The organism is Candidatus Microbacterium colombiense, from assembly GCA_029203165.1.
Taxonomy (GTDB): domain Bacteria; phylum Actinomycetota; class Actinomycetes; order Actinomycetales; family Microbacteriaceae; genus Microbacterium; species Microbacterium colombiense.
The window spans coordinates 967,530-1,023,151 of sequence record CP119308.1 but is presented as its reverse complement, the minus strand read 5'-3'; the positions used below and the strand labels follow the sequence as shown (position 1 = coordinate 1,023,151).

Here is a 55,622-nt window from a genome sequence, read left to right as displayed (position 1 = left end):
TACTTCGTCGACATGTCGGCGCCGGTCTGGCGCATGGTCTCGACCACCGCGTCGAGCGACACGTAATGGCTGCCGTCACCGCGCAGCGCGAGGCGGGCGGCGGTGACCGCGGTCGATGCCGCGATCGCGTTGCGCTCGATGCAGGGGATCTGCACGAGTCCACCGATCGGGTCGCAGGTGAGTCCGAGGTGATGCTCCATCGCGATCTCGGCGGCGTTCTCGATCTGCCGATTCGTGCCTCCCATCACCGCGGTGAGACCGCCCGCGGCCATCGCGCACGCCGATCCGACCTCGGCCTGGCATCCACCCTCTGCGCCCGAGATCGACGCGTTCGCCTTGAACAGCGACCCGAGCGCGGTCGCGGTGAGCAGGAATCGCCGGATGCCGCGGCGACGATTCGCCTCGGCCGTCTGGTCGGCATCGATGTCGGCCTCGTGCGCCGCGGCGGCACCGCGGGCGTCGGGCCCGAATCCGAGCAGGGCGCTGCCGACCAGCTCTCCGTAGGGCGTGACGGCGTTTCCCGCACCGAGCCCGGAGTCGGCCAGGAACCGCCACCAGTACATCGCGACCGCGGGAAGGATGCCGGCGGCACCGTTCGTGGGAGCGGTGACCACGCGACCGCCCGCGGCGTTCTCCTCGTTGACCGCGAGCGCGAAGGCGCCGAGCCACTCTCCCGGAAGCTCACGGTGCCCGTCGGCCTCGACCTCGTCGAGCTGCGCGCGGATCGTGCCGGCCCGACGCTTCACCTTGAGCATGCCCGGCAGCACGCCGTCGGAATGCAGACCGGCATCGACACAGGCCGACATCGCGTTCCAGATCGCATCGAGTCCGGCGGCGACGTCTTCCTCCGTGCGCACCGAGGTCTCGTTCAGACGCGCGACCTCGGCGATCGAGAGACCGTGCTCGTCGCACAGGGCGAGCAGCGACGCCGCATCCGTGTAGGGATAGGGGAACGAGGACGCGGCGATCGGCGCCCCTTCGCCCTCGCGACGGATGAACCCTCCGCCCGTGGAGTAGTAGGTCTCTTGCGCCACCGACGTGCCGCCGGCATCGCGCGCGACGATCGTCATGGCGTTCGGGTGGCCCGGCAGTCGCGTGCGCGGGGCGAACACGATGTCGGTCTTCGCGAACGGGATCACCTGCGTGCCGTCGAGGGTCAGTGAGCCGCCGATCGGAAAGTCCGTCCACGCCGAACGGACATCCGCGGGGTCGCAGGTCTCGGGTGAGAGCCCGCGCAGACCGGCGACGACGGCGTCCGGTGTGCCGTGCCCGATCCCGGTCGCGCCGAGCGAACCGAACAGGGTGCACTCGACCCCGGCGACGGTGTCCAGAGTCCGATTCGCGCTCAGTCGCTGCACGAAGTCGAGCGCCGCTCGCATCGGCCCGACCGTGTGAGAGCTCGACGGTCCCACACCGATGGAGAACAGATCGAAAGCCGAGACATACGCATTCACGCGTCCAGGTTACGCCGCATCGAGTCGCCGGGTTAACCCCCGCTAGCCTGTTCCCGTGAGTGATGACACCGGAATCCTTCTCTTCCTCGCCCTCGGCGTTCTCGTACTGATCGCCATCGTCGTCCTCGGCGTGCTCAGCTCGCGGCGCAAGCGGACCGCGACGACGCGCACCTGGACGGTGAGCACCGGATGGATCGGCGAACAGCCCTTCCTCCAGAGCAGCGACCTCGCCCCCGACGACACGCGGCAAGAGGAGCTGTTCCGCCAGACCTATGAGGTCGGCGGCAGCCTCACGATCACCACGGCAGACGAGAACGGTGAGCCGGTTGAGCGCGAGGTGCACGTGTCACGCATCGGCCGCAGCCTGCGGGCCGGGTTCCCGCAGGCGAAGATCGGCGTGACCGCGTACTTCCGGGAGTGGGAGGGCAGCGAGTTCCCCGTCGCGTTCGCCGTGAAGGGGACCGACAAGGTCGTCGAGATCGCGATGGATGCGGACGGTGTGACGGCTCGGGATGCCGCTGGTGCGAGTATCTGGGCCTCGCCGTGGTCGACGCTGCTCTTCTCCAACGGCCCCGACATCGTGCTCGCCGGCGGTGGCAGGACCGTCCGCGTCGAAGACACCGACGGTTCGGATCTCGAAGAGCTCCTGATCAAGTACGGCACCCTCACGCAGATGCACTTCTGATCACCCGTCAACCCCCTTCGCACGCACGGAGGACGGCGGCATCCTGATCGTGACGAATCACGAAAGGGTGATCATGACGAACAGCACACCGGACCAGGAGCCACAACAGGCGGAGTCGGTCGAGCAGGCCGACCCCGAAGAAGTGCCCAGCACCGAGCAACTGCAGGAGCCGAGCACCGAGAAGGACCCGGGTGAGGAGCCGGTCGCACCGAAGCGTGATGAGCCGGAACCCGATCACGAGGCCGTCGGCATCGGTGTGATCGACACCGAGGAGCCGCAGGCCGACTGACCTGCAGCTCCTCGAAGAGCACGAACCGGGTGACGATTACTCGACGAGCTTGCCCGCGGTGTCGACCTCGCGCATGAGCTCGGCGATCTCGACGGGGATCTCGGGGATCGCCTCGTGCGTGATGCCGTCGCGGGGGCTCCAGACGAGGTTCACCTGCAGCGTCGGGTCGGTGTCGGGGAAGTCGCTGCGGTTGTGGCATCCGCGAGTCTCGCGACGTTCCAGCGCGGCCTCCATGGTGGCGCGGGCGGCGAGCGCCGAGGCCTTGAGATCGAACGCGTGCGCGAGGTCCTGGAACCCGGCGATGTCGGGGTGGATGCCGATGTCTTCCATGCGCCCCTCGATCATGTCGAGCTCGGCGAGACCCGCCCGCAGACCCTCCTCGTCGCGGACCACGCCGGCGTACTCGGTCATCGTGTTGCGGATGGCGCGCTGCAGGGCGCGGACGTTCTCGCGACCGTCGGCGGCGAGCAGATCGGCGATCTCGGCGCGTGCCACGGCCACTGCCTCCGCCGAGCGGTTCTGCGCCTCGAGACCCGCCGCATGCTCCATCGCGGCCTGTCCGACGATCCTGCCGTAGACGAGAAGCTCGATGAGCGAGTTGCCGCCGAGACGGTTCGCGCCGTGGAGGCCACTGGAGGCCTCGCCGATCGCGTAGAGGCCCTCGACGTCGGTCTGGTGATCCTCCGGACGCACCCACACTCCACCCATCGAGTAGTGCGCGGTCGGCGCGATCTCGATCGGATCAGTGGTGATGTCGAGCATCTGCAGCTCCATCATCGTCTGGTAGACGCGCGGCAGACGGGTCATGATCACTTCGCGCGGCAGGTGCGAGACGTCGAGCCAGACGCCGCCGTTCTCGGTGCCGCGCCCCTCCTTGATCTCGGTGTACGCGGCGAGCGCGACCCGGTCGCGGGTCGACAGCTCCTGACGCTCCGGGTCGTACTTCGGCATGAAGCGCTCACCGAGGGCGTTGCGCAGCACCCCGCCCTCGCCACGAGCAGCCTCGGAGATCAACGTGCCCGCGGCGTTCTCGGGCTCGATGATGCCGGACGGGTGGAACTGCACGAGCTCGGGGTCGCGCAGACGGGCGCCGGCGTCGACCGCGAGGCGGAAGGAGTCGCCGGTGTTCTCGTCGCGACGCGAGGAGGTGCGGCGCCAGATGCGATTGTGTCCGCCGGCGGCGAGGATCACCGAGTCGGCGTGGATCAGGTAGCGCGTGCCGTCGGCCTGGTCGAAACCGTAGGCGCCGAAGATCACGTTATCGCGCACGAGCAGGCGCGTGATGTAGACGTTGTCGAGGATCGGCACCTCGAGCTGCTCGGCCTTGCGCACGAGGGTGCGCTGGATCTCGAGGCCCGTGTAGTCGCCCGAGAAGGCCGTGCGGCGGAAGGTGTGCGCGCCGAAGAAGCGCTGCGAGATGCGGCCGTCGTCCTCGCGGGCGAAGTCCATGCCCCAGCGTTCGAGGTCGCGGATGCCGCGCTCCGCTCCCTGCGTCACGATCTCGACCGTGTGCGGGTTGGCGAGCAGGTAGCTCTCCTTGATGGTGTCGGCAGCGTGCTGCTGCCAGGTGTCGGCTTCGTCCATCGTGCCGAGGGCGGCATTGATGCCACCGGCGGCGAGGGACGTGTGGGCATCCTGACGGGGGCGCTTGCCGACGGCGAGGACATCGACACCGTGTTCGGCGATCTCGATCGCCGCCCGCAGCCCGGAGCCTCCGGTTCCGATGACCAGGACCGTAGTGGAGATCTGACGTTCGCGTGTACTCATGAGATCAACGCTAGTTAGGTCACCCTAATACCGTCCAATGCATAGTTCTACTGGTTTCGATAGACTGGGCCTATGAATCTGGAGCAGCTTCGAGGATTCGTCGAGATCGCACGGCTCGGTCATTTCACCCGAGCGTCCGAGCACCTGCATCTGGCGCAGCCGTCGCTCAGCCGACAGATCTCCACACTCGAGCGAGAGCTCGGAACCGAACTCTTCCACCGCGCGCGCGGACACATCACGTTGACCGCGTCTGGTGATGCCCTGCTCCCCCGCGCGCAGCGCATGCTGGCCGAAGCCGAAGCGATCCGTGAGGAGATGGGTGAGCTCGCGGGACTCCGCCGCGGTCGGGTGCGCCTCGGCGCCCCGCCCACGCTCTGCATCAGCCTCGTCGCCGAGGCGATCAGCACCTTTCACTCATCCCACCCCGGCGTCGACCTCCATCTCATCGAGAGCGGTTCCCGCGCGCTGGTGGAGCAGCTGGCGATCGGCGCGGTCGACATCGCGCTCATCACCGAGTCCGACGGTCCCCCGCCTTCCGGCTTCAGCCTCACGAGAACGCCGCTCCTCACCGAAGAGCTCGTCGTCGTGTCGGCGGCATCCCGGGCTCCGATCGCGGTGACGCCGTCGATCGGGCTCGACTACCTCGCCACGCTGCCCCTCATCGCCCTCGACGAGACCTACGAGCTGCGCGCGGCGACCGACGCCGCTTTCCGCTCGGCCGGGCTCACACCCAACCACGTGCTGGAGGGCGCCGAGATGGATGCCGTGCTCCGTTTCGTCGAGCGCGGAATCGGCGTGGCCGTGGTACCCGCGATGGTGCTGCTCGATCAGCCGGCGCTGCGCTCGGTGCGCCTCACGCATCCGATGATGACGCGTGTGGTGAGCCTCGCCCACCGATCCGACGTCACTCCCGCCGTGGCCGTCGCTGCGATGCGCGACGTGATCCTGTCGACCGCGGTCGAGGTCGCACACCGCGACCCCGCCATCACCTCACTGCTCGACTGATTCCGCTGCTCGACTGACCTGCCGAGACAACCCCGCCGCGATCTAGACCTTCGCGCCGACGAGCTCCTCGCGCAGGATCGCCGCGCCCGCGCTGAGCGCGGCCAGCTTGCCTCGTGCGACCGAGCGCGGCAGCGGGGCCATTCCGCAGTTCGTGCTCGCGATCAGCTTGTCGGCATCCACGTAGGCGAGCGCGTCGCGAAGGGTCTCGGCGACCTGCTCCGAAGTCTCGATCGTCTCGCTGGCCACGTCGATCGCTCCGAGCATCACCTTCTTGCCACGGATGAGTTCGAGCAATTCCAGCGGCACGTGGGAGTTGCGGCTCTCCAGCGAGACGGTGTCGATCGTGGACTGCTGCAGCAACGGGAACGACTCCTCGTATTGCCGCCACTCCGCCCCGAGCGTCGCCTTCCAATCGGTGTTCGCCTTGATGCCGTAGCCGTAACAGATGTGCACGACGGTCTCGGCGCGCAGGCCCTCGGCCGCACGCTCCAGTGCCGCGACACCCCAGTCCTTCAGCTCGTCGAAGAAGACGTTGAAGGACGGCTCGTCGAACTGGATGACGTCGACGCCTGCGGCCTCGAGCTCGCGCGCCTCCTGGTTGAGGATCGTCGCGAACTCCCAGGCGAGCTTCTCGCGGCTCTTGTAGTGACGGTCGGCGAGCGTGTCGATCATCGTCATCGGACCGGGGAGCGCCCACTTGATGGGCTGGTCGGTCTGCTGACGAAGGTACTTCGCATCCTCGACGAACACGGACCTCTGACGACTCACGGCACCGACGACGGTGGGCACGCTCGCGTCGTACCGATTGCGGATGCGCACCGTCTCGCGCTGATCGAAGTCGACACCGTCGAGGTGCTCGATGAACGTCGTGACGAAGTGCTGGCGGGTCTGCTCGCCGTCGCTGATGATGTCGAGGCCGGCCTGGCGCTGCTCCTCGACAGCGAGGCGCAGCGCATCCTGCTTGCCTTCGACCAGGGTCGTCGCCGGCAGCCGCCACGGAGACCAGAGGGTCTCCGGCTGCGCGAGCCACGACGGCTTCGGAAGGCTGCCGACGATCGACGTGGGGAGAGAGTGTTCATGATCGTGATCCTTCGCCCGTCACGCGACCGGAGTCGGGTAGTTCGCGGCCCACCGGTCGAGCACGTCCTTGTGCGGCTCGATGAAGTGCTCCGCCGTGTGCTTGCCCTGCGCCCGCGCGAGCTGGTTGCGCTCTTCGCGGTCGTACGAGACCTTCGTACCGCGAGTAGTCGTGCTGGTCGAGGGTCGGCCGGTAGGTGCTCGCGGCAGCCGAGTTCGCGTTGTAGATCTCCGGACGGTAGATCTTCTGGAACGTCTCCATCGTGCTGATCGTGCCGATCAGCTGCAGGTTGGAGTAGTCCGCGAGCAGATCGCCCCGGAAGTAGAACGCGAGCGGCGCGACGCTTCCGGGAGGCATGAAGTAGCGCACGTTGAGACCCATCTTGCCGAAGTACTCGTCGGTCAGGGAGTAGTCGTCCTGCTGATACTCCACGCCGAGGATCGGGTGCTGGTTCGCGGTGCGCTGGTACTCCTTGCTCGTCGAGACGCTGATGCAGATGACCGGCGAGGTCGAGAATCGCGCCTGGTAGGCGTCGGATGCGAGGAAGTGCTGGAAGAGCTTGCCGTGCAGAACGCCGAACTCATCGGGCAGGGTGAACTTCCCCGCAGCCTCCGTGACGGCCGGCAGCAGCACGCTGAAGTCGTAGTCGCGCACGTACGAGGAGAAGTTGTTCCCCACGATGCCGTGGTGACGCTCGCCGGTCTGCCGGTCGAGGATCTGGATGTCGAGGACCTCGAGGAGAGGGAACTCCTGATCCTCATCGCCCGCCGTGAACTCCAGCTCGACCGAGACGATCTCGAGCTCGACGGTGTAGCGGTCACGGGTCGGGTTGTCCCAGTGCGCGAGATCGTTGAAGCGGCGGTCGATCATCGTCAGGGCGTTGCGGAGGTTCTGCTGGCGGTGTTCACCGCGAGCCAGGTTGGCGAAGTTCGTGGTGATGCGCGAGTTCTCCGACGGCGCGTAGTCCTCGTCGAAGCGAGTGGTGGAGATGTTGAACGTGAACTCGTTCGCCATGATGGGCCCATCTGATAGCGGTGAGCGGCCCGGTCGGCCGCGCGGAAGTCTGTACAGCCATGGTGCATCCGCGAGTGGAATATCGAGTAACTCGCCGGGGCTATGCATTGTTATAGCCTCTACCTATGGCGCGCGGATCCAACAGCATCACCCTGCAACAGCTCCTGTATTTCATCGAGGTCGCGGCGGAAGGGTCGATCAGCGCGGCCGCCGATCTGCTCTACGTCTCGCAGCCGACCATGTCAGCGGCGATGAAGGACCTCGAGGCACGCATCGGCCGCACCCTCTTCCTGCGATCCGCCCGCGGCGTGACGCTCACCGACGACGGCGCGGAGTTCCTCGGCTACGCGCGGCAGGTCACCGAGCAGGTGGAGCTGCTCGAGCAGCGCTACCTCGGCCGCCCGCCCTCCCGCCGTCTGCTCGGAGTATCGGCGCAGCACTACTCCTTCGTGGTCGACGCGTTCGTGCGCATGGTGAAGGGCAGCAACGCAGCCGAGTACGAGTTCTCACTGCGGGAGACGCGCACCTGGGACATCATCGAAGACGTCCGCACGCTCCGCAGCGAGCTCGGCATCCTCTACCGGAACGACTTCAACGGCAACGTGATCGACAAACTGCTGCGCGACTCCGGGCTCGCGTTCCACCCGCTCTTCCTCGCCGAGCCGCACATCTTCATCTCACGGAAGAACCCGCTCGCCTCTCGCGAGAGCGTCACCCTCGACGACCTCGCCGAGCTCCCGCGGCTCACCTTCGACCAGGGCGCGAACAACTCGTTCTACTTCGCCGAGGAGATCCTCTCGACCCTGTCGAGCAAGCAGGAGATCCGGGTTTCCGACCGCGCGACCATCTTCAACCTCATGATCGGTCTCGACGGCTACACGATCTCGACCGGCATCATCAGCGACGACCTCGACCCCGAGATCGTCGCGATCCCGCTCGACGTCGACGAACGCATCGAGATCGGCTGGATCGGCCAGTCCGCGATCCCGCTCACCGAGCAGGCGCAGCGCTACCTGGAAGAGCTGCGCGCCGTGGTGGCGGGGTTCGGGGTGGAGCTGCTGGGGTAGGAATCTGGCTCCAGAGCAGACGCAACCTGGCGATGCCTCCTCCGCGCAGGCCACCACTTGCGGGAGTAGTACACGACCACGCCGATGATGAAGAGCACACCGGCCCACGGCCCCCAGAGCCATCCGTAGGCGAAGGCCTCAACGTGAACGATGTTGTTCTCGTCGTCGTTGAGGAAGCCGTGCGGACGGTACGACGCCCGCACACTTCCGTCGGACTCGGGCCATCCATCCAACTTGACGTTTGTCTTGCGAATCGTTCCATCATCACTCGTCCACGTTCCGATGCTTCGACAGCCGCCCTTCGCCCTTTGCTCGCAATCGGTCTCCTGGAAGGTTCCCCAGACGATCGGTTCATCGGCGGTGGATGCTGCGTCGATCCCCAGGATGACCGCGCACACCAGCAGCGCGCCCATCACAACCATGAAGAGCGCCTGTCCCGCGATGCGCACCGGCGCGTGCCACCGCCGCCCGACCGGGCGGGGCGTGTCACGTCGAAGGGTCACCCTCGACCTCTTGCGCTCGCTCTGGCTCGACGGCGCATTCCCCTATCGGACGTTTCAGATATCGGTCGTAGTGCTTCACCAACAGCCTCCGACTGCCGCCACGACTTCCAGGACTCGAGAACAGCGTGAGGGCGATCGAAAGCTTCATCGCCGACTGTCACGTAGGTGCTTCTCATGAACGAAGGCAGCAAGGATCGCGTGCGTACGTATCGCGCACCGGAACCGATGATTCGCCAGATCAGATCTTGAGACCAGCCCTGGCTCAGCTCTCGATCGGCCTCATTGTCGCCCTCGTAGTGGATCCACTCCTGCGACTGCCACTCGAGCCGAGGCGAGACGCAGATCGTGAAGGTGTCGCAGATGACGAACCACTGTATACGCGCGGCGCCGGAGTCGCGTGGAGTGAAGTTGATCTCATAGTCGACCGAGCCAACCGGCCCGTGCTCGTCGATCGTTACAAACTCACCGAACTCGGACTTCACGTCGCTCGCAACGCTCTTCATGAACGCCATGGAATCGACCATCATCGACGCTCCCTCGAACTCGGTGAATAGATCGACTCGCTCATAGTATTGGCAGGCCTCGTCGCGGGTCAGCTCGGGGACTCGAAACACGCCGCGCGGAAGCCCGCGGGGAGCGTCGAGTCTTGACCTCTCACGACGTCGCCCTCAACGCAGAAACGGCCTCCACCGAAGTGGAAGCCGTTTCAACTGATGTGCGCCCGAAGGGACTCGAACCCCTAACCTTCTGATCCGTAGTCAGATGCTCGCCTATTTCGGGCACTCCGTTGTCACCAGCAGATCCGCGTGAACCCCCGCTATTTCTGGATTCAGAGATCGAAACCTTCTGACTGAGTGGACAGGTGTAGACTCGCTTGGACATTCCAGAATGCCCGTGAAATGCCCAACGAGAGGGAGACCATGGCCGAGACCAAGCGCAAGTACAAGGCCAACCGCGAGGACTTCGGCACCATCCGCGTACGCTCCAACGGCAAGTTCCAGGCCAGCTACGTGCACCAGGGGACGCGGTTCTATGCGCCGATGACGTTCTCCACTAAGACCGATGCCAGAGGCTGGCTCTCGTCTCAGCGCGCTGACATCGAGCGCGGTCGATGGGTGAATCCTAAGGCGGTCAGGGCCGAGACCTTCGGGCTGTACGCCACCACGTGGGTGGAACAGCGCCTCTCCCCCAAGGGCGAGCCCCTCCGCCCCAAGACCCGCACCGAGTACGAGAGGCAGCTCCGGAAGGGCCTAGCAGTATTCGCAGCCGACCGCCTCACGGCCATCACGACAGCACGAGTCCGTGAATGGCACGCCGACCGCATGAAGGCCGGGAAGACCGCCGCAGCCGCAGAGGCGCGACTCCTCCGCGCGATCATGACCGACGCGGAAAAGGACGGCATCGTGAGCATCAACCCGGTCCCGGCCAAGCTGACCAAGACCAGCGCGGGTAAGATCTACCGTCCGCCGACCGTGGACGAGCTGGCCACCCTGCACCACCATGTTGACGACCGGTTCAAGCTGGGCGTGCTCATCGCTGCATATGGCGGTCTGCGCCTGTCTGAGTGGCGTTCCCTGCGCCGCAGCGACCTGACGCCGGTCGATGGCCGGTATCGCATCCTGGTAACCCGACAGGCCCAGTACGTGACCGGCCAGGGTTGGATCGTTGGCCCTCCGAAGAGCGCCAAGGGTGTGCGAGCCGTGACCCTCCCGAGCTGGATGACCGACGTCATCGACAGCCACATGACCGAGCGCGTCGGCGAGTTCGCGGAGTCCCTTCTGTTCGCCCCGAGGGGTGCCAGCGAGTTCATCCATGACTCCGCGTTCAACGAGTCCTGGGTGCCCGCGCAGGACGCCGCTGGAGTCCGTGGCCAGGTACGCGAGCACGATCTCCGCGACTTCAACGCATCGCACCTCCTGGGGGCTGGAGCGAACCCTCTGGAGGTCCGCGACCACCTGGGGCACGCCAACGTGCGCACCACCGTTGACCACTACCTGCACGTCGTCAACGACCGCGCCGCCGAGCTGGCCGACCTCATGCCGATCCTGCCGAAGGTGAAGCCGTCCAACGTCACCAGGCTTCCGGTCGATGTCGGAGACGGCGCTCATGATGAGTCGAAGCTGGCATAAACGACTCATCGGAAACGTTGATCGAAGGTAAGCCGTCCATCTGTCATACTGTCGAGACCAAGGAAAGGGACCGGCCATGTCTTCCGTGACCGAAACATCCGTTAGCGATCTTGTGCAGGATCTCCCCACCGCCGAGGAGATCACCGAGACCTTCGACCGACTGGGTCTCGCGGGCTCAGGGCCGAGTGGGTACAACTACATCTCTTCATGGAACTCGGTACAGCCGACGCATGTTTTTGACGTGGTGCGAACTAGCACGTCCGCGCCTCGTTAATGCCTAGCTGGCCCGACGTCCAGACTGCAGTCCAGCAGCACGGAGGACCGCATGATGCGATCCGTCGAGGGTTCCTAGTCCAACTGCACGAGCTGACCGGTCGGAACGTCATTATTTATTACTCCGGCTGGCTAGAGAAGCAGAACCTCATCGCCGCGGGCATGCAGGGCTTCGAGATCAACGACGGCGACAAGACCGGCTTCATGAGCACGGTTCACCAGCTCGACCGCTCAAAGGGCCTGGACCTGATCCTCCACACTCCGGGTGGAGACATCGCCGCATGTGAGTCGCTGGTTGACTACCTGCGAACGATGTTCAACAACGACATCCGTGTGATCGTCCCCCAGCTTGCTATGTCGTGCGGAACGATGATCGCGCTCGCGGCCAAAGAGGTCGTCATGGGCAAGCATTCGAGCCTTGGCCCGATTGACCCCCAGATCGGCGGCATCCCTGCTCACGGCGTCATCGAAGAGTTCGAACAAGCCAAGCGGGAGATTCTCGCGGACCCGACCAGCATCGCGGTCTGGCAGCCGATCATCGCCAAGTACAACCCCACCCTGGTGGGCGAGGCTGCAAAGGCGATCAAATGGTCCATCGACATGGTCGATCAGTGGCTCCAGACAGGAATGTTCGTCGGCCAGGCCGATGCCGCTGATCGATCCAAGAAGATCCTCGACGAACTCGGGAGCCACGCGCTCACGCTCTCGCATAGCCGACACATCTCGCTGAAGAAGGCGAAGGAGTTGGGTATCAAGGTGACGGTCCTGGAGGACCACCAGAAGCTACAAGACCTCGTACTCGCCATCCATCACGCATGTACTCAGACTCTGACCGAGACAGCCGCGTTCAAGATCGTTGAGAACCATATGGGCGTGGCAGTCATCAGCGTGGTCAACGGCGCGCGCTAGCAGCAGATGCCTCCGGCCAGGCCGCGAGTCTGGTGATCTGTACACGATCATCGTCGTCATAGACGGCAAGCCCGGCTTCCACGAGGTCGTGATTCGAGATGTTCGTGATCTTCTCATCGCCGTCACGCATGGTGCCTTCCCGATACAGCAGGTCCTCACGCGCGACGTAGCTGAAGAGCTCCGAGATGACCTCGAAGCTGATGCTGTGAAGACGTCGTGCGCGGTCTCGATCCGACACGAACATCACCGCGGTTGTCTCGTCCTCCGCCAAGAAGATCTGGAACACGAAGCTGTGGATGACCTGGTTACACAGACGGGCCACGTTGATCTCACCCCTTGTCGGCTTTTCCAGGTCATAGAAGTCTTCAGGAGTGAAGCGGTCGAGGGTCATGGGCACGCGGCCCGTCAACGGAAACTGGACCACGGGATAACGCCGAGCACCGAGCAATGATGAAGTCTTACCTGAGTCCATCAGACGACGGATCGCATATGCGCCCATCATGATGTCCCTTTCCGCGAGGAAATAGGTCCGGTGCGTCCAACGTTGCTGGGTGCTCCAGCGACGCAGACGCGCTGACGACTTCTGAAGCTCCTCGCGCCATGGTCCTGAATCACCGATCATTCACCGAGTGTGCCACCGTCTGCGGTCAAAGGCTCCACTCATGCCGGGGGTGGCCTAGAGTGGACACAAGCCGCCGCTCTGTGGGACGAGCGGGGCAAGGCGAGCCGTTACTCCGGTAGGGCCGACGAATCCCCGAGCCGGATCTCGATCTGAGATCCGAGCCGTACGAGTTCTCGTACAAGGGATTCCATCATGGCCACCAACGCCGCCCCCGTCGCCGCTACCTGGATCAGCGTCCGGCAGGCCGCAGACCTCATGTCGTGCTCGACCAAGACCGTGCGCCGACTCATCGCACGAGGCGCACTCCCGGCACGCCGGATCGGTACTCGCATGATCCGCATTGACTCCGCCGACCTCGACGCACTGGGCCGCAACCTGACGGTTGCCCGCGCCTGAGATGACGAACGGCCCCTACTGGCAGGCGGGGGCCGTCACGTCGCACTAGCGATCATGACTACTCTAGCGACCCCAGGGTTTAGAGACGAACGCGCAGTTAGCGCGTATCCGCGGCGAGCGCGGAGGGTGTCCATCACCCCCGAGCAGCGAGCCCGACACGACCGTGCCGACGCCGCAGCGGCAGGCCTCGACTGTTCACATATCAAAGACCCGCTAACTATAGGCGGCACCCCAGATCATTACCGCGTATCCGCACTAACCGAGACGCAGAGGATCTACTCCCTTCGTTCCAAGATCCGGCGCTGTGGCCAGGCAGGGCATCGGTGCGGTTCGGCGCTCTGCGCCCGATGCAGTGCAGCCCGATCCGGCCAGCTCCGCCGAGAGCTGACGACCTCCCTGCGCTACCAGAAGGGCACAGCGGTGCTGTGGACGGCCACCATCGCCACGAGGCCCGGTACGGGCGCACGGCAGGCGTGGAGCGACCTCCTGAGCGTCCTCCAGGCGATCTCACGGGGCGGTTGGCTTCAGCGGCAGGGCGTAGCCGGTTCCGCTCGTGCCATCGAGCCCGAGATCTCCGAACAGGGCGTTCACGTCCACGCGCACACCCTTCTCATTTTTCGATCTGAGATCGACGCCGAGACTTTCCGTCAGTTCGCTCTAACTGTGCGTTCGCGCTACCTCTCCGAGGCTGACCGGCTGGGTATCGCGGCGAGCGCGGCGGGCCAGGACATCACCCTCGTGGACTCCCTCCCCCGCGTCGTGAGCTACATCACAAAGTCAGGTGTACGCGCTAACGGCACCGATGCTCCGTCCCGGCTGTGGGCGGACGTCGTGGCCGGGGATGCCGACGCGCTCGCCGCTGTCCACGATCTGGAGGGAGCCGCCTACAGACGCAGAGCGTGGACGACGACCGGCGTGTGTCGCCCACTTCTCGATTTCGATGACCTTCTCCGTGCAGGTGTGGTGTGAGCACTCCGAGCACGGCGCAGCGCCTTGTCTGGGAGTTTGCTGAAGCGGTCGATTACTCATTACATGACAACAGCAGCGATCACCACCGCACCAGCCCGACGTGGGCGACCGTGTGCGGTGTGCGCTCTCCCGTCTGAGGCCCGTACTCGCATCGAGTCGGCCCTCGCGCAGGGGGTCTCTCTTTCGCGCGTTTCGCGCAGCGCCGATGCCCCCGGTCGCGACTCTCTCCGACGTCACATTCAGAGCGGCCACCTCGCGCCCGACGTGCAGGCGGAGGTCGAGCGGCTGCACGGTCTCGACTCCACGACTCTCGCCGCGCGTGTCGTGGATGCAGCCCGACGAGCCCGCGAGATCTCCCTCGAAGCACTGGAGGACGGCGACCGTGCCAGCGCACTCCGAGCCATTGATACGGAGATGCGCACAGTCGGGATGCTCGCCACGATGGGGGCCGTCAGCGAGGTGGACGTCGAACTCGCGGAGATGTTCAAGGCCACGACGCAGGCGGTCTACAGATCGGCGCATCGCGGCGAGCGCGAGGCCGTCGAGACCGTCGCGGCGGAGCTGTACGAGGCCGACCGCGGGGAGATCGCAGAGGACCTCCTCGACCAGATCCCCAACTTCAGAAATGAGATCTCAGCATGAGCACCACGAACACCGAGACCGAGCCCGCAGGCGTCGTCCGTCTCCGTGAAGCACGAGAGCGTGCCGCAGCTCGTGACGTCGTCGATGATGGCGACGCTCCCCGTCTCCCCGAGGTGGGGTCCTGGATGCACTCCTTGGACGAGGGCGGGATCTCGATCATGCGCAGCTCCTCGATCTTCGGGGCCGCGTCCGTCATCCTCCTCCGCGGCGACGAAATCCAGATCGACCAGGAGATGCTGGAAGCCAAGCGCGACCGGTTCGGTAATCCCGGATGGTCCGGCGTGCTGCACGACGAGCAGGCGCAGGTCGAGCGCTGGGGAGCCGTCCGTCTCCGACCTGGACGCGCACCGCAGGACCTGGAGCCGTGGACCCCTGGCAGCGCTCTGTGGGCGGAACAGCGCGAGAAGGCACGCCGGGAGGCTCACGGCCTGCCGACCGCGGAGGCGCGCTCTGAGGCCCTCGCAGAGGTGCATCGTCGGTTTGGTGCAGCACCGACGACGAGCGTCGTGCTCAACTCCGCGAGGACGCCGTCCGAGCGTGCCGCAGCAGAGCAGTCGCAGCGCATCCGCACCGCAGCATCCAAGGGTGAGCCGAACCTCCCTCCGAGCCGAGCAGGTGCATGATGACCGGCACAAATCGGAATCTCAGCGATGCGCTCCGCTTTCGCGAGGCCGTCGCGCTATTCCTGAATCTGAGCGGCCATGATGAGGCGGCACCTCGACCGATGCGGCGCACGATCTCCGAATCCATCGGGACCAGCGCCTCTGACGTCACGGGCGTGGATGGCTGGCACATCGCGACCAGCTCGCGCATCACGCATCGTCTCTCCTCCGACCTGAGCGACGCCATCGACCAGGCCGACGAGGGCGAGCACGTCGTCCTCGTGCAGCACCTCCGTGCTCGACCGTTGGCCGACAGCTTGGTCGTGATGTCGCTCTCGCAGTTCGCGGAGATCACCTCACCGGCCACCTAGACCCCACGCCGGGCGGGGTTGCCACACAACTCATCGAGCCGGGCGGGGTTGCCACACAACTCATCGAGCCGCCCGGCGTGGTCACAACTCAACAAACCCCGTGCGTCCTGTGGTGAGTGCGCGCACGGTCGCTGGGGCCGTCAATTCGGACTCGCGGTCCCAGCATCGCCCCGGCTCCACGTCCAGCGCCTCGTGGAGCCGGGGCACACTACGACTCCGGTCCTCGCGCAACCCCACCCCCTTCTATTACTTGGGCGGCTCGCGGAAGGTCGAAACCCGCGCGGGGGCCGGACCCCATCCTGACGACGACGGAGGCAGACATGAAGACGAAGCACGCCGCGACCAAGATCCATCCCTTCCGCAGCAGCGGCACGAACTCGCCGGGGTACAGCGTGCCCAAGCAGGCGGTGCCGCAGCAGCCCACCACGACGCCGCAGCGGCCCTCACAGGCCCGCACCCTGGCCGAGGCCGCAGACGGCATGCTCGCCGCCGCAGGACGCCTGCACTACCGCATCCCGAGCTTCCCCGACACACGGGGCAGTTGGCTCCGTGTGGGTGCCCACCAGTGCCGGGTGCCGGGGAACAGCGTCGTCACGATCAAGAGGGCGAGCGACGGAACGCCGTTCGGCCTGGTCGCGGGCACGGTCGCACTCGATGGCCAGTTCTGGATCTTGGTTGACCGCCCCGAGGGTGTGCGCGAGGTCGTGGGCCTGCCCGAGTCGTACCTCGGCGACCTCCGCCGTTCCGCGTTCGGGCTCTCCGCGACGGACGAGTGACGATGAGCACCACCACCACGGCGGGCTACAGCTCCACCGTCGCGTGGGCGGCGCTGCAATCCGAGATGGCGACGCACGAGCCCGCATGCGCGGGCGACGACCGGTTCACAGACGACAAGCGCTCGACGGCCATCACGGAGGATCTTGCAGCTATCTGCGCCGCCTGTCCGGTCCTGGATGCCTGCCGCCGCTACGCGACGACGGCGCGTCCGCACAAGCTCGCGGGGTACTGGGGGATGAAGTGGCGCGGGAAGGTGGCCGAGTAGTACGTCATCGACGCGGAAGGCCTGACGGTCGAGTCAGAACTGTTCGGCTAAACACCGTCGTCGCCCTCCACGCGGACGCCTTCTGTGTCTCCGTCACGATGCCGCTCCTCCGCGATGAGGGCCTCCATCTTTGGGTAACCACTGAGTTTCGTTATGCGGAGAGCTCCGGATCTATCCCGGACAAGCAGCAGCATCAAGAACAGCGCAACGGCGGCGAACAAGAACACGGGCGCGGCGGTCGCGGCGAACACCCATGGCGATGCTTCGAGAAGCTCACGCGAGAATGCCCAACCCGAGACGCCCTCGACAACGAGGATCAGCACGGCTACCGCGAATAGAGGGAACGCGAACCACGCCAGAATCGCGCCCTCATTTCGGAACCTCTCGCGATAGATCCTCAGCCTCTCCGCCTGAGCATCGGCACGCCGCCCCCATAGCTCGCGTTCCTGACCGTCCGGGAGCGCGGAATAGATCTCGGTCTCGGCTTTCAACCGTCGCTCCCACCGCACAGCGGGAGTGACCAGCCGCAGCAGAGCGAGGACGGCCACCGTCACAACCGACACAGCAACAGCTTGCAGACCGTTCATCCAGAGATCGTTCATGTCGAAGAACCTATCCCGGACCACGTACGCCCCCGTCTATGTTGCGAACCCGACATCGCCGCGGATGCCCTGTCGGCTCTGCGACAGCCGTACCGCTAGATTCGCCTCATGGATTGCAAGCCCGCCGATGACATATGCCACCAGCTCGAAGAAGTTGCCCGTGCCTTAAATGACCCGTGGGACGGCTTCGGTGGAGTTTTGCTCGCCAGCATCATCGGTGCTCTAGTGGGTGCAGGAGCGGCATTCTTCTTCGCGTGGATGTTGCGGAAGCAACAGAAGAAAGATGAGAAAATCACTCGCGATGCCATCGCGGAGACAGAACGTCTTCATCGTCTCGACGACAGTTTGAGGTTAACTGTTGGGGCGCTCAATGACCTTGCTCGAGCCTGGGTCGTGAGTAGCCTGTACGCCACCGCCGAAAATCTTGCGGAGCTTGCCCGTACACAGTGGACGGCGACCGCCCACCTCCGCACCACACGTTTGTCGATGTCGCCCGCAGACTACCCGGTGCTTCATGCAGCGTTCGAATACCTACGAAATCTCTCTCCGACTTCGGGACAGGAGGCCATGAACGCGGACCGCCTGGCAAGAATTCTCATGCTGTGGCGCTCCGGGGAGAAGGACACAGAGTGGATCCTGGCGGCGTTGAACCGGCGCTACAACTCGACCGCTGTTAACGAGTAGGGAGATGGTTGTCGGAGGCGACACGCTCCGCTTTCCGCCTCTGCCATCGGAGCCGGTTTGTCTCACGCTTGCGTGCACGGCGCTCGTCTCCGACGTCGTCCTGCGGCAAGCGCGGCACTGGAGGCAGAGGCTCGCCGCGGGCGACAGCTCCGGCAGCCTTGGCCAGTTCGATGACCAACTCCGGGTCGGCACGGAGGGCGGCATCTCCGGCAGCCCACAGCGCCCGCATCCGTTCATCCCGCCGAGCGACGAACTCGCGGTGCGCGTCCTCGTGAGAGAGCAGGGCGTCGAGGTCCATCACGGCTGGCATGGATTCAGGCTAGGCCACCTCGACCGCTGGAATGCCCACCTCGATGCACGGGCATTCCGTGAGCCAGAACGGCACGATCTCCGTGACCGTCACCATGCTCTCGATACGGCGACTTCTCGACCGCCGAATGCCCGTGAAATGCCCAGCCTGCCTGGAATGTCCCACCGAAACGAAGAAGACCCGGCGAGGATTTCCATCCTGACCGGGTCTTTCTCTGTGGTGCGCCCGAAGGGACTCGAACCCCTAACCTTCTGATCCGTAGTCAGATGCTCTATCCATTGAGCTACGGGCGCTCCTGGACCGCTCAGCGGGCCGTAGAACAGCCTACAACAGTCCCGACGCGAAAGCGAAACGGGGCCTCACTCGGCCTCGGCGGCCGCCTTCTGCTTCTTCTTGCGCTTCGCCTTGGCGCGCTGCTGCGACGACAGCGCCTGCAGGTCGACGAGCCGCAGAGCCTGCATCCGCGCCTCGCGCATGCGGTCGTAATCGGGGTCCTGATCGGGGCGCATGCCCTCCACGCGCAGACGACGATCGAGGTTGTGACGCACGTCGGCCCAGGCTGCCTCGCGAGCCTCTTCGACGATCACGCGCAGCTGCTCACGGTCCTGCATCACCTCGCGCAGTTTCGCCGCAACGCCATTGGACTGCTTGGCCCGTCGGCGGAGGTTGCGCACATCGCGGTCGCGGTAGTCGTGGGTGCCCGCCGGGTCGGAGTGTCGACCACGCGCACGCTTGCGCAGAGCGGTGACGTTCGCCGCGGCCTGCTCCGACTCCTCGGCCATCGCGCGCAGCGCCTCGCGCGCGTCGTCGATGTACTTGTCGGTGTCGAACACGCCGTCCTCGGCGATCGTGCCGATGAGGATGTGATTCTTCACGGCGAGGCGCGCCGCAGCGGTCGCGATCGCTACGCCTTCAGCGATGGCATCCGCTGTCCGTCCCACCGGTACCTCCTCTCCACGAGCGTACCGGTATCGCTCGCGCACAGCGTCGGTAAGAATGGTCGGATCGGGCTCCGCGCCCGACCCCGCACAGGCAGAGGGCGTGCATCGACGCGCGCCAGGAGGAGACCGCATGACGCGCATCGATCTCACCGGGAGCACCACGGTCATCACCGGTGCCGCGAGCGGGATGGGCGCCGAGATCGCCCGCCTGCTGGCTGCCGACGGCGTGCATCTGGCGCTGCTCGATCACAACGCCGCCGCCCTGGCTTCGGTGGCGACCGAACTAGCAGGCACGACCGTCACGACCCACGTGGTCGACCTCCGCGATGACGATGCCGTGTTCGCCGTCGCCGACGATATCGCCGCCGCGCACTCGCGCATCAACGCGTTGATCACCTGCGCCGGCTCATCGATGCTCGGCGACCTCGACCAGCTGACGATGGAGGAGATGCGCTGGCTCACCGACGTGAACCTGTGGGGCACCGTCTCGATCACCAAGGCGCTGCTGCCCGCGCTTCGACGTGCCCCCGCGGCCCACATCACCCATCTCGCCAGCGTCTACGCACTTGCGGCCCCCGCCGGGCGCATCCCCTACGCCATGAGCAAGTTCGCCGTGCGCGCGTTCTCCGAGGCGTTGCGCCACGAACTCGAGGGATCGTCCGTGAGCGTCGGCGCCGTCTACCCGGCCGGCGTGCGCACCGGCATCATCCTGCACGGTCGCTACGCCGCCGCGATCGACCCCGACGTGGCGGCACGAGCCGCAGCCGCGCAGGCGGCGATGTATCACACGGAGCCATCGGATGCCGCGGCGAAGATCATCCGCGCGACGCAGCGCCGCAGCGCCCGGACCATGGTCGGTCGTGAAGCGCGGCTCATCGACGTATTGGTGCGCCTGGCCCCGTCGGCCTACTGGCGGGCGATGCGCGGTCCGCTGCGGGACGCCATCGACACGACCACCCCGATCGCCTGAGCGCCGCCAGCGCGCCCGAGCGAGTGGAGCTCAGCGCACCGCTCCGACCCAGATGCCGGAGGCCCACGCCTGCTGGTCCCCGTTGCATCCCTGTCCGCCGGGATAGCCGCGCACGACGGCCATACAGTTGGCCAGGAACTCGGGGTCACCGCCGAACATCGACTGATACGAGCCCGAGGAGTTCAGTGCACCCCAGACGCGGAACTGATAGATATGGGCGAGCTCGTGCGCCATCGCCCAGTTCAGCCGTCCTTCGCTCCAGTTCGCGATGTCGGCGCGGTACTTGATGTAGCCGCCGCTGTTGGCGCACGCCGGCGCGTTGCCGCCCGCGCAGGATGCTGACTCGTACAGCCCCACACCCCCACCGCCGACGCGATCCAACGCGGCGCGCACGCGTGCGTATCCCCCGGGGCCGCTGGTCGTGTACGCCGGGCCGCCCGGTCCCGCGCTCTGCGCGAGCTGCACGGCCTGCCAGGCCGATACCTCCTCGCCCACCTTCGCGGTGAGGGCGTGGATCGTCGCGGTCGCCCGTGTGACGACCTCGGGGTCAGCCTGCTCGTCGAGCACCGTCTGCTGCGCGGAGAGAGCGGCGGCGCGGTGCGCCGACGTGTCGACCTTGCCCTTCGCGCCCTTCAACGCCGTGGTCAGCGCCGCGACCTCCGTGAGGAACGCCGGACGCATCTCGAGTACCGCTCCACGATCGGCTGTGTCGTCCTCCGCGCGCTCGACGGCGCCCGCGAGGTAGTCCGTCCGCTGCAGGGCCGTGTGCGTCGTGTCGGCCAGCGCCGACAGCTCGGCCACCGCCTCGGCACGATCGGCCTCCAGGCCGTTGACCCGCGACACGATGCCGGCAGTGAGCAGCACCGCCGCGGCGATCATGACGGCGACGACGCGGCGCATCACTTCAGGAATCCCGCGGAGTCGGTGATCTCGGCATCCTGCTCCGCGATGGCGGTGCGCAGTGCGGTGAGCTTCTCGGCCAGCTCGAGATTCTCGGCTCGCGTATCGCGCAGCAGTGTCTCGGTCTTCTCGATCTGCGCTTTGACCGCCTCGACACCGGCGACGCGTTCCTGATCTGCGACCGCGACGAGCACCGCCCCGCCCACCAGCAGCAGGCCTCCGACGACGACAGCAAGACCCCGCATCTCGCTCCCCAAGACAACACGCAACTCCGGAACGATTCCGATCTGCCCAATATATAACCGGAGCGGCGCGATGTGTCCTACGTTCTGTCGCGGGGAACCGCCGAGCGGAACCGTCGCAGCCGCAGGCTGTTGAGCACGACGAAGATGCTCGAGAAGGCCATCGCCGCACCGGCGAGCATCGGGTTCAACAGACCCAGCGCCGCGAGAGGCAGCGCGGCGACGTTGTAGGCGAGGGCCCAGAAGAGGTTTCCGCGAATCGTGCCGAGGGTGCGCCGGGCGAGCCGGATGGCGTCGACCGTGCCCCACAGATCACCGCGCACCAGGGTGAGGTCGGAGGCCTCGATCGCGGCATCCGTTCCCGTACCCATCGCGATGCCGAGGTCGGACTGCGCGAGCGCCGCCGCGTCGTTGACCCCGTCGCCGACCATGGCGACGACGCGCCCCGCGCCCTGCAGTGCGGTGATCTCGGCGACCTTCCCCTCGGGGAGCACCTCGGCCCGCACCTCGTCGATGCCGACCTGCGACGCCACCTGCGCGGCGGCCTTCGCGTTGTCGCCCGTGAGCAGGATCGGACGCAACCCCAGCTCTCGGAGCGCAGAGACGGCCTCGGCGCTGTTCGATTTGATCTGGTCGGCGACGACCAGCACGCCGCGCACCTGTCCGTCCCACGCCACGGCCACCGCGGTGCGCGCTTCGTCCTCTGCGCGGTCGAAGGCGGCGCGCAGATCGGAGGGCAGGTGCAGTGCCCACTCGGTGAGGAGCGAGGGTCGACCGGCGACGACGGCATGCCCGGCGACGACGCCCGAGACGCCCCGCCCTGCGAGGTTCTGGAAGTCGGCGACCTCGGGCACATCCCCGAAGCGTTCGACCGCGCCGCGCACGATGGCCTGGGCGATCGGATGCTCCGAGGCGTCCTCGACGGCTGCCGTGAGGCGCAGCACCTCGTCGGCCTGCTCACCCTCGGCGGCGATCATGTCGACCAGCGTCATACGCCCGGTGGTCACGGTGCCGGTCTTGTCGAGCAGGACGGTGTCGACGCGCCGCGTCGACTCGAGCACTTCCGGCCCCTTGATGAGGATACCGAGTTGGGCACCCCGCCCTGTCCCGACCAGCAGCGCCATCGGGGTCGCGAGGCCGAGAGCGCACGGGCAGGCGATGATCAGCACGGCGACCGCCGCAGTGAAGGCAGCCGCTGCCCCACCTCCTGCGAGCAGCCAGGCGACCAGGGTCGCGGCGGCGATCGCGAACACGATCGGCACGAACACGGTCGACAGACGGTCGGCGAGACGCTGCGCATCGGCCTTGCCCGACTGGGCGTCTTCGACGAGCTGTGCCATACGTGCGAGCTGCGTGTCGGAGCCGATCCGCGTGGCCGTGACGATCAGACGCCCGCCGACGTTCACGGTCGCGCCGGTCACGCCGTCGCCCGGTCCGACCTCGGTCGGGACGGACTCCCCGGTGAGCATGGACGCGTCGACGGCGGACGAGCCCTCACGCACGATGCCGTCAGTGGCGATCTTCTCCCCCGGCCGCACGACGAAGTCGTCGCCGACGGCGAGCCGATCCAGCGGCATCCGCTTCTCGACCCCGTCACGCAGCAGCGCGACATCCTTTGCGCCGAGTTCGCCCAGCGCACGCAGCGCTGCGCCGGCCCGTCGCTTCGAGCGCTGCTCGAGGAACCGCCCGAGCAGCAGGAACAGTGTCACTCCGGCGGCGACCTCGAGATAGATGCTGTCGAGGCCGTCTCCGCGCTCGATCGTGAAACGGAACTCGTGGGTCATGCCCCACATGCCGGCCATGCCGAAGAACAGCGCGTACAGCGACCACAGATACGCGGCCGAGACGCCGACCGAGATCAGTGTGTCCATGGTGACGGCCCGATGCCGCGCATTGGTCCATGCCGCACGATGGAACGGCCAGGCCGCCCAGGTGACGACGGGCGTCGCCAGCACGAGCGAGGCCCACTGCCAGCCCGGGAACTGGAGCGGGGTGACCATGGCGAGCACGATCACCGGGATCGCCAGGACCGCCGCGACGATCAGGCGCAGACGCAGGAGGAGATACGCCGGATCGACCGCATCGACCTCGCGTTCGCGGGGAAGGGCGGCGGTGTATCCCGTGCGGACGACCTCCGAGATGAGCTCATCGACGGCCACCCCGGGTGCGACCTGCACGTGCGCCTTCTCGGTCGCGTAGTTCACCGAGGCCGACACCCCGTCGAGCCGATTGAGGCGCTTCTCGATGCGGGAGGCGCACGACGCACAGGTCATGCCGCCGATCTCGAGATCGTACGCGACACCTGCGTCTGGCATGGTCACCGCGCGCTCAGGCGCGGACGGCGCTGTAGCCCGCCTCGTCGACGGCGGCGAAGACCGCGGCGTCGTCGAGCGGGGAGTCGGAGGTCACGGCGAGGCTTCCGGATGCCGCGCTGACGTCGATCGCGGTCACACCGGCGAGCTTGGCCACCTCGCTGCGCACGGAGCCCTCACAATGGCCGCAGGTCATCCCGGTGACGGCGTAGGTGGCGGTGCTCATGGTGCTCTCCTGTCCGGCGGCGTCGCGCGTCGCCCTAAGTGTCCGATATGTGTCGAAGATACCCCTAGGGGGTATACATACACCGATAACGATACGCCGATCCGCCCCATTCCCCAAACAGGGAAACCGGTCGGATCGCGTCAGATCTGGTAGTCGACGCTCGCGAGACGACGCTCGGCGATCGCCTGGCCGGTGGCCAGATGGCGGGGGATCAGCGTGCGCAGGATGCCGGAATCACGAGCCTCCACCGCTTCGAGGATCACGCGGTGCTCCTCCGCCATCGCCGGCAGGTCGTCATGCTGGCCGAACAGCCAGCGCAGGCGCGTGATGAAGACGGCGATCAGTTCGCCGAGCATCTCGTTGGCGGCCAGGTCGGCCGCGATCTCGTGGAACTCGGCCGCAGCGATGCGAGCGCCCTCCGCGTCGTCCGCCTCAGCGGCATCCCTCTCCCGCTCATACGCCGCACGGAGCTTCCCGAGGCCGACGTCGTCGTGCCGCTCCGCAGCGAACACGAAGATCAGCGTCTCGATGGCCTCGCGCACCTCGGCGAAATCCTGGATGTCCCGGCGGGTGAACTCGCGCACGACCGCCCAGGTGCGCGGTCGCGCGATCACGATCCCCTCGCCCACGAGCGCGCGGATCGCCTCGCGCACCGGCAGCCGGGAGACGCTCAGCTCGGCAGCGATGTCTCGTTCCACGAGGCGGGATCCGGGCGCGCGCCGACCGAGGATGATGTCATCGCGCAGTATGCGCGTGACCCTGGCGGACTCGAGTTCGCCGGAAGCCCCCGCCGCCGTCATTCCCGAAGTGTCTCACTCCGCACCCTCGATCACCAAGTTTGGTATCCCATCCCCCGCTCAGGGCAGCCGGTTGGCGGCGGCGAGGTTCGCCTCGAGCTCCTGCGCGTTCTGACGCACGACGTAGGCGGGACGGTCACGCTCGACGCGCCATGACTCGCTGAGCGGTCCGATGTTCACGGTGTCGAAACCGAGCTGGTCGTAGAAGCCGGTCAGGAACGCCACGGCCTCGTCGTCACCGGCGGTGGCGAGCGCACGGCGGTTCTCGGTGCCGGCCGGGGTGCCGTCGGTGGTGATGTCTGCGGCGTAGATGTGGTTGAAGGCCTTCGCGATGCGCGAGGTCGGCAGGTGCTGCTGCACGAGCTCCGAAGTGGTCGTCTCACCCTTGTCGAGAGCCTCGATGTGACCGTCACGTTCGAAGTAGTAGTTGTTGGTGTCGAGCACGATCTTGCCCGCCAGCGGCTCGACGGGAACCTGGTCGAGGGCGCGCAGCGGCACCGTCACGACCACCACGTCTCCCGCGGCACCCGCCTCGGCCGCCGAGGCCGCCGTCGCCTGCGGGCCCAGCTCCTCGATGAGACCGGCAAGGGTCTCCGGGCCGCGCGAGTTGGAGATCACGACGTCGTAGCCGTGGGCCACGGCCGCGCGGGCGACCTGTGAGCCGATGTGTCCTGCACCGATGATTCCGAGAGTTGTCATGCGTGTGACCAACGCGGCGCGCGGACAGGTATTCCCCCGCCCGTCACCGGACGTCATTCTCCGGACATCACTCGCCGGACTTGCGCAGCGCGTCCTCCGCGGCGACCCAGGCGAGCATCGCACACTTGACCCGCGCCACATATCTCGAGACGCCGCCGAGTGCGGCCGCGTCTCCGAGCAGCTCCTCATCGGGCTCGATCTTGCCGCGGGAGCGCATCGCCTCGCGGAACGCATCGATGCGCACTTCCAGGTCGGCCACCGAGAGGCCCTCGGCGAGCTCTGCCAGCAGCGACGCAGAGGCCTGCGAGATCGCACACCCGTGCCCCTCCCAGGCGATCGCCTCGACCGTTCCATCGTCGGCACGGTGCACCTGGAGCGTCACCTCGTCGCCGCAGGTCGGGTTGACCTGATGCGACTGCGCCGCGATGGTCTCGCGCAGACCGAATCCGTGCGGGGTGCGTGAGTGATCCAGGATGAGCTCCTGGTAGAGGTTCTGCAGGTCACCGGATGTCATGCGCGCACTCCGAAGAAGTCGATGGCCGCGGCGACGCCGTCGATCACGGCCTCCACCTCGGCCTCGGTCGTGTAGAGATAAGTGCTCGCCCGCGTGGACGAGGTGATGCCGAGCCGTCGGTGCAGCGGCTGCGCGCAATGATGTCCGACGCGCACCGCGATGCCGCGGTCGTCGAGGAACTGTCCGACATCGTGTGAGTGGATGCCGCCGACGTCGAAGCTCGCGAGTCCCACGCGCGGCAGATCGATGCCGGCCCCGAGCACGTGCACGCCGTCGATCGCGCTGAGCCCGTCGACCAGACGCCGCCCGAAGGCCGCCTCGTGTGCGGCGATGCGCGGCATGCCGACCGCGGTGAGATAGTCGATCGCCGCGGCGAGCGCGACCGCCTGCGACACCCGTTGCGTTCCCGCTTCGAAGCGCTGCGGCGGCGGCAGGTATTCGGCGTGCGTGGTGGTGACGGTGGTGATCATCGACCCGCCGGTCAGGAACGGCGGCATGGCCTCCAGCAGTTCGCGGCGGCCGTAGAGCGCGCCGACTCCGGTGGGTCCGAGCATCTTGTGGCCGGAGAGCACCGCGAAGTCGACGTCGAGAGCGCGCACGTCGAGCGGCAGATGGGGGGCGGACTGGCAGGCGTCGAGCAGCACCAGAGCCCCGGCGGCGCGCGCGAGCGCGATGATCTGCTCGACCGGGTTGATCACCCCGAGCACGTTCGAGACATGCGTGACGGCGACGAGCTTCGTGCGGTCGCCGATGATCGCGGCGGCCTCGTCGAGCCGGAGGGCCCCCTGGTCGTCGAGCGGGATCACACGCAGCGTCGCGCCGGTCCGGGCGGCGAGCTCCTGCCATGGGATCAGGTTGGCGTGGTGCTCCATCTCGGTGGTGACGATCTCATCGCCCTCGCGCAGACGCAGGCGATCGGCGTCGGCCCCGCCGCGCCCGAGGGAGGCGTTGGAGAGGGAGTAGGCCACGAGGTTGATCGCCTCGGTGGCGTTCGAGGTCCAGACGATCTCATCGTCATCGGCCCCGATGAAGCGGGCGACAGTGGCCCGCGCATCCTCGAACTGTTCGGTCGCCTCGGCCGCGAGCGTGTGGGCGCCGCGATGCACGGCGGAGTTCACGGTCGTGGCGAACTGACGTTCGGCATCCAGCACCGCGAACGGACGCTGCGAGGTCGCCCCCGAATCGAGATAGGCCAGCGGATGCCCGTTCACCTGCGTCTGCAGGATCGGGAAGTCGTCGCGGATGCGGCGGACCTCGTCCTCGCTCAGCGGGGCGAGCACGTCGACAGAGGAGGGAACGCTCATCCTTCTAGCTTCTCACTTGGCGGCAGCGCACGGGCCACGTGGTCGCGGCCCGCACGCCATATGACGCTCTCCGCGCAGCGGATCAGACGGCCGCGGGACCGATCACCGCGGCGGAGTCCGGTGGCAGCCGAACCTGCCCCGCATCGCGTCGCGCAGGTTGCGTCGACACCAGCACGCGGTCGCCCTCCTCGATCGGGAAGACCACCTCGGTGGAAGACAGATTCACCAGCACCGCCGAGCGCCCCCGGTCGATCCGGTAGACCCGGGAATCCGGCTCGCCTCCGCCGGCCGCGACCGTGACGACGGTGCGTCGCATGTCAGGGTCGGTGAGATCGGATCGCTCTCGCCGGAGCGTCGAGAGGGTGCGATACAGCGCGAGCAGGCGCGCATTCTCGGGCCGCTCGAGCTCGGACCAGTCCAGATGCGAGCGCGAGAACGTCTCGGGATCCTGAGGATCGGGCACCTCGGCCGGATCCCATCCCATCTTGGCGAACTCCGCCACGCGCCCTTCTGCGGTGGCGCGCCCGAGCTCGGGCTCAGGGTGGGAGGTGAAGAACTGCCACGGCGTCGATGCACCCCACTCCTCCCCCATGAACAGCATGGGAGTGCCCGGGGCCGTGAGGGTGAGCACCGCGGCCACTGCGAGACGCTCGAACGACAGCGACGCAGACAGCCGGTCTCCCGCCGCGCGGTTGCCGATCTGGTCATGGTCCTGTGCGAAGGTGACGAGTCGCCAGGCGGGCACGGTCGCCGGGATCGGGCCGCCGTGCGCTCGCCCGCGGAACGATGAGTAGGTGCCGTCGTGGAAGAACCCGCGCTGCGACACCTTGACCAGCGCGTCAGGATCGGCGAAGTCGGCGTAGTACCCCTCCGTCTCGCCGGTCAGCGCCACGTGCACCGCGTGATGCCAGTCATCGGACCACTGTGCGGTCAGGCCGAACCCGCCCGCCTCCCTCGGCAGGATCAGCGTCGGGTCATTCAGGTCGGACTCGGCGATCAGACTCAACGGGCGGTTCAGCTGCGCCGACAGGGCGTCGACGCGCTGCGACAGCTCCCGGAGGATGTGGGTGGGCCCGTCGTCGTGCAGAGCGTGCACGGCATCCAATCGCAGACCGTCGACGTGGTGATCCCGCAACCACATCAGGGCGTTCTCGATGATGTACTCGCGCACGGCCGGCTCGTCGAGGTTCACCGAGTCGCCCCACGACGTGCCCACGCCATCGCGCAGGTACGGTCCGAACTCGGGCAGGTGGTTGCCGCTCGGACCGAGGTGGTTGTAGACCACGTCCTGGATCACCGCGAGACCGCGCGCATGGGCCGCGTCGACGAAGCGCTGGTACGCGGCGGGTCCGCCGTATGCCTCGTGCACGGCGTACCAGAGCACACCGTCGTAGCCCCAGTTCCACTCGCCGTTGAAGGCGTTGACCGGCAGCAGCTCGAGGTGCGTCACTCCGAGACCGACGAGATGGTCGAGTCTGCCGATGAGGGCGTCGAGCGTGCCCTCCCGGGTGTACGTGCCCACGTGCACCTCGGACATGAGGCCGCCGGCGAGCTGACGCCCTGTCCAGGACTGATCGGTCCACTCGAACGCCGACGGATCGAAGTAGGCGGAGGGCCCATGCACTCCCCGTGGTTGACGCAGTGAGCGAGGATCGGCCCGCAGCTCCTCGCCGTCGTCGATCAGGAAGCCGTACCTGTCGCCGCGGGTGAGCTCGAGATCGCTGCGCCACCACCCGTCACCCCGCTCCTGATGCGAGAGCGCGAGTTCGTGCTCCGCGACCACCGTCCCCTCCGGAGTGAGCCGGCGCACGCGCAGGCGACGGGCGTGGGGAGCCCAGACCTCGATCATCGTGCGTCCACCAGCAGCGCCACCGGGTAGTGGGCGAGCAGATCGGCGAGCCGCATCGGGCCGGGCTCGATACGACGCCCGGTGAAGGCATCGATCGCGGCGATGTCGCGGCGCATCAGCTGCGTCTCGCCCCATCCGCCGAGACTCGCGAGGCCGACGGGCAGCCTGGTCGCCACCGCGGTCACGCCGCCCCGGTCCACCGCGACCGCATGGGCGGCGGCTCCCCCCGCGATGACGGCGGGGCGATAGCGCGTGAACAGCTCGGGGTTGTCGCGGCGCAGCCGCAGCGTGCGCGAGGTGACGAGCAGCTTCGCCCGCCCGGAGTCGTCGATCGGCGGAAGGACACCGCGAGCGACGTCGGCGTCGAGTTCGCGGAGCAGTCGCGCGCGCTCGACGAAATCCACACGGCGACGGTTGTCCGGATCGACGAGCGAGTGGTCCCACAGCTCGGTGCCCTGATACACATCGGGAACACCGGGGCCTGCGAGCTGCAGCAGCTTCGCCGACAGCGAGGTCGAGCGGCCGAAGCCTTCGATCTCAGCCACGAAGCGCTCCAGCGTCTCGCGCGCGGCGGCATCCGAGGCATCGGCGATCGCCGCGAGTCCCTCCTCGAACGCGGCATCCGGATGCTGCCACCCGGTCGCTTCCGCGGCTTCCCTGGCGGCCTTCTGCGCGTAGGCGAGCACGCGCTCCGGTGCGATCGGCCAGGCGCCGACCACGCCCTGCCAGAGCAGCGCGTCGAGCGGACCGTGACCGGTGGACGCGATCGCCCGCAGCTCATCGAGCACCTCGGACCATCGTTCGGGCATCTCCGACAGCACGCTGAGGCGGGCGCGGACATCTTCCGATCGCTTCGTGTCGTGCGTGGAGAGCGTCGTCATCGCGTGCGGCCATGCAGACCGGCGTGCCCGCTGCGCATCATGGAACTCGTCGGTCGTGAGTGCGGCGATCGAGGGGTCACCGCCCACCTCGGTCAACGTGCCGAGACGCGTCCAGCGGTAGAACGCGGTGTCCTCCACGCCCTTCGCCATCACGGCGCCGGTGACCTGCGGGAAGCGGACCGCGATCTCCGTGCGCTCGTCGGCGAGCAGCGGCTCGAGTTCATCGAAGGCGGCCGCGAGGTCGGGGCGCCGGTCCCGCGCCGTGTCGAACGACACGTCCAGGTGCTCGCGTCCGGCCGGGAGGTACGACCGGTACACGGGGAAGCACGCGACCAGCTCGGACAACGCCTCTTCAGCGTCAGCGATGCCGTACGGAAGGCTGCCCACGAGGCGACGGATCTCGGACTGCAACAGCCCGTCGGTCATCATCCGCTTGGTCGTGTGGATGAGATCCGTCCACGTCTGGCCCTCGGCGAGCCCGGTCTCGGCGCGCAGGCGCTCGTCCACGCGGGACAGCGCGGCGACGCCCTGGGGATCGACGAGCACACGATCGATCTCGCCCAACGCGTCGTATCCGGTCGTGCCGTCGGTGCGCCACCACGGCGGCAGCTCCTCACCCGGCTCGAGGATCTTCTCGACCAGCGTGTAGGCGGAGCCGGTCGCATCCGCCAGGGCCTCCAGATACCCGCCGGGGTCGGCGAGACCGTCGGGATGATCGACACGGATGCCGTCGGCGAGGCCGTCGGTGATCCACCGCACGATCTCGCGATGCGATGAGGCGAACACGTCGGGCAGCTCCACGCGGATGCCGGCGAGCTCCGACACCGCGAAGAAGCGGCGGTAGTTCAGTTCGGCGTTCTGGTCCTCCCAGAACCGCACCTCGTAGTGCTGTGCGGCGAGCAGCGCCCGCAGATCCGAGGCGAGCTCGCCCGAGCCCGGGGCGAGCGGCAGCACATGTTCGAAGTACGACAGCGTGCCGTCGGGGGCGTCGTCGGACGCGGTCAGGTCGACCACGAAGTCGCCGTTGTCGATCGCGGCGTCGGCCACCGAGCCGAGGATCGGCAGCCGCAGCTTGCCGTTGCCGCGGCGCCAGTCGATGTCGAACGCCGGCGCGTGGCGTGACTCCCTGCCCAGGCGCAGCACGTCCCACCACCACGGGTTCGTGCGCGGCACGGCGACGCCGACGTGGTTGGGCACGATGTCGACGAGCACGCCGAGCCCGGCCTCATGCGCGGCATCGGCGAAGCGTCGCAGGCCAGCCTCACCACCACGGCTCGGGTCGACGCGGGAGTGATCCACCACGTCGTAGCCGTGATCCGAACCGGGCACCGCTTCGAGCAACGGAGACAGGTACGCCCACGAGACGCCGAGATCGACGAGGTAGGGCACGAGCCCCGCGGCATCGTCGAGGGTGAACTGCGTGCGGATCTGCAGTCGATACGTCGACAGAGGCCGACGCGTCATGCGCGGTGCTCCGCAGACGGCGCCGGAGCCGGGATCACGGCCTGCTCGCTCTGGATGCGCAACGACGCATCCACGGAGTCATCCGTCTCGACCTCGAGGCCATGGACCTCGCGCAACACCACCAGCGCCTTCGCCTCCAGCGTGAGGGCCACTCCGGCGGCGAGCGCCGGCTCATTGCCGCGCTCCCCCGCCGTGTCGACCATGACCTGCCAGCTCGACGCATAGCGGTCATCCGGCAGGGTGATCTCGACCTCGTCGCCGCTGTTGAAGTACACGAGGAAGTTCACATCGGTCACCGGGCGTCCGCGCAGGTCCTTCTCACGGATCCCCCCGCCGTGCAGGAACATCCCGACCGCGAGACCGAACCCCGAGTCCCAGTCCTCCGGTGCCATCGGCGCGGCATCCGGGCGCAACCACACCACATCGGGCACGCGCTCGCCGTCTTCGGCGCGCACCGGGCGCCCGTTGAAGAATCTGCTGCGGCGGAACGTCGGATGCGTCTTGCGCAGGCGCGCGACCGCCGCGGTGAACTCGATCAACGGCACATCGGCCGACGCCCAGTCGATCCACGTGATCTCGTTGTCCTGCGCGTAGCCGTTGTTGTTGCCGCCCTGGGTACGACCGAGCTCGTCTCCGTGCGCGATCATGGGCACGCCCTGCGACAGCAGCAGCGTGGCGAGGAAGTTGCGCTGCTGCCGGGCCCGACAGCGGTTGATCTGCTCGTCGTCGGTCGACCCCTCGACACCCATGTTGTCGGAGCGGTTGTGCGATTCGCCGTCGTTGTTGTCCTCGCCGTTCGCCTCGTTGTGCTTCTCGGCGTACGACACGAGGTCGCGCAACGTGAACCCGTCGTGGGCGGTCACGAAGTTGATCGAGGCGACGGGCCGGCGTCCGGAGTGCTCGTACAGGTCGGCGGATCCCGTCAGTCGCGACGCGAACTCTCCGAGGGCCTGCGGCTCTCCCCGCCAGAAGTCGCGCACGGTGTCGCGGTACTTGCCGTTCCACTCCGACCATTGCGGAGGGAAGTTCCCGACCTGATACCCGCCCGGCCCGATGTCCCACGGCTCGGCGATGAGCTTCACCTGCGAGACCACCGGATCCTGCTGCACGAGCTCGAAGAAGGTCGACAGTCGGTCCACGTCGTAGAACTCCCGGGCGAGCGTCGAGGCGAGGTCGAAGCGGAATCCGTCGACGTGCATCTCCGTCACCCAGTAGCGCAGCGAATCCATCAGCAGTTGCAGCGCATGCGGGCTGCCGGCATTGAGACTGTTGCCGGTGCCGGTGTAGTCGGTGTAATACCGCCGATCCTCTTCGAGACGGTAGTAGGCCTCGTTGTCGATACCCCGCATCGAGAGGGTCGGTCCGAGGTGGTTGCCCTCCGCCGTGTGGTTGTAGACGACGTCGAGGATGACCTCGATGCCCGCGGCGTGCAACGCCCGCACCATCGCCTTGAACTCCTGCACCTGCTGGCCGCGCTGACCGCTGGAGGAGTACTGCGCGTGCGGCGCGAAGAAGGCGAGCGTGTTGTAGCCCCAGTAGTTCGACAGCCCCTTGTCCTGCAGGGTCGAGTCGTTGACGAACTGGTGCACCGGCATGACCTCGAGGGCGGTCACGCCCAGATGGATCAGGTGCTCGATGATCGCCGGATGGGCGACCCCGGCATACGTGCCGCGCAACTCCTCGGGGATGTCGGGGTGGGTGACGGTGAGCCCCTTCACATGCGCCTCGTAGACGATGCTCTGCGCGTACGGCGTCTTCGGGAGGCGGTCACCGGCCCAGTCGAAGAACGGGTTGATCACCACGCCCTTCACCATCGCCTCGGCCGAGTCGTCGTCGTTGCGGGAATCCGGATCGCCGAAGTCATAGCCGAAGAGGGACTGCCCCCACGCGATCTCACCCGCGACCGCCTTGGCATACGGGTCGAGCACCAGCTTGTTCGGATTGAAGCGCGTTCCCTCGGCCGGCTCCGCGGGGCCGTGCACGCGATAGCCGTAGAGCTGCCCCGGCTGCACGGTGGGCAGGTAGCCGTGCCACACGAACGCGTCCACCTCCGTCAGCGCGACGCGCTCCTCGTGGCCCTCGTCGTCGAACAGGCACAGCTCGACCCGGTCGGCGGCTTCGCTGAACAGGGCGAAGTTCGTGCCCTGCCCGTCGAAGGTCGCGCCGAGGGGATACGGCGATCCTGGCCAGATCTCGCGGCTCACAGAGCGCTTTTCCGAGAGGCGCGCTCTGTGACCAGAGCCACGGCCTCGTCGAAACCGTGCGTCTGCGCGATCTCCTCAGAGTTGCGATACGGGTGACCGACGTAGCAGACGAACACCGGTGCCACCCATTCCACATAACCGATCGGGGAGTCGGTGAGCACGACGTAGCGGTCGAGATCGATGCGCTCCGTGCGCGGCTCGGAATCGGCGCCTTGCTGCGCGTGCGCCGTCGTGTTCGGACGCGCAGCGGCGGTCTCGGTCCCGATCATCGGCGGATCGACGGGACGCTCCGAGTCGAATTCAGGAGCGATGGGGGCTTTCGCAGACATGCGGACTCCTCTTTCGTTGTGACGCTCACGCTAGACGCGATCACAAGTATTGAGAACGCCGTTGCCAGAACGGTCATACAGCGGTTACCATCCCGAAACATGCGGGACGCTTCCCGCTCGCCACGGAGGAATTCCGCCTTCGACATCACAGATCGCATCGATGCCCGGCACCGATGTGAGACTCGCCTTGAGCCCCCAGGACCCAATCCCCAGAGCATCGCCATTCGAGCCAGAACCGGCCGCAGGCCACCGCGCAGAGTCGAACTGAGTAGAGCAGAGCTGACCCGGAGCGCCGATCAGCGGCCGTCGAGCATCTGCTCGTCGGCCGTTTCGTCGTAGCGGTCCTGGGCGTCGCGCACATCGTCGACGTGCGATTCCGCCCAGATCTGCAACGCCTGCAGGGGCTCGTGCAGCGTGCGCCCCAGCGGCGTGAGGCGGTAGCGCGCGTGCCCGTCGGAATCGACGCCGCGCTCCAGCATCCCGTCGCGCTCGAGCGCGCGCAGCGAGTCGATCAGGACCTTCTTGGTGATCCCTCCGACCCGGTGATGCAGCTCGCTGAAGCGGCGGGGTTCGTCGTGCAGGAGCACCACGATCATCGCCGTCCACTTGTTCGCGATGCGGGCCAGAGAAGCCCGCGACGGGCATTTGGCCGAGAACACCGTCCACTCGGTCGACATGCGCATCCTCATTCGGTGACGTTGAAGTAACCACGCCTCGATCGAGACGCTGGATGCTCAGAGTACCGAGTCATCCAGGAGGAACATCATGTCGGCAATCGACGTCGTCGGACAGTACGGAGCGGCGATGGCCGCGGGAGACATGGCAGCGCTCGCGGCCACGTTCAGCGCGGACGCCGTGTGGCACCAGCCCGGGTCGAACCCCGTGTCGGGCGACCACGTCGGCCCCGACGCGATCCTCGCGCACCTCGGCCGTTTCATGGAGCTCAGCGGCGGAACGTTCGTCCTCGAGACCGAGTCCGCCACCGAGAGCGGATCGCTCGTGTCGGCCACCGTGCGCTTCCGCGCGCAGCGCCCCGGTCGGGTCGACCTCGATCAGCACGGCGTCGATGTGTTCCGGGTCGCCGACGACCGCATCGCCGAGGTCTGGCTCATCAGCGAGGATCAGGCCGCCGAGGACCGCTTCTGGGGCGACGCCTGAGTCGCCCGGTCGTGGGCGGTCGACGGCCGCCCACGACCGCCCCTCACGCTCTCGCCCCGTCTGCCCCTAGGCTCGCTTCATGATCGCCACCCCCACGCTGCTCGCATTCACCGCTGCGGCGTTCATCATGGTCGTGATCCCCGGCCCGACCGTGCTGTTCACGATCGGCCGCTCGATCGCACTCGGCCGTCTCGGCGGCTTCCTCAGCATCCTCGGCACGGCGATCGGATCGATCGTGCTCGTGCTGGCCGTCGCTCTCGGCGTGGGCACGGTGATCGCGCAGTCGATCGTGCTCTTCACGATCGTCAAGGTGCTGGGCGCCGGGTACCTCGTCTTCCTCGGCATCCAGGCGATCAGACACCGCAAGGATGCCGCGGCCGCGGTCACCGGCGCGGTGCGACGCCGATCGGGCTGGCGGCTGCTGTTCGAAGGCTTCGTGGTCGGACTCACGAACCCGAAGTCGATCGCCTTCTTCCTGGCGATCCTGCCGCAGTTCGTCGATCTGCACGCCGGTTCCGTTCCACTGCAGCTGTTCGTGCTCGGTACGATCGTCGTCGCGATCGGTGTCACCTGCGATGCCGTGTGGGTGCTCCTCGCCAGCGCGGCCCGTGAATGGTTCGCACGTTCCCCGCGGCGGATCTCGACCATGGCGGCCACCGGCGGCGGAATGATGATCGGCCTCGGAGCCTTCCTGCTGCTGTGGAGCGAGAAGCCCGCGACGACCTGATCGTCCGCCCCGGTCTCAGCCCAGACGCGCCACGGGCTGCCGGAGGATCGTGCGCAGCCTCGCCGGCTCGACGCGGCGCACGTCGCTCAGATAGATCTCGTGGTGACGGCCGGTGAGCGCCAGGCCGTTCTCCGGCACGAAGCGCTCATGCAGATCGGCGAGCACCGGGGTCTCGTCGTCGTAGGAGCCGACGTGCAGCGTCTGCACGCACAGCCCCTCCTCGAGCGTCTCCAGCCGCACGGAGGACAGGATCGGTGATGCATCCTTCTTCGTCGCTGCCTTCCCCACCGCGGCGTCGAACATCTCCGCGGTGATGTGATCGGGCACCATGATCATCAGCATCCACAGCCACGACGACTTGTCCCGTCGCGAGGTGAACGACGCCATGTCGGGCGCATGCCACTGCCCCTCCAAGGGCATCACGACCGTGTCGATGCCGAGGTCCTTCTTCGCGGCGAACTTCAGCCCGTAGGCGACGGGAAAGAGCGCGGACACAGCCCGCGCGTATGCGGGCGCGGAGTTCGGATCACCCGCGCCGTCGATCATCAGGTACTGCATCGCGGGCACGTCGACGATGCGGAACACACCCCGTTTCGCCTGATATGCGTCGAGCGTCTTCTTCAGGTCGATCGCCATGTCACCGCCTCCCGGTGTGTTGTCGCCACAGTGTCGCACGAGCCGCGGACACTCGTGCGCCCCTGCCTGTGTGCGCGCGAGACACCGCTTCCGCCGCGAGACACCGCTTCCGCCGCGAGACACCCTCCTGCGCGCGAGAAATCACGCAGCGCACGATGTCTCGCGCGCGAGGTGGTTTCTCGGGCGTTGCGTGGTTTCTCAGCGCTGCCCGGCACGCAGCCATACATAACTTCCACATGGAGGTTTCTGTTAGCCTGTCGGCGGGCGTCATCATCTGCCCCCTCACACAACGAAGGAAGGTCACCGTGGCCCTGCCAGAAACCTCAGTCCAGCTGTACTCGCTCGCCACCGAGTTCACCGACGATATGGGCGGCTCGCTCGACAAGCTCGCCGCCATCGGTCTGCGCAACGTGGAGGCGTTCGACTTCGTCCGCCGTCCCGATGAGATCCGCGCAGCGCTGGACGCCTCGGGCCTCGCCTCACCGACCGGTCACGCCCCACTGCTCTCGGACCAACTGTGGACTCCCGACGGCTCGATCCCCACGCCGGCCCCCGAGGTCGTCTTCGAGGCCGCAGCCAAGGTCGGGATCACGACCGTGATCGACCCGTTCGTCGCGCCCGAGCGCTGGTTCACCCTCGACGGGGTCACCGACATCGCCGAACGGCTCAACGCCCTCGTCGACACCGCGGCCGGATTCGGGCTGCAGGTCGGCTATCACAACCACGCCCAGGAGTTCGTCGAGCGCTTCGACGGCGAGACGGCCTTCGAGCGATTCGTCGCGCTCACCGATGACCGCGTGGCCATCGAGCTCGACCTGTACTGGGCGCTCGTGGGCGGGCAGGACGTGACGGCGCTCGTATCGCACCTCGGCGACAGGCTCGTCGCCGCACACGTGAAGGACGGCGTCGCCCCGGCGAGCAACCCCTTCGCCCCCGGCGCCCCCGAGTTCGGCTCGGACAGCCTCGATCAGCGCCATGCCGGCACCGGCGACGTGCCGATCGCGGACTCGCTGCGCGCGGCATCCGCCCTGAAGTACGCCGTGATCGAGTACGACAACGCGCCCGGCGACGTGTTCGCCGACATCGCCGCCAGCTACGCGTTCCTCATCGAAGGCGGCTTCGCCCGATGAGCGCGGTCGGAATCGGCATCATCGGCGCCGGCGTCATCAGCGACACATATCTCGAGAACCTCTCGTCTTTCCCCGACGTCGAGGTGCTCGCCATCGGGGACCTCATCCTCGATCGCGCCGAAGCACAGGCCGCCGAGTACGGCGTTCCGACGTTCGGCTCGGCTGCCGACGTGCTGGCCCACCCGGGCGTCGACCTGGTCATCAACCTGACCATCCCTGCCGCGCACATCGAGGTCTCGCGTGCGGCGATCGCCGCGGGCAAGCATGTCTGGACCGAGAAGCCCCTCGGGCTCGACCGCGCGGCGGCAGCCGAACTGCTGCGCGAAGCAGAGGCCGCCGGCCTCCGGATCGGCTCTGCTCCCGACACGCTTCTCGGACCGGGCTTCCAGGCGGCGCGGCGCGCGATCGAGAGCGGCATCATCGGCCGCCCGCTGTTCGCGCAGACGACGTTCCAGACCCAGGGCCCCGACCTGTGGCACCCGGACCCCGCATTCCTCTTCGCCGAGGGTGCGGGCCCGCTGCTCGACATGGGCCCGTACTACTTCTCGGCTCTCGTCTCCCTGCTCGGCCCGGTCGATCACGTATCGGCCGTCGGCTCGAAGGCGCGCGAAGAGCGCACGATCCACAACGGCCCGATCGCGGGAACGACCTTCCCGGTGGAGGTGCCCTCGACGATCCAGATCGTGACGGCGTTCGAGGCGGGCGCGCAGGCGCAGAGCCTGCTGAGCTTCGACTCCGCCCTGGAACGTCACGGCGTCGTCGAGATCCACGGCACTGAGGGCACGATCGTGCTCCCCGATCCGAACGCGTTCGCCGGTCGCATCGCGTACGTCAAGCCTCTCGGTGTGATCCGCGATGGCATGTCGTTCGAGCAGGAGTGGATCGAGATCGCACACGACGACGTCACCGTCGGTCGCGGCATCGGCGCGCTCGACATGGTGCGTGCGATCGCCGAAGGGCGCCCGCACGTGGCATCCGGCGAGCTCGGCTTCCACGTGCTCGATGTGCTGCTCTCCGCGCAGGAGTCAGCGGCCACCGGACGCACCGTCACCGTCGAGAGCAGTGTCGCCCCGGTGCCACTGCTGCCCGACGGCTTCGACCCGTTCGCCGCGACGCTCTGACGCTCACGGACCATCACAGGCCCGTCGCCATCACGGCGGCGGGCCTTCCGTGTCCGCCGCCGCGCCCGCTCAGTCCGAATCGCGCGGGGCCGCGAGCAGCCGATCGAGCATCTCGAGCGCCGCTTCGTGATCGATCGAGGAGTCGAGCAGCCACTGCGTCTGCAGTCCGTCCGACGCGGCGATCACCAAGGCCGACACGAGCGCGGGGTCCAAGTCTGCACGCAGTCGATCACTCGCCTGCAGAACGGTGACCCGCTCGGCCAGTTGCGCACGGAGCCGGTCGAAGCGGTGCGTCGCGAACTCCTGCGCGGCCGGATGGTTCTCCTCGAGAGCCGACGCGACCAGGGTCGAGTAGAGCTGCACGAGCCCCGGGATGCTGCGATTCTCCTCAGCCGAGACCTTCATCATCATGGCCGGGCTGAGGTCGGGCGGCTCCGGCTTCTCATCGTCCGATCGCTTCTCCGACTCGCGGTACACCGCCACGAGCAGCTCGTCGAGCGACCCGAAGTAGTGCGTGAGTGCGGCGTGCGTCACGCCGACCTCCTGCGCGATGGCTCGGAGACTCGTCTTCCTCGCCCCCCGCTTCGCGAACACCTCGATCGCCCGGTCAAGGATCTCCTGGCGGCGGGCGATGCCCTTCGCGTAGCGCCCCGGCGAAGGGGATGCTCCGTCGGAAGGGGTGGACATGCTCCGATGATACCGAGGCGTGCGTCAGGCGATGAGACACCACGAAGAACGCAAGAAACCCCGCGGGACATGACGTGTCGCACGAATGATGATGCCTCGCGGAATACGCACCCTGATCAGGGCTTCTACTGCGGAGACGAGGGGATTTGAACCCCTGGTTCCCGTAAGGGAACTCCACCTTAGCAGGGTGGTGCACTCGGCCGGACTATGCGACGTCTCCAGGCATCCGACCCGAAAGCGCGGATGCACCTAGCCATCATAACGGGTCTGGCGCGCTGTCACGAACCAGCGCTTTCAGGTGCCGAGCGTGGATGCGCGCGCCACGAGCTCCGGGCGGAACAGCACGTGCTCGCGCACCGGTTCCTGCTCCCGCTGACTGCGCAGCAGCAGATCGACGGCGGTCGATCCGATCAGCGCGGCGGGTTGGCGCACGGAGCTGAGCGGGATCACCGCCGCGGCCGCGAAGTCGATGTCGTCGTAGCCGATCAGGGCGATGTCCTCCGGCACGCGGGCATCGCCGGTCATCACGAGACTCTGCAGGATACCGAGGGCGAGCAGGTCGTTGGCCGCGAAGATGGCATCGGGACGGGCCGCCGGCGCCCGGTCGAGGATCTGCTGCCCTACGCGGCGCCCCTCCTCCACGGTCAGTGCGACGGAGGCGACGAACTCCACGCCGACTCCCGCAGCCGATGCGGCGGCCTGCGCACCGCTGAGACGATCGGCGACCTGCCGCAGCGCGACCGGGCCTCCGACGAACGCGATCCGGGTGCGCCCGACGGCGAGCAGATGCTCGACCGCGACCCGTCCGCCCTCGACGTCATCGACCGCGACCGAGGCGAATCGCCCGTCCTGCGACTCGCGGTCGACGAGCACCGCGGGCGTGCCACGGTCCTGCATCTGCGCCAACCGCGGAAGCGACTCGCTGACCGGGGTCACCAGCACACCCGTGACCCGCTGCTCCTCGAAGAGATCGAGGTGCCGCGCCTCGCGCAGTTGCTTCTCGTCGCTGTTGGCCACGAGCACCGAGAGGCCGAACTCGTCGGCCCGTTCCTCCGCGCCTCGGGCGATCTCGGCGAAGAAAGGGTTGCGGATGTCGAGCACCACCAGGCCGATCGTGCGACTGCGGCCGGCTCGAAGCTGGCGGGCTGCGTCGTTGCGCACGAATCCCAGGCGGGCGATCGACGCCTGCACCCGGGCGACCGTGTCGGGATTCACCTTCTCCGGACGATTGAGAACGTTCGAGACGGTGCCGACCGAGACACCCGCGTCTTCCGCCACCTCGCGCACGCTGACCGCCATCGGTCCCCCTCCAGATCACCGCGGTCCGTGGGTGAAACGACTCATACGAACGCGCTACCTCAGACTCTCACGCGTTCTTGACAGCCGTCAACTCATGCTTTACTGTCATTCTCGACAGGGTTTGAAACGATTCAGTCCCTCAACGAAGAGAGAAATCGATGACTTCTGCCTCCCCGACTCCGGTGCTGCAGCTCACCGACGTCCAGAAGGCTTTCGGCTCGGTGATCGCCCTCCGCTCGGGCACGATCTCCGTGGATGCCGGATCCATCCACGCACTCGTCGGCGAGAACGGGGCCGGCAAGTCGACACTCGTCAAGATCGTCGCGGGGCTCTACCAGCGCGACGGCGGCACCTTCCGCCTCCGCGGCGACGAGGTCGATTTCACCTCCACGGCGCAGTCCAAGGCCGCGGGCGTCGCCGTGATCTACCAAGAGCCGACGCTCTTCCCCGATCTCTCGGTCACCGAGAACATCTTCATGGGACGCCAGCCGACCGGCACGCTCGGCCGCATCGACCGCAAGGCCATGCGCCACGAGGTCGAGCGCCTGTTCACCCGCCTCGGCGTGACGATCGACCCCGACCGTCCGGCGGAGGGACTCTCGATCGCCGACCAGCAGGTGATCGAGATCGCCAAGGCCGTGTCCCTCGACGCGACCCTGCTGATCATGGACGAGCCCACCGCAGCCCTCTCCGGCGTCGAGGTCGAGCGGCTGTTCGCGATCGCGCGCAGCCTCCGCGATGAGGGCCGCGGGCTGATCTTCATCTCCCACCGCTTCGACGAGGTCTTCGCCCTGTGCGACACCGTCACCGTCATGCGCGACGGCGCATACATCGCCACGAGCGCGATCGCCGACACGACCGTCGACGAGATCGTGCACCAGATGGTCGGCCGCGAGGTCACCGAGCTCTTCCCGAAGCAGGAGACGACGATCGGCGCTCCGCTGCTCGAAGTCGACGGACTCACCAGCCCCGGCATCTTCCATGACATCTCCTTCACGGTGCGCACGGGTGAGATCGTCGGTCTCGCTGGTCTCGTCGGTGCGGGACGCAGTGAGGTCGCCCGCGCCGTGTTCGGCGTCGACGGCTACCGCGCCGGAACCGTGACGATGAACGGCGCACGGGTTCCCGCGCGTCGCCCCGTCGATGCCATGCGCTCCGGTCTCGCCCTCGTGCCCGAGGACCGGCGCAAGCAGGGTCTCGTGATCGAGGCCGGGGTCGGTGGCAACATCACCCTCGCCATCCGCCGCCGCCTCGCGAAGTTCGGACTCATCACCACCGGCATCGAGAACCGTGCCGCCAAGGAGTGGGCCAGCCGCCTCGAGGTCAAGACGCACGCACTCGACACCGTCGCAGCGACACTCTCGGGCGGCAATCAGCAGAAGGTGGTGCTGGCGAAGTGGCTGGCGACCCAGCCGCAGGTGCTCATCATCGACGAGCCCACCCGCGGCATCGATGTCGGCACGAAGTCCGAGGTTCATCGCCTCCTCTCCGAGCTCGCAGGCCAGGGCATGGGCATCCTCATGATCTCCTCCGAACTCCCCGAAGTCCTCGGCATGGCCGACCGCATCCTCGTGATGCGTGAAGGCCGCATCACCGCAGAGATCTCCCGCTCGGAAGCGACTTCCGAAAACGTCATGTTCGCCGCGACTCACGCATCGGAGCTCTCCTCGTGACCACCGCCATCCCCGTCTCCTCCCTCACCAAGCGCATCTCCGGCCTCGGCAAGGCGCGCGAGTTCGGCATCCTGCTGGCCCTCGTGCTGGTCGTGACCGCCGCGACGCTCAACAACCCGAAGTTCCTGTTCAGCCCGGACGGATGGCGGGATCTGTTGTTGACGCCGTCGATCCTGGTGCTCGTGGCCGTCGGTCAGGCGATCGTGCTCGTCACGCGCAACGTCGACCTCTCGGTCGGCTCCGTGATGGGCCTCACCGCCTACCTCACCGGCCGGCTCTTCATCGACATCCCCGGCATACCGATCGTGCTCGTCGTCGCCGCGGCCGTCGTGTTCGGCGCCCTCCTCGGACTCGTGAACGGCGCTCTGGTGGCCTATGCCAAGGTCCCGGCGATGGTGATCACGCTCGGCACGCTGTATGCCTATCGCGGCATCAACGTGCTGTGGACGGGCAGCGACCGGGTGAACGCCTCCGACATGCCCAAGGACTTCCTCGCACTGGGCACCGGGCAGCTCGCCGGCATCCCGATCCTCGCGATCGTCGCCCTGGTCGTGCTCGCGATCGCCGCCTGGTACATGAAGAACACCCGCGGCGGGCGGGAGTACTACGCGATCGGATCCGACCCTGCCGCCGCCGAGCTCTACGGTCTGCGCGTCACGCGCCGCGTGCTGACGGCCTTCGTGCTGTCGGGAGCATTGGCCGGACTCGCCGGAGTGTTCTACGCGGCCCGCTACGGCACGATCAATTCGCAGGCCGGCGCCGGATGGGAACTCGATGCCGTGGGTGCCGCCGTCATCGGTGGCGTCGCGATCACCGGGGGCATCGGCTCGGTCTGGGGTGCGGCGATCGGTGCCGTGCTGCTGCTCACGATCAACCGTGCACTGCCGATCCTCGGCATCCCCGACTTCTGGCAGCGCGCGGTCGTCGGCCTGCTCATCATCGGCGCCATCGTGCTGGACCGCGTGCTCGCAGTCCGACAGAAACGGCGGCTCATCGAGGCGAGGGACCAATCATGACCACCGCGACCACCACGTCCCCGCGCGTCATCGGCGACTTCGACAAGCCGCTCTGGCGCCGCGTGCTGCTCACCCGCGAAGCGGCCATCGTCGGACTCCTGATCATCGTCGCCCTCGTCTCCTCGGCGAGCATCAAGGGCTTCGGGCAGCCGATCACCCTCACCTACCTGCTGCTCGATATCGCGCCGATCCTGCTGATCGCCCTGCCCATGACTCTGATCATGATCACGGGCGAGATCGACCTCTCGGTCGGCAGCATGGTCGGGCTCTCGAGCGTCGTCACCGGCGCCCTCGTACAGGCGGGCCTCCCGTTCGAGATCGCCGCCCTCGCCGCCCTCGTGGTCGGCATCGTCGGAGGCGCGTTCAACGGCTTCCTCGTCACCGTGGTCGGCCTGCCGTCGCTCGCCGTCACGATCGGCACGCTCGCACTGTTCCGCGGACTCGCGGTCGGACTGCTGGGCACCGCCGCCGTGACCGATTTCCCCGAGTTCTGGACCGACCTCGCGAAGGCGAAGATCACCGGCACGCCGATCCCGGTGATCACGATCCCGTTCCTCCTCCTCGTGGTCGTCTTCGTCGTGCTGCTGCACTTCACCCCGTTCGGGCGCGGCGTCTACGCGGTGGGCTTGTCGAAGGATGCCGCGCACTTCTCGGGCGTCGACGTGGAGCGCACGAAGTTCATCCTCTTCATGCTCTCCGGCGCGGTCGCCGCGTTCGCCGGCATCTTCTACACGCTGCGCTACGGCAGTGCCCGCGGCGACAACGCGACCGGCCTCGAACTCCAGGTCATCGCGGCCGTGGTGCTCGGCGGCGTCTCGGTCTTCGGCGGACGGGGCCAGATCTACGGCGTGATCGCCGCCGCGTTGCTCATCGGATCGCTCGCCAGCGCACTGCGTCTGGTGAACGTCACCTCCGATGTCATCAACATCATCACCGGCACACTGCTCGTGCTCTCGGTGGTGGCCGCAAGCTTCCTGGCCTGGCTGCAGAAGAAACGCCGCCGACCGGGCAGAACCCCCGCCGGTGCCGTCACAGCTTCATGACACCGATGGACGCCGCACCCGCGGCATCTTCTGACGAAAGGAAACGAACAATGACGTTTGCACGCAAGCGTGTGACCGCCTTCGCCGCCCTCGCGGTGGCAGCAGCGGTCGCTCTCACAGGATGCACGGCCTCCGGCGACGCCGGCGACGGCGGCGACTCGGACGGCGACAGCTCGAACCTCGCCATCACCTTCCTGCCCAAGAACCTCGGCAACCCGTACTTCGACACGTCCAGCGAGGGCGGCAAGAAGGCTGTCGAGGAGTTCGGCGGCACGTTCGCCGAGGTCGGCCCCGCCGAGGCGACGCCCGATGCGCAGGTCAGCTACATCAACACGGCGACGCAGCAGGGCGTCGGAGCGCTCGTCGTCTCGGCGAACGACCCGAAGGCGATCTGCGACGCCCTCAACGAGGCACGGGATGCCGGGATCAAGGTCGTCACCTTCGACTCCGACACCAACACCGACTGCCGCGACCTGTTCATCAACCAGGCCGATTCCGAGGGCATCGCCAAGGTGCAGGTCGACCTGATCGCCGACCAGATCGGTGGAACCGGCGAGGTCGCCATCCTCTCCGCATCCGCCAACGCCACGAACCAGAACGCCTGGATCGACCTGATGAAGGAGTACGCCGCCAGCGAGTACCCCGACATCACGATCGTCGAGACGGTCTACGGCGACGACGACGACCAGACCTCGTTCGACAAGACCGCGGCGCTCCTGCAGACCCACCCCGACCTGAAGGGCATCATCTCGCCCACGACCGTCGGAATCGCGGCTGCGGCGCGCTACCTGTCGACCTCGGACTTCAAGGGCAAGGTCGCGCTGACCGGACTCGGCACGCCGAACCAGATGCGCGAGTACGTCGAAGACGGCACCGTCACCGCGTTCGCACTGTGGAACCCGGCCGACCTGGGCTACCTCGCGGCCTTCGCCGCTCAGGCGCTCATCGCCGGTGACATCACGGGCGAAGAGGGCGACACCTTCACCGCCGGCGACCTCGGTGAGTACACCGTCGGCGCCGATGGCGTGGTGCTGCTCGGCGACCCGTTCGAGTTCAACGCCGACAACATCGGCGACTTCGACTTCTGAGTCGTTTCCGTCCGGCCGGCGTCCACGGGCGCCGGCCGGACACCCGAGAGGATCCCCATGACCCGCGTCGCCTTCCAGCTCCAGGTGCGTCCGGAGCTGCTCGACGAGTACCTCGACCGGCACTCGCCCGTCCGGCCCGAGATGCTGGCCGAGATCGCTGCGGCCGGGCGACGCAACTACTCCCTGTTCCTCGGCCAGGGCGGCACGCTGATCGGTTACTACGAGACCGACGACGACGCCGCGGCCCAGGCCTACCTCGCCTCCTCACCCATCGCTGCTCGATGGGAGGCGGAGATGAGCACGTACTTCCTCGGCCTCGACGGACGCCCCGACCAGGCCGCCACCCCGCTTTCCGAGGTGTTCCACCTCGAAGACCAGCTCTCCGCGGCAGACGCGACCGCCGCGCCCGCAGACTCCTCCGTCACCCGCAACCACGAAGAAAGCAGTGCATCGTGAGCATCCTCACCCCCGAGAACCTCGCCGCTCTCGAGAAGCAGGCCATCGAACTCCCCAGCTGGGCGTTCGGCAACTCCGGCACGCGATTCAAGGTGTTCGGCACACCGGGCACGCCGCGCGACCCGTGGGAGAAGATCGCGGATGCCGCGCAGGTCAACAAGTACACCGCTCTGGCCCCCGCGGTCGCCCTGCACATCCCGTGGGACGTGGTCGACTCCTACTCCGACCTCCGCACGCACGCCGAAGACCTGGGCGTCGAGCTCGGAACGGTGAACTCCAACACCTTCCAGGACGACGACTACAAGTTCGGCGCATTGACCCACGAAGACGCGTCGATCCGGCAGAAGGCCATCGATCACCACCTCGCCTGCATCGACGTGATGGATGCCACGGGCAGCCGCGACCTCAAGATCTGGCTCGCCGAAGGCTCGAACTACCCCGGACAGGCCGACCTGCGCGGACGCCAGGACCGCCTGCAGGAGTCGCTCCAGCAGATCTACGCACGCCTCGGCGACGACCAGCGGCTGGTGCTCGAGTACAAGTTCTTCGAGCCGGCTTTCTACCACACCGATGTTCCGGACTGGGGAACGTCCTACGCGCAGGTGAGCTCTCTCGGAGACAAGGCGATGGTCTGCCTCGACACCGGCCACCACGCCCCCGGCACCAACATCGAGTTCATCGTGATGCAGCTGCTGCGCCTGGGCAAGCTCGGGTCCTTCGACTTCAACTCGCGCTTCTACGCCGATGACGACCTGATCGTCGGGGCCGCCGACCCGTTCCAGCTGTTCCGCATCCTGTTCGAGGTCGTGCGCGGCGGGGGCCTCAACAACCCCGACGTCGCGTTCATGCTCGACCAGTGCCACAACGTCGAAGACAAGATCCCCGGCCAGATCCGCTCCGTGCTCAACGTGCAGGAGATGACGGCCCGCGCGCTGATCGTCGACCGCGACGCTCTGACGGCGGCGCAGAAGTCGGGCGACGTGTTGGCCGCCAACGCCGTGTTCATGGACGCGTTCTACACCGACGTGCGCCCGGCGCTCGCGGAATGGCGCGAGTCGCGCGGCCTGGCTGCCGACCCCATGGCGGCGTACGCGGCATCCGGCTACCAGCAGCAGATCGCCACCGACCGGGTGGGCGGCGTGCAGGCCGGTTGGGGCGCCTGAGCGCGCCTCTTCTTCGACACCTCTCGACGCCTCTCGCGACTTTCGAACCAAGGACACGACTCTGATGACGAACCCGACCGCCGCCGACCTGATCGCGCACAGCAACCGCCTGGGCTCTGACCCGAAGAACACCAACTACGCGGGCGGCAACACCTCCGCGAAGGGCACCGAGACCGATCCGGTGACCGGGCAGCCGGTCGAGCTGCTGTGGGTGAAGGGATCGGGCGGCGACCTGGGCACGCTGACCGAGCAGGGCCTCGCGGTACTGCGCCTGGACCGCATGCGCGCGCTCGTCGACGTGTACCCGGGTCTCGACCGCGAGGACGAGATGGTCGCGGCGTTCGACTACTGCCTGCACGGCAAGGGCGGGGCGGCGCCCTCGATCGACACCGCGATGCACGGCCTCGTGGATGCCGCGCACGTCGACCACCTGCACCCCGACTCCGGCATCGCGATCGCGACCGCCGCGGACGGAGAGGCGTTGACCGGGAAGATCTTCGGCGAGAAGGTCGTGTGGGTGCCATGGCGCCGCCCCGGCTTCCAGCTCGGACTCGACATCGCGGCGATCAAGGCCGCGAACCCCGCCGCGATCGGTTGCATCCTCGGCGGACACGGCATCACCGCCTGGGGCGACACGTCGGAGGAGTCCGAGTCGAACTCGCTGTGGGTCATCGACACCGCGGCCGCGTACATCGAGGCGAACGGCACGCCCGCTCCCTTCGGCGGCGTGCGCACCGGCTTCGAGGCGCTCCCTGAGGCCGAGCGCCGCGAGCGTGCCGCCGTCCTGGCCGGGACGATCCGTGGCATCGCATCGACCGACAGGCCGCAGATCGGCCACTTCACCGACGCCGATGTCGTGCTCGACTTCCTGGCCTCAGAGCGTGCTCCCGAGCTCGCGGCTCTCGGCACCAGCTGCCCCGACCACTTCCTGCGCACCAAGGTCAAGCCGCTCATCCTCGACCTGCCCGCGACCGCGACCGCCGAGGAACAGATCGCGCGGCTGCACGAACTGCACGCCGGGTACCGCGCCGACTACCAGGCCTATTACGACGCGCACGCCACCAGCGACTCCCCGGCGATCCGCGGCGCCGACCCGCTCATCGTGCTGGTGCCCGGCATCGGCATGTTCTCGTACGGTGCGAACAAGCAGACGGCCCGCGTCGCCGGTGAGTTCTACGTCAACGCGATCAATGTGATGCGCGGCGCCGAGGCGCTGTCCACCTACTCCCCCATCTCCGACGCCGAGAAGTTCCGCATCGAGTACTGGGCGCTGGAGGAGGCGAAGCTGCAGCGGATGCCGAAGCCGAAGTCGCACCAGGGCCGCATCGCGTTCGTCACCGGCGCCGCCTCCGGCATCGGCAAGGCCATCGCCACGCGTCTCGCGGCCGAAGGCGCCTGCGTCGTGATCGCCGACCTCGACCTCGAGAAGGCTCAGGCCGCAGCGGCAGAACTCGGCGGCACCGACGTCGCGATCGGAGTCGCCGCGAACGTCGCCGACGCCGACGCCATCCAGGCCGCGCTGAACGCTGCGGTGCTGGCCTTCGGTGGCGTCGACCTCGTCGTCAACAACGCCGGGCTGTCGCTGTCGAAGCCGCTGTTGGAGACCACCGAGAAGGACTGGGATCTTCAGCACGACGTCATGGCGAAGGGCTCGTTCCTCGTGTCGAAAGCCGCGGCTCGCGTGCTGATCGACCAGAAGCTGGGCGGCGACATCATCTACATCTCGTCGAAGAACTCCGTCTTCGCCGGCCCCAACAACATCGCCTACTCCGCGACCAAGGCCGACCAGGCCCACCAGGTGCGTCTGCTCGCGGTCGAGCTCGGCGAGTTCGGCATCCGTGTCAACGGCATCAATCCCGACGGCGTCGTGCGCGGCTCCGGCATCTTCGCCTCAGGCTGGGGTGCGAACCGCGCCGCGACTTACGGCGTCGCCGAAGAGGACCTCGGCCAGTACTACGCCAACCGCACGATCCTCAAGCGCGAGGTCGTGCCCGAGAACGTGGCGGATGCCGTGTACGTGCTGACCGGACCCGAGCTCAGCCGCACGACCGGCCTGCACATCCCCGTCGACTCCGGCGTGGCCGCCGCCTTCCTGCGATGACCGTGAACCACTACCGCCGAGTGCACGGGATGCTGTCGAGTGCACGACGCGCCGACGTCGCGAACCCGTGCACTCGCACGGATGCCGTGCACTCGACGAGCGACGCGGCGAGCGCATGACCGTGCGCGCCGTCGCCGCGGTCGACCTGGGCGCGACCAGTGGACGCGTCATGATCGGGCGCGTCGGCGACGGGATGCTGGAGCTCGAGCTCGTCTCACGCTTCCCGAACGGTCCGGTCGAACGCGAGGACGGCCTGCACTGGGACTTCGGCGCGTTGTACGGGCGCGTGCTCGACGGGCTCGCCGAAGCCGTCCGCCGCGAGCCGGGCATCGAGAGCATCGGGATCGACTCGTGGGCGGTCGACTACGGACTCCTCCGCGACGACGAGCTGCTCGCCGCGCCGTTCCACTACCGCGACGAGCGCACGGCGCGGGGTGTCACCGAGGTGCATACGATCGTGCCCTTCGCCGAGCTCTACGCGCGCAACGGACTGCAGTTCCTGCCGTTCAACACGCTGTACCAGTACCGCGTGGACGCGCGGCTGGCGGATGCCGACACGGCCCTGCTCGTGCCGGATCTGCTCGCGTTCCTCCTCACAGGCGCCCGCGTCGCCGAGCGCACGAACGCCTCGACGACCGGCCTGCTGGGCGTGGTCGACGGCGAGTGGGACACGGCGTTGGCGGATCGCCTCGGCATCCCGATGCGGATTCTGCCCCCGCTGATCGACCCCGGCGCGACCATCGGACGCCTGCGCCCCGAGCTCGCCGCACGCATCGGCAAGGATCTGCCGGTGATCGCCGTCGGCTCGCACGACACGGCATCCGCAGTGGTCGCCGCCCCCCTCTCGACGGCGTACTCGGCCTACATCTCCTGCGGCACCTGGGGCCTGGTCGGCATCGAACTCACCGACCCCGTGCTGACGGATGCCGCGCGCGACGCCAACTTCACGCATGAGCTCGGCGTCGACCGGCGCTACCGGTTCCTGCACAACGTCACCGGGCTCTGGCTGCTCAGCGAGACCGTGCGGGTCTGGGAGGCGGAGGACGGGTCGACGATCGATCTGGCCACGCTGCTCGCCGCGGCATCCACCGTCGTCACCGTCGTGCCGGTGTTCGATGCGAACGATCCCTCGCTCTCCGCGCCGGGCGACATGCCCGCGCGCATCAGCGCACTCGTCCGCTCACGGGGCGAGGAGGCACCCGTAGATCGGGCGGCCTTCGCCCGCATGATCGTCGAGTCGATCGCCGCTGCGTTCGCGGATGCCGTGCGCACGGCATCCGCACTCTCCGGACGCACGCTCGACGTCGTGCACATCGTGGGCGGAGGGTCGCTGAACCGGCTGCTGTGCCAGGCCACCGCCGACCGCACGGGTCTTCCCGTGCTCGCCGGCCCTGTCGAGGCCACCGCGCTGGGGAACGTCCTCGTGCAGGCCCGAGCCCTCCGCGCCGTGCCCTCATCGCTCGAGGAGCTGCGCGCCCTGGTCACGGCGACCCACGAGCCCGAGCGCTTCACCCCCGCACTCGCGCGCTGACTGATCGCGCCCCGCACGCCGTGACGATCAGCCGAGACCCCCGCTGAGCATCGGCGCCCCCGCTGAGCGACGTCTGCCAGCAGGGGTTTCGGCAACCGGCGGGGGTCTCGACGATGATCGGCCGAGATCGCCCCCCCCCCCCCCCCCCCCGCTACAGGGCGGGAACCACTCCCGCGTTCGCGGCCGCGATCAGCTGCTCGACCTGCTCGTAGGTCACGGCCACGCCGGGGAATCCGACCAGGCGACCGATCGGGAACGACGCCATCATCTTCTGCATCGCCTCGTCGTTCGGGATCATGGATGCCGCCGACGAGTCGGCCCCGTTCAGTTCGCTCATGAAGCCGCCGAGCGCGCCCATCACGATGGGTCCGGCGACGGGGTGGGCGAGCACATCGCCCACCGAGGAGTTCATCGTCAGGTCCTGTCGCACCTCGTCGCCCTCCACCGCGACAACCGCGGAGGAACGGATGTCACGGCTCGACGCGGCGACCTCGACGGTGTAGTCGCCACCCTCGACGACCCAGCGGTCGACGCGCACATCCCAGTACGCCAGGTCTTCGCGCCGCACGACCAGCTCGACCGTGCGGGTCTCCCCCGCGGCGAGCGCGACCGACGAGAACGCCTTGAGCTCACGCGGGGCGCGCTGCACGATCGACGTCGCCGGGGCCACGTAGACCTGCACGACCTCGCGACCGTCACGGTCACCGGTGTTCGTCAGGTCGAGCGTCACGACGATGTCGCCGTCCGCCGAGACCGAGGCGGATGCCGCGCCGTACTCGAACGTCGTGTATGACAGGCCGTGCCCGAACGGATAGGTGACCGCGAGTCCCTTCGCGTCGTACCAGCGGTAGCCGACGAGCACGCCTTCGCCGTAGCGCACGTGCCCGAACTCGCCGGGGAAGTTGCCGAACGAGGGGTTGTCCTCGAGCCGCACCGGCACGGTCTCGGTGAGCTTGCCCGAGGGGTTCACGACGCCGTAGAGCACATCGGCGACGGCACCGCCCCCGGCCTGTCCGAGCAACCACGTCTCGACGATCGCGGGAACCCGGTCGGCGAACGGCAGCGCGACCACGCCCCCGTTGGAGAGCACGACCACGGTGCGCGGGTTGGCCGCGACCACGGCATCCAGCAGCGCGAGCTGCTCGGCGGGAAGGTCGATGTGGTCGCGGTCGAAGCCCTCCGACTCCTCGGCGGCAGGCAGTCCCACCAGCACGACCGCGACCTCGGCGGCGGCAGCCACCGCGACGGCCTCGTCGCGCAGGTCATCGGCACTGCGGCCGGATGCCGCGACAGCGCCACCGGTGACCGCGAACCCCGCGGCGTAGGTGACGTTGTCGCCGCCGACCGCACGCAGCTCGTCGAGCGCGGTGTCGACGCGCGTCGGGTTGATCAGTGACGAGCCGGCGCCCTGGAATCGCGGCTCGGCGGCGAACGCCCCGATCACCGCGATCTTCTGCGTGGCGGCGAGGGGCAGCACGGCGCCGTCGTTCTTCAACAGCACGATCGAGCGGCTGGCCGCCTCACGAGCCAGTGCGTGGTGCGCGTCGACGTCGAGCGGCCCGGCGACCGCGGGGCGCGACTGAGCCTTACGCACGAGGTCGATCGCGCGCGCGGCCGCGGTGTCGAGCACCGACTCCGCGAGGGTCCCCGCGCGCACGGCATCCACCAACTGGGCATCGGTGCGTCCGCCCGAGGCGGGCATCTCGAGATCGAGCCCGGCGGCGACACCGGCGACGCGGTCGTTCACGGCACCCCAGTCCGAGACGACGAGCCCGTCGAAGCCCCAGTCGTCGCGCAGCACGCGGGTGAGCAGCCACGGGTCCTCCGAGGTCCACACGCCGTTGAGCTTGTTGTACGAGCACATCACCGTCCACGGCGAGGCATCCTTGACGACGCGCTCGAAGCCGCGCAGGTAGATCTCACGCAGCGGGCGGGGGTCGACGTCGGAGCTCGCGCGCATGCGGTCGAACTCCTGGTTGTTCGCCGCGAAGTGCTTGAGCGACGTTCCCACGCCCTGCGACTGCACGCCGCGCACCGATGCCGCGCCCAGCACACCCGACACGATCGGGTCTTCCGAGAAGTACTCGAAGTTGCGTCCGCAGAGCGGCGAGCGCTTGATGTTGATGCCCGGTCCGAGCACCACCGCGACATGCTCGATCGCGGCCTCCACGCCGATCGCCGCACCGACGCGCTCGATGATCTCGGGGTCGAACGACGACCCGATCCCGACCGCGGGAGGGAAGCAGGTCGCCTGCACACTGCTGGCGAGACCGAGGTGGTCGGTGCCGCCCGCCTGCTTGCGGAGCCCGTGCGGCCCGTCGGTCATCATGATCGACGGGATGCCCGCCCGATCGACGGCCTTGGTGGTCCAGAAGTCCGCGCCGCTGGTGAGCGACGCCTTCTCCTCGAGTGTCAGATCGGATGCCGAGAGGTCGGTCATGGTGGTCCTTTCGCGGACGACGGCGGTGTCTCTGCGAAAACTATATGTCCTTCAGTATTAGATTTCAAACGTTGTTCAGGATTACTCTCGAGTCATGGCACGACGGGGTTCTTACGCGAAAGGCGTCGCGAGACGCGAGGAGATCCTCGAGAGCGCGCTCGACGTGATCGGACGCAAGGGGTATCAGAACGCCTCCCTCAAGGAGATCGCCGAGGTCGTCGGCGTGACACCCGCCGCACTGCTGCACTACTTCGGCTCCAAGGAGGAGCTGTTCACCGAGGTGCTCCGCAAACGCGACCAGCGCGACGGGATGGATCCCTCCTTCGTCGATGCAAACGAGGCGATCGCCGGGTTCATCGACGTCATCCGACACAACACCGAGGTACCCGGACTGGTCGCGCTGTTCTCGCGCCTCTCGGTCGATGCGGCCGACCCCGAGCATCCGGCGCACCAGTATTTCCTCGACCGGAGCGAACGCCTGCGGGAGACCTTCACCGAGAGCTTCGGCGCTCCGGGCTTCCAGCGCCTGCCGCTCGACCCCGACACCCTCGCCCGCGTGATCCAGGCTGCATCCGACGGGCTGCAGTTGCAATGGATGATCGACCCCACCGTCGACATGCCCGGAATCATGGAGGCGCTGATCGGCGCGCTCCACACGCCGACACCCCCGGCGAGCGCCGAGACCCCCGCGTAGTCGCGCAGCACAGCGGGGGTCTCGGCACGCAGCGGGGGTCTCGGCGCTAGCCCTTCACCGCACCGCCGAGCCCTGCCGAGCGCAGGAACACGGACTGGAAGATCAGGAACATCGCGATCGGGATGAGCGTCGCGATCGCGAGCGCCGCGAGGAACACGTCGAGCTCGGTCTGGGACTGCACCGCGGGCAACCGCACTGACAGCGGCTGCACCGCAGGGTCGGGCAGCACCAGCATGGGCCACAGGTAGTCCTTCCACGCCGCGATGATCGCGAACACCGAGACCACGCCGAGGATCGGCTTCGACATCGGCAGCACGATCGACCAGAACAGCCGGAAAGGACCCGCCCCGTCGGTGCGCGCGGCCTCGAACACCTCACGCGGCAGGCTGTCGAAGAACCGCTTCACCAACAGGATGTTGAAGGCGTTAGCGCCCATCGGCAACCAGACCGCGAGGTAGTTGTTGAGCAGATTCACCTCCCCCAGCAGCGGCGGATTCACGATCGTCAGGTACAGCGGCACCAACAGCACGATCCCCGGGATGAACAGCGTCGCTAGCACCAGCGCATTGAGCACCGGCGCATAGGCGGGCCGCAGCACCGACAGGGCATATCCGGCGGTCGTCGCGATGAACAGCTGCACGAACCAGGCTCCCAGCGCGATCACCACGGTGTTCAGGAAGTACTGGTCGATGTGGATGTCGTTCCACGCGGTCGACAGGTTCTCCCAGTCGATGCCGTTCGGCCACAGCGCGAACGGCTGTTGCAGGGTGTCCTGCGTGGGCGTCACGGCCGACTTCGCGAGCCACAGGATGGGACCGAGACCCGCCACGACCAACCCGACCAGCAGGAAGACGTGCGTGAGCGACATGCCGATCCGGATGCCGGGGCGCCGACGCTCGGAGTCGGAGATGACCGTGCGGTCCCCGACGCGGTCGACGGCCTTCTCGGCCGCCTTCTCCGCGGCGCGGGTCGAGAGGCGGGTGGTCAGGCTCACGTCGTGCTCCAACGGTCGGTCAACTTGAAGTACAGCCAGGACAGGACGGCCAACACGATCGCCAGCAGCACCGAGACCGCCGTGGCCTCGCCGTAGTCGCCGCCGAGACTGTTGCGGAACGCCTTGTCGTAGATGTAGAGCAGCACGGTCTTGGTCGCGCCCGCCGGTCCTCCGCCGGTGAACAGGAAGGGTTCGAGGAACACCTGCGCCGTGGCGATCACCTGCAGGATCAGCATGATGAACAGGATGCCGCGCAGCTGCGGGAGCGTGACGTGCCAGATCTTCTTCCAGATTCCGGCGCCGTCGACCTCGGCGGCGTCGTAGAGCTCCGGCGGCACTCCCAGAAGCGCCGCGAGGTAGATGATGATCGATCCCCCGGCCCCGGCCCAGGTCGCCTCGAGCACGAGCGAGGGCATCGCCTGCACAGCATCCTGGATCCACGGTTGCGGAGGGATGCCGACCCACGCCAGCACCGAGTTGAAGACGCCGGACGGGTCGGCGCTGTAGAAGAACTTCCACAGCAGCACCGCGACCACCGGAGGGATCACGACCGGCAGATAGGCCAGCGCCGAGTAAATGCCCTTGCCTCTTCTCACCTCACTCATCAGCACCGCCATCAG

The 55,622-nt window shown here is 67.6% G+C and carries 56 protein-coding genes, 3 tRNA genes and 2 pseudogenes (2 of these 61 cut by a window edge); 29 read left to right on the top strand and 32 right to left on the bottom strand.

The window, feature by feature from the left end; genetic code table 11:
* On the bottom strand, positions 1–1,454 hold the 5' portion of the coding sequence (locus P0Y60_04945) for an L-serine ammonia-lyase, iron-sulfur-dependent, subunit alpha (protein WEK62104.1). Its footprint begins 49 nt before the window's first position; the window shows 1,454 of its 1,503 coding nt (coding positions 1–1,454); its start codon is at positions 1,452–1,454; its stop codon lies off the left edge, out of view.
* Between the two features lie 55 nt (positions 1,455–1,509).
* On the opposite strand from P0Y60_04945, the gene P0Y60_04940 reads away from it, so the two are divergent.
* Both P0Y60_04940 and P0Y60_04935 read left to right on the top strand, forming a co-directional pair.
* On the top strand, positions 1,510–2,139 hold the full coding sequence (locus P0Y60_04940; GenBank protein WEK62103.1) for a hypothetical protein: 630 nt from the start codon (positions 1,510–1,512) through the stop codon (positions 2,137–2,139).
* Between the two features lie 73 nt (positions 2,140–2,212).
* On the top strand, positions 2,213–2,428 hold the full coding sequence (locus P0Y60_04935) for a hypothetical protein (protein WEK62102.1): 216 nt from the start codon (positions 2,213–2,215) through the stop codon (positions 2,426–2,428).
* 36 nt (positions 2,429–2,464) lie between these two features.
* On the opposite strand, the gene P0Y60_04930 is transcribed toward P0Y60_04935, so the two are convergent.
* A complete protein-coding gene (locus tag P0Y60_04930) occupies positions 2,465–4,195 on the bottom strand; it encodes an FAD-binding protein (GenBank protein ID WEK62101.1) in 1,731 nt (576 codons plus the stop codon).
* A gap of 72 nt (positions 4,196–4,267) precedes the next feature.
* Between P0Y60_04930 and P0Y60_04925 the strand changes: the two genes are divergently transcribed.
* Positions 4,268–5,200, top strand: a complete 933-nt coding sequence (locus tag P0Y60_04925) for a LysR family transcriptional regulator (protein ID WEK62100.1) — start codon at positions 4,268–4,270, stop codon at positions 5,198–5,200.
* A 42-nt stretch (positions 5,201–5,242) separates the two neighbouring features.
* On the opposite strand, the pseudogene P0Y60_04920 reads toward P0Y60_04925, so the two are convergent.
* Together P0Y60_04920 and P0Y60_04915 are read right to left on the bottom strand one after the other, a co-directional pair.
* Positions 5,243–6,268, bottom strand: a pseudogene (locus P0Y60_04920) (methionine synthase).
* A gap of 30 nt (positions 6,269–6,298) precedes the next feature.
* A pseudogene (locus P0Y60_04915) lies at positions 6,299–7,292 on the bottom strand (DUF1852 domain-containing protein).
* Positions 7,293–7,417: 125 nt separating this feature from the next.
* Between P0Y60_04915 and P0Y60_04910 the strand changes: the two are divergent.
* Entirely contained in the window at positions 7,418–8,359 is a 942-nt protein-coding gene (locus tag P0Y60_04910) for a LysR family transcriptional regulator (protein ID WEK62099.1), read from the top strand.
* On the opposite strand, the gene P0Y60_04905 is transcribed toward P0Y60_04910, so the two are convergent.
* From P0Y60_04905 to P0Y60_04895, 3 genes are all read right to left on the bottom strand, one after another.
* Positions 8,302–8,808, bottom strand: a complete 507-nt coding sequence (locus tag P0Y60_04905) for a hypothetical protein (GenBank protein WEK62098.1) — start codon at positions 8,806–8,808, stop codon at positions 8,302–8,304. The genes P0Y60_04910 and P0Y60_04905 overlap by 58 nt on opposite strands.
* A 50-nt stretch (positions 8,809–8,858) precedes the next feature.
* Entirely contained in the window at positions 8,859–9,389 is a 531-nt protein-coding gene (locus tag P0Y60_04900) for a hypothetical protein (protein ID WEK62097.1), read from the bottom strand.
* A gap of 189 nt (positions 9,390–9,578) precedes the next feature.
* Positions 9,579–9,645, bottom strand: a tRNA-OTHER gene (locus P0Y60_04895).
* Positions 9,646–9,761: 116 nt separating this feature from the next.
* On the opposite strand from P0Y60_04895, the gene P0Y60_04890 reads away from it, so the two are divergent.
* Together P0Y60_04890 and P0Y60_04885 are read left to right on the top strand one after the other, a co-directional pair.
* Positions 9,762–10,991, top strand: coding sequence for a site-specific integrase (locus P0Y60_04890; GenBank protein ID WEK62096.1), 1,230 nt, complete (start codon positions 9,762–9,764; stop codon positions 10,989–10,991).
* Positions 10,992–11,264: 273 nt separating this feature from the next.
* Positions 11,265–12,173, top strand: a complete 909-nt coding sequence (locus tag P0Y60_04885) for an ATP-dependent Clp protease proteolytic subunit (protein ID WEK62095.1) — start codon at positions 11,265–11,267, stop codon at positions 12,171–12,173.
* Here the strand turns inward: P0Y60_04885 and P0Y60_04880 are convergent.
* Entirely contained in the window at positions 12,157–12,795 is a 639-nt protein-coding gene (locus P0Y60_04880) for a hypothetical protein (GenBank protein WEK62094.1), read from the bottom strand. The two genes, P0Y60_04885 and P0Y60_04880, sit on opposite strands and share 17 nt — an antisense overlap.
* Before the next feature lie 192 nt (positions 12,796–12,987).
* Between P0Y60_04880 and P0Y60_04875 the strand changes: the two genes are divergently transcribed.
* The 7 genes from P0Y60_04875 (at position 12,988) to P0Y60_04845 (ending at position 16,817) form a co-directional block, all read left to right on the top strand.
* Positions 12,988–13,191: a helix-turn-helix domain-containing protein gene (locus P0Y60_04875; protein WEK62093.1), complete on the top strand. Its 204-nt coding sequence runs from the start codon at positions 12,988–12,990 to the stop codon at positions 13,189–13,191.
* 420 nt (positions 13,192–13,611) lie between these two features.
* Positions 13,612–14,160: a hypothetical protein gene (locus tag P0Y60_04870; protein WEK62092.1), complete on the top strand. Its 549-nt coding sequence runs from the start codon at positions 13,612–13,614 to the stop codon at positions 14,158–14,160.
* Positions 14,161–14,484: 324 nt separating this feature from the next.
* Complete coding sequence (locus tag P0Y60_04865) at positions 14,485–14,802, top strand: hypothetical protein (protein WEK62091.1); 318 nt, start codon at positions 14,485–14,487, stop codon at positions 14,800–14,802.
* A complete protein-coding gene (locus tag P0Y60_04860) occupies positions 14,799–15,425 on the top strand; it encodes a hypothetical protein (protein WEK62090.1) in 627 nt (208 codons plus the stop codon). The genes P0Y60_04865 and P0Y60_04860 overlap by 4 nt, the downstream gene beginning before the upstream one ends.
* A gap of 101 nt (positions 15,426–15,526) precedes the next feature.
* A complete protein-coding gene (locus P0Y60_04855) occupies positions 15,527–15,775 on the top strand; it encodes a hypothetical protein (protein ID WEK62089.1) in 249 nt (82 codons plus the stop codon).
* Between the two features lie 320 nt (positions 15,776–16,095).
* Positions 16,096–16,551, top strand: a complete 456-nt coding sequence (locus P0Y60_04850) for a hypothetical protein (GenBank protein WEK62088.1) — start codon at positions 16,096–16,098, stop codon at positions 16,549–16,551.
* 2 nt (positions 16,552–16,553) lie between these two features.
* Entirely contained in the window at positions 16,554–16,817 is a 264-nt protein-coding gene (locus P0Y60_04845) for a WhiB family transcriptional regulator (protein WEK62087.1), read from the top strand.
* Positions 16,818–16,864: 47 nt separating this feature from the next.
* On the opposite strand, the gene P0Y60_04840 is transcribed toward P0Y60_04845, so the two are convergent.
* A complete protein-coding gene (locus P0Y60_04840; protein ID WEK62086.1) occupies positions 16,865–17,419 on the bottom strand; it encodes a hypothetical protein in 555 nt (184 codons plus the stop codon).
* Between the two features lie 108 nt (positions 17,420–17,527).
* Between P0Y60_04840 and P0Y60_04835 the strand changes: the two genes are divergently transcribed.
* Positions 17,528–18,103, top strand: a complete 576-nt coding sequence (locus P0Y60_04835; protein WEK62085.1) for a hypothetical protein — start codon at positions 17,528–17,530, stop codon at positions 18,101–18,103.
* Here P0Y60_04835 and P0Y60_04830 read toward each other — a convergent pair.
* The 3 genes from P0Y60_04830 to P0Y60_04820 all read right to left on the bottom strand — a co-directional run bounded on the left by P0Y60_04830 (position 18,093) and on the right by P0Y60_04820 (position 19,354).
* The gene (locus tag P0Y60_04830; protein WEK62084.1) at positions 18,093–18,413 is read right to left on the bottom strand and encodes a hypothetical protein; all 321 of its coding nucleotides are present in this window, start codon (positions 18,411–18,413) and stop codon (positions 18,093–18,095) included. The genes P0Y60_04835 and P0Y60_04830 overlap by 11 nt on opposite strands.
* Positions 18,414–18,630: 217 nt before the next feature.
* Positions 18,631–18,706: transfer RNA gene (locus P0Y60_04825), tRNA-Arg, on the bottom strand.
* 66 nt (positions 18,707–18,772) lie between these two features.
* Positions 18,773–19,354, bottom strand: a complete 582-nt coding sequence (locus tag P0Y60_04820; GenBank protein ID WEK62083.1) for an asparagine synthase — start codon at positions 19,352–19,354, stop codon at positions 18,773–18,775.
* 130 nt (positions 19,355–19,484) lie between these two features.
* Here P0Y60_04820 and P0Y60_04815 point away from each other — a divergent pair, with 130 nt between their 5' ends.
* Positions 19,485–20,324 carry an SDR family NAD(P)-dependent oxidoreductase gene (locus P0Y60_04815; GenBank protein ID WEK62082.1) on the top strand — a complete coding sequence of 280 codons (840 nt, stop codon included), beginning with the start codon at positions 19,485–19,487 and terminating at the stop codon, positions 20,322–20,324.
* 30 nt (positions 20,325–20,354) lie between these two features.
* Here P0Y60_04815 and P0Y60_04810 read toward each other — a convergent pair whose 3' ends face one another.
* The 13 genes from P0Y60_04810 to P0Y60_04750 all read right to left on the bottom strand — a co-directional run bounded on the left by P0Y60_04810 (position 20,355) and on the right by P0Y60_04750 (position 34,722).
* Positions 20,355–21,224, bottom strand: coding sequence for a hypothetical protein (locus tag P0Y60_04810; protein ID WEK62858.1), 870 nt, complete (start codon positions 21,222–21,224; stop codon positions 20,355–20,357).
* Positions 21,224–21,469 (bottom strand): hypothetical protein, encoded by a 246-nt coding sequence (locus P0Y60_04805; GenBank protein ID WEK62081.1) that lies wholly within the window; start codon positions 21,467–21,469, stop codon positions 21,224–21,226. Before P0Y60_04805 ends, P0Y60_04810 begins: the two co-directional genes overlap by 1 nt.
* Positions 21,470–21,546: 77 nt before the next feature.
* On the bottom strand, positions 21,547–23,781 hold the full coding sequence (locus P0Y60_04800) for a heavy metal translocating P-type ATPase (GenBank protein WEK62857.1): 2,235 nt from the start codon (positions 23,779–23,781) through the stop codon (positions 21,547–21,549).
* Between the two features lie 13 nt (positions 23,782–23,794).
* Positions 23,795–24,004: a heavy-metal-associated domain-containing protein gene (locus P0Y60_04795; protein WEK62080.1), complete on the bottom strand. Its 210-nt coding sequence runs from the start codon at positions 24,002–24,004 to the stop codon at positions 23,795–23,797.
* 140 nt (positions 24,005–24,144) lie between these two features.
* Positions 24,145–24,804: a GntR family transcriptional regulator gene (locus P0Y60_04790; GenBank protein ID WEK62079.1), complete on the bottom strand. Its 660-nt coding sequence runs from the start codon at positions 24,802–24,804 to the stop codon at positions 24,145–24,147.
* A gap of 57 nt (positions 24,805–24,861) precedes the next feature.
* On the bottom strand, positions 24,862–25,500 hold the full coding sequence (locus P0Y60_04785; GenBank protein WEK62078.1) for an NAD(P)-binding domain-containing protein: 639 nt from the start codon (positions 25,498–25,500) through the stop codon (positions 24,862–24,864).
* A 67-nt stretch (positions 25,501–25,567) separates the two neighbouring features.
* Positions 25,568–26,014, bottom strand: coding sequence for an SUF system NifU family Fe-S cluster assembly protein (locus tag P0Y60_04780; GenBank protein ID WEK62077.1), 447 nt, complete (start codon positions 26,012–26,014; stop codon positions 25,568–25,570).
* Positions 26,011–27,318, bottom strand: a complete 1,308-nt coding sequence (locus tag P0Y60_04775; protein WEK62076.1) for a SufS family cysteine desulfurase — start codon at positions 27,316–27,318, stop codon at positions 26,011–26,013. The genes P0Y60_04780 and P0Y60_04775 overlap by 4 nt, the downstream gene beginning before the upstream one ends.
* An 82-nt stretch (positions 27,319–27,400) precedes the next feature.
* Positions 27,401–29,167 (bottom strand): malto-oligosyltrehalose trehalohydrolase, encoded by a 1,767-nt coding sequence (gene treZ / locus P0Y60_04770; protein WEK62075.1) that lies wholly within the window; start codon positions 29,165–29,167, stop codon positions 27,401–27,403.
* Positions 29,164–31,512, bottom strand: coding sequence for a malto-oligosyltrehalose synthase (gene treY / locus P0Y60_04765; GenBank protein WEK62074.1), 2,349 nt, complete (start codon positions 31,510–31,512; stop codon positions 29,164–29,166). Before treY ends, treZ begins: the two co-directional genes overlap by 4 nt.
* Positions 31,509–33,716 (bottom strand): glycogen debranching protein GlgX, encoded by a 2,208-nt coding sequence (glgX, locus tag P0Y60_04760; protein ID WEK62073.1) that lies wholly within the window; start codon positions 33,714–33,716, stop codon positions 31,509–31,511. Before glgX ends, treY begins: the two co-directional genes overlap by 4 nt.
* Entirely contained in the window at positions 33,713–34,045 is a 333-nt protein-coding gene (locus P0Y60_04755) for a hypothetical protein (GenBank protein WEK62072.1), read from the bottom strand. Before P0Y60_04755 ends, glgX begins: the two co-directional genes overlap by 4 nt.
* 296 nt (positions 34,046–34,341) lie before the next feature.
* Positions 34,342–34,722: a helix-turn-helix domain-containing protein gene (locus tag P0Y60_04750; protein ID WEK62071.1), complete on the bottom strand. Its 381-nt coding sequence runs from the start codon at positions 34,720–34,722 to the stop codon at positions 34,342–34,344.
* 88 nt (positions 34,723–34,810) lie between these two features.
* Between P0Y60_04750 and P0Y60_04745 the strand changes: the two genes are divergently transcribed.
* Entirely contained in the window at positions 34,811–35,203 is a 393-nt protein-coding gene (locus P0Y60_04745) for a nuclear transport factor 2 family protein (GenBank protein WEK62070.1), read from the top strand.
* Positions 35,204–35,282: 79 nt separating this feature from the next.
* On the top strand, positions 35,283–35,930 hold the full coding sequence (locus P0Y60_04740) for a LysE family translocator (protein WEK62069.1): 648 nt from the start codon (positions 35,283–35,285) through the stop codon (positions 35,928–35,930).
* A gap of 15 nt (positions 35,931–35,945) precedes the next feature.
* On the opposite strand, the gene P0Y60_04735 is transcribed toward P0Y60_04740, so the two are convergent.
* A complete protein-coding gene (locus P0Y60_04735) occupies positions 35,946–36,566 on the bottom strand; it encodes a GyrI-like domain-containing protein (GenBank protein ID WEK62068.1) in 621 nt (206 codons plus the stop codon).
* Positions 36,567–36,871: 305 nt separating this feature from the next.
* Here P0Y60_04735 and P0Y60_04730 point away from each other — a divergent pair, with 305 nt between their 5' ends.
* The gene (locus P0Y60_04730; GenBank protein ID WEK62067.1) at positions 36,872–37,696 is read left to right on the top strand and encodes a sugar phosphate isomerase/epimerase; all 825 of its coding nucleotides are present in this window, start codon (positions 36,872–36,874) and stop codon (positions 37,694–37,696) included.
* Entirely contained in the window at positions 37,693–38,817 is a 1,125-nt protein-coding gene (locus tag P0Y60_04725) for a Gfo/Idh/MocA family oxidoreductase (GenBank protein ID WEK62066.1), read from the top strand. Before P0Y60_04730 ends, P0Y60_04725 begins: the two co-directional genes overlap by 4 nt.
* 69 nt (positions 38,818–38,886) lie before the next feature.
* Here P0Y60_04725 and P0Y60_04720 read toward each other — a convergent pair whose 3' ends face one another.
* The 3 genes from P0Y60_04720 to P0Y60_04710 all read right to left on the bottom strand — a co-directional run bounded on the left by P0Y60_04720 (position 38,887) and on the right by P0Y60_04710 (position 40,803).
* Positions 38,887–39,504, bottom strand: a complete 618-nt coding sequence (locus P0Y60_04720) for a TetR/AcrR family transcriptional regulator (GenBank protein WEK62065.1) — start codon at positions 39,502–39,504, stop codon at positions 38,887–38,889.
* A gap of 131 nt (positions 39,505–39,635) precedes the next feature.
* Positions 39,636–39,724, bottom strand: a tRNA-Ser gene (locus P0Y60_04715).
* A 74-nt stretch (positions 39,725–39,798) separates the two neighbouring features.
* On the bottom strand, positions 39,799–40,803 hold the full coding sequence (locus P0Y60_04710; GenBank protein ID WEK62064.1) for a LacI family DNA-binding transcriptional regulator: 1,005 nt from the start codon (positions 40,801–40,803) through the stop codon (positions 39,799–39,801).
* Between the two features lie 158 nt (positions 40,804–40,961).
* On the opposite strand from P0Y60_04710, the gene P0Y60_04705 reads away from it, so the two are divergent.
* The 9 genes from P0Y60_04705 (at position 40,962) to P0Y60_04665 (ending at position 50,874) form a co-directional block, all read left to right on the top strand.
* Positions 40,962–42,476 (top strand): sugar ABC transporter ATP-binding protein, encoded by a 1,515-nt coding sequence (locus P0Y60_04705; protein ID WEK62063.1) that lies wholly within the window; start codon positions 40,962–40,964, stop codon positions 42,474–42,476.
* Positions 42,473–43,492, top strand: coding sequence for an ABC transporter permease (locus P0Y60_04700; protein WEK62062.1), 1,020 nt, complete (start codon positions 42,473–42,475; stop codon positions 43,490–43,492). Before P0Y60_04705 ends, P0Y60_04700 begins: the two co-directional genes overlap by 4 nt.
* Positions 43,489–44,535 carry an ABC transporter permease gene (locus tag P0Y60_04695; GenBank protein ID WEK62061.1) on the top strand — a complete coding sequence of 349 codons (1,047 nt, stop codon included), beginning with the start codon at positions 43,489–43,491 and terminating at the stop codon, positions 44,533–44,535. The genes P0Y60_04700 and P0Y60_04695 overlap by 4 nt, the downstream gene beginning before the upstream one ends.
* 50 nt (positions 44,536–44,585) lie before the next feature.
* Positions 44,586–45,623: a rhamnose ABC transporter substrate-binding protein gene (gene rhaS / locus P0Y60_04690; protein ID WEK62060.1), complete on the top strand. Its 1,038-nt coding sequence runs from the start codon at positions 44,586–44,588 to the stop codon at positions 45,621–45,623.
* 57 nt (positions 45,624–45,680) lie between these two features.
* Entirely contained in the window at positions 45,681–46,079 is a 399-nt protein-coding gene (locus P0Y60_04685) for an L-rhamnose mutarotase (GenBank protein WEK62059.1), read from the top strand.
* Positions 46,076–47,242 carry an L-rhamnose isomerase gene (gene rhaI / locus P0Y60_04680; GenBank protein WEK62058.1) on the top strand — a complete coding sequence of 389 codons (1,167 nt, stop codon included), beginning with the start codon at positions 46,076–46,078 and terminating at the stop codon, positions 47,240–47,242. The genes P0Y60_04685 and rhaI overlap by 4 nt, the downstream gene beginning before the upstream one ends.
* A 64-nt stretch (positions 47,243–47,306) precedes the next feature.
* Positions 47,307–49,343 (top strand): bifunctional aldolase/short-chain dehydrogenase, encoded by a 2,037-nt coding sequence (locus P0Y60_04675; protein WEK62057.1) that lies wholly within the window; start codon positions 47,307–47,309, stop codon positions 49,341–49,343.
* Positions 49,340–49,462, top strand: coding sequence for a hypothetical protein (locus P0Y60_04670; protein WEK62056.1), 123 nt, complete (start codon positions 49,340–49,342; stop codon positions 49,460–49,462). Before P0Y60_04675 ends, P0Y60_04670 begins: the two co-directional genes overlap by 4 nt.
* Positions 49,459–50,874, top strand: coding sequence for a rhamnulokinase (locus tag P0Y60_04665; protein ID WEK62055.1), 1,416 nt, complete (start codon positions 49,459–49,461; stop codon positions 50,872–50,874). The genes P0Y60_04670 and P0Y60_04665 overlap by 4 nt, the downstream gene beginning before the upstream one ends.
* A gap of 151 nt (positions 50,875–51,025) precedes the next feature.
* Here the strand turns inward: P0Y60_04665 and P0Y60_04660 are convergent, their stop codons facing one another.
* The gene (locus P0Y60_04660; protein WEK62054.1) at positions 51,026–53,314 is read right to left on the bottom strand and encodes a glycoside hydrolase family 3 C-terminal domain-containing protein; all 2,289 of its coding nucleotides are present in this window, start codon (positions 53,312–53,314) and stop codon (positions 51,026–51,028) included.
* Positions 53,315–53,408: 94 nt separating this feature from the next.
* On the opposite strand from P0Y60_04660, the gene P0Y60_04655 reads away from it, so the two are divergent.
* Positions 53,409–54,008 (top strand): TetR/AcrR family transcriptional regulator, encoded by a 600-nt coding sequence (locus tag P0Y60_04655; protein WEK62053.1) that lies wholly within the window; start codon positions 53,409–53,411, stop codon positions 54,006–54,008.
* A gap of 46 nt (positions 54,009–54,054) precedes the next feature.
* On the opposite strand, the gene P0Y60_04650 is transcribed toward P0Y60_04655, so the two are convergent.
* Together P0Y60_04650 and P0Y60_04645 are read right to left on the bottom strand one after the other, a co-directional pair.
* The gene (locus P0Y60_04650) at positions 54,055–55,002 is read right to left on the bottom strand and encodes a carbohydrate ABC transporter permease (protein WEK62052.1); all 948 of its coding nucleotides are present in this window, start codon (positions 55,000–55,002) and stop codon (positions 54,055–54,057) included.
* A protein-coding gene (locus tag P0Y60_04645) for a sugar ABC transporter permease (protein ID WEK62051.1) crosses the window boundary here: on the bottom strand, positions 54,999–55,622 show its 3' portion. Its footprint extends 342 nt past the window's final position; 624 of the gene's 966 nt are visible here — the last part of the coding sequence; its start codon lies off the right edge, out of view — the gene reads right to left on this strand; it ends in the stop codon at positions 54,999–55,001. The genes P0Y60_04650 and P0Y60_04645 overlap by 4 nt, the downstream gene beginning before the upstream one ends.

Bases quoted from the DNA above. Each gene is read 5' to 3' on its own strand.
- P0Y60_04935 (WEK62102.1), top strand. From the start codon at position 2,213: ATGACGAACAGCACACCGGACCAGGAGCCACAACAGGCGGAGTCGGTC.
- P0Y60_04930 (WEK62101.1), bottom strand. From the start codon at position 4,195: ATGAGTACACGCGAACGTCAGATCTCCACTACGGTCCTGGTCATCGGA.
- P0Y60_04925 (WEK62100.1), top strand. From the start codon at position 4,268: ATGAATCTGGAGCAGCTTCGAGGATTCGTCGAGATCGCACGGCTCGGT.
- P0Y60_04910 (WEK62099.1), top strand. From the start codon at position 7,418: ATGGCGCGCGGATCCAACAGCATCACCCTGCAACAGCTCCTGTATTTC.
- P0Y60_04900 (WEK62097.1), bottom strand. From the start codon at position 9,389: ATGATGGTCGATTCCATGGCGTTCATGAAGAGCGTTGCGAGCGACGTG.
- P0Y60_04890 (WEK62096.1), top strand. From the start codon at position 9,762: ATGCCCAACGAGAGGGAGACCATGGCCGAGACCAAGCGCAAGTACAAG.
- P0Y60_04885 (WEK62095.1), top strand. From the start codon at position 11,265: ATGCCTAGCTGGCCCGACGTCCAGACTGCAGTCCAGCAGCACGGAGGA.
- P0Y60_04880 (WEK62094.1), bottom strand. From the start codon at position 12,795: ATGATCGGTGATTCAGGACCATGGCGCGAGGAGCTTCAGAAGTCGTCA.
- P0Y60_04875 (WEK62093.1), top strand. From the start codon at position 12,988: ATGGCCACCAACGCCGCCCCCGTCGCCGCTACCTGGATCAGCGTCCGG.
- P0Y60_04860 (WEK62090.1), top strand. From the start codon at position 14,799: ATGAGCACCACGAACACCGAGACCGAGCCCGCAGGCGTCGTCCGTCTC.
- P0Y60_04855 (WEK62089.1), top strand. From the start codon at position 15,527: ATGCGGCGCACGATCTCCGAATCCATCGGGACCAGCGCCTCTGACGTC.
- P0Y60_04850 (WEK62088.1), top strand. From the start codon at position 16,096: ATGAAGACGAAGCACGCCGCGACCAAGATCCATCCCTTCCGCAGCAGC.
- P0Y60_04845 (WEK62087.1), top strand. From the start codon at position 16,554: ATGAGCACCACCACCACGGCGGGCTACAGCTCCACCGTCGCGTGGGCG.
- P0Y60_04840 (WEK62086.1), bottom strand. From the start codon at position 17,419: ATGAACGATCTCTGGATGAACGGTCTGCAAGCTGTTGCTGTGTCGGTT.
- P0Y60_04835 (WEK62085.1), top strand. From the start codon at position 17,528: ATGGATTGCAAGCCCGCCGATGACATATGCCACCAGCTCGAAGAAGTT.
- P0Y60_04830 (WEK62084.1), bottom strand. From the start codon at position 18,413: ATGCCAGCCGTGATGGACCTCGACGCCCTGCTCTCTCACGAGGACGCG.
- P0Y60_04815 (WEK62082.1), top strand. From the start codon at position 19,485: ATGACGCGCATCGATCTCACCGGGAGCACCACGGTCATCACCGGTGCC.
- P0Y60_04810 (WEK62858.1), bottom strand. From the start codon at position 21,224: ATGCGCCGCGTCGTCGCCGTCATGATCGCCGCGGCGGTGCTGCTCACT.
- P0Y60_04805 (WEK62081.1), bottom strand. From the start codon at position 21,469: ATGCGGGGTCTTGCTGTCGTCGTCGGAGGCCTGCTGCTGGTGGGCGGG.
- P0Y60_04800 (WEK62857.1), bottom strand. From the start codon at position 23,781: ATGCCAGACGCAGGTGTCGCGTACGATCTCGAGATCGGCGGCATGACC.
- P0Y60_04795 (WEK62080.1), bottom strand. From the start codon at position 24,004: ATGAGCACCGCCACCTACGCCGTCACCGGGATGACCTGCGGCCATTGT.
- P0Y60_04790 (WEK62079.1), bottom strand. From the start codon at position 24,804: ATGACGGCGGCGGGGGCTTCCGGCGAACTCGAGTCCGCCAGGGTCACG.
- P0Y60_04785 (WEK62078.1), bottom strand. From the start codon at position 25,500: ATGACAACTCTCGGAATCATCGGTGCAGGACACATCGGCTCACAGGTC.
- P0Y60_04780 (WEK62077.1), bottom strand. From the start codon at position 26,014: ATGACATCCGGTGACCTGCAGAACCTCTACCAGGAGCTCATCCTGGAT.
- P0Y60_04775 (WEK62076.1), bottom strand. From the start codon at position 27,318: ATGAGCGTTCCCTCCTCTGTCGACGTGCTCGCCCCGCTGAGCGAGGAC.
- treZ (WEK62075.1), bottom strand. From the start codon at position 29,167: ATGATCGAGGTCTGGGCTCCCCACGCCCGTCGCCTGCGCGTGCGCCGG.
- treY (WEK62074.1), bottom strand. From the start codon at position 31,512: ATGACGCGTCGGCCTCTGTCGACGTATCGACTGCAGATCCGCACGCAG.
- P0Y60_04755 (WEK62072.1), bottom strand. From the start codon at position 34,045: ATGTCTGCGAAAGCCCCCATCGCTCCTGAATTCGACTCGGAGCGTCCC.
- P0Y60_04750 (WEK62071.1), bottom strand. From the start codon at position 34,722: ATGTCGACCGAGTGGACGGTGTTCTCGGCCAAATGCCCGTCGCGGGCT.
- P0Y60_04745 (WEK62070.1), top strand. From the start codon at position 34,811: ATGTCGGCAATCGACGTCGTCGGACAGTACGGAGCGGCGATGGCCGCG.
- P0Y60_04740 (WEK62069.1), top strand. From the start codon at position 35,283: ATGATCGCCACCCCCACGCTGCTCGCATTCACCGCTGCGGCGTTCATC.
- P0Y60_04735 (WEK62068.1), bottom strand. From the start codon at position 36,566: ATGGCGATCGACCTGAAGAAGACGCTCGACGCATATCAGGCGAAACGG.
- P0Y60_04725 (WEK62066.1), top strand. From the start codon at position 37,693: ATGAGCGCGGTCGGAATCGGCATCATCGGCGCCGGCGTCATCAGCGAC.
- P0Y60_04720 (WEK62065.1), bottom strand. From the start codon at position 39,504: ATGTCCACCCCTTCCGACGGAGCATCCCCTTCGCCGGGGCGCTACGCG.
- P0Y60_04710 (WEK62064.1), bottom strand. From the start codon at position 40,803: ATGGCGGTCAGCGTGCGCGAGGTGGCGGAAGACGCGGGTGTCTCGGTC.
- P0Y60_04705 (WEK62063.1), top strand. From the start codon at position 40,962: ATGACTTCTGCCTCCCCGACTCCGGTGCTGCAGCTCACCGACGTCCAG.
- P0Y60_04695 (WEK62061.1), top strand. From the start codon at position 43,489: ATGACCACCGCGACCACCACGTCCCCGCGCGTCATCGGCGACTTCGAC.
- rhaS (WEK62060.1), top strand. From the start codon at position 44,586: ATGACGTTTGCACGCAAGCGTGTGACCGCCTTCGCCGCCCTCGCGGTG.
- P0Y60_04685 (WEK62059.1), top strand. From the start codon at position 45,681: ATGACCCGCGTCGCCTTCCAGCTCCAGGTGCGTCCGGAGCTGCTCGAC.
- P0Y60_04675 (WEK62057.1), top strand. From the start codon at position 47,307: ATGACGAACCCGACCGCCGCCGACCTGATCGCGCACAGCAACCGCCTG.
- P0Y60_04670 (WEK62056.1), top strand. From the start codon at position 49,340: ATGACCGTGAACCACTACCGCCGAGTGCACGGGATGCTGTCGAGTGCA.
- P0Y60_04665 (WEK62055.1), top strand. From the start codon at position 49,459: ATGACCGTGCGCGCCGTCGCCGCGGTCGACCTGGGCGCGACCAGTGGA.
- P0Y60_04660 (WEK62054.1), bottom strand. From the start codon at position 53,314: ATGACCGACCTCTCGGCATCCGATCTGACACTCGAGGAGAAGGCGTCG.
- P0Y60_04655 (WEK62053.1), top strand. From the start codon at position 53,409: ATGGCACGACGGGGTTCTTACGCGAAAGGCGTCGCGAGACGCGAGGAG.